The 42,222-nt window shown below is 64.7% G+C and carries 45 protein-coding genes and 1 pseudogene; 10 read left to right on the top strand and 36 right to left on the bottom strand.

Translation table 11 applies throughout. From position 1 onward, the window contains the following. Positions 1–257: 257 nt before the first annotated feature. The 5 genes from uvrC to ispD are packed head-to-tail and all read right to left on the bottom strand — an operon-like array spanning position 258 to position 6,805. A complete protein-coding gene (gene uvrC / locus GY937_18800; protein ID MCP5058755.1) occupies positions 258–2,189 on the bottom strand; it encodes an excinuclease ABC subunit UvrC in 1,932 nt (643 codons plus the stop codon). An 8-nt stretch (positions 2,190–2,197) separates the two neighbouring features. Continuing rightward, positions 2,198–4,195 carry an excinuclease ABC subunit UvrB gene (gene uvrB, locus GY937_18795; GenBank protein ID MCP5058754.1) on the bottom strand — a complete coding sequence of 666 codons (1,998 nt, stop codon included), beginning with the start codon at positions 4,193–4,195 and terminating at the stop codon, positions 2,198–2,200. Continuing rightward, positions 4,192–5,604, bottom strand: coding sequence for a cysteine--tRNA ligase (locus GY937_18790; GenBank protein MCP5058753.1), 1,413 nt, complete (start codon positions 5,602–5,604; stop codon positions 4,192–4,194). Before GY937_18790 ends, uvrB begins: the two co-directional genes overlap by 4 nt. Next, complete coding sequence (locus tag GY937_18785; GenBank protein ID MCP5058752.1) at positions 5,601–6,086, bottom strand: 2-C-methyl-D-erythritol 2,4-cyclodiphosphate synthase; 486 nt, start codon at positions 6,084–6,086, stop codon at positions 5,601–5,603. The genes GY937_18790 and GY937_18785 overlap by 4 nt, the downstream gene beginning before the upstream one ends. Then, entirely contained in the window at positions 6,083–6,805 is a 723-nt protein-coding gene (gene ispD / locus GY937_18780) for a 2-C-methyl-D-erythritol 4-phosphate cytidylyltransferase (protein MCP5058751.1), read from the bottom strand. The genes GY937_18785 and ispD overlap by 4 nt, the downstream gene beginning before the upstream one ends. Before the next feature lie 134 nt (positions 6,806–6,939). Between ispD and GY937_18775 the strand changes: the two genes are divergently transcribed. Both GY937_18775 and GY937_18770 read left to right on the top strand, forming a co-directional pair. Beyond that, entirely contained in the window at positions 6,940–8,691 is a 1,752-nt protein-coding gene (locus GY937_18775; protein ID MCP5058750.1) for a TolC family protein, read from the top strand. A gap of 180 nt (positions 8,692–8,871) precedes the next feature. Continuing rightward, positions 8,872–9,270 (top strand): polymer-forming cytoskeletal protein, encoded by a 399-nt coding sequence (locus tag GY937_18770; GenBank protein MCP5058749.1) that lies wholly within the window; start codon positions 8,872–8,874, stop codon positions 9,268–9,270. 35 nt (positions 9,271–9,305) lie between these two features. Here the strand turns inward: GY937_18770 and GY937_18765 are convergent, their stop codons facing one another. Then, entirely contained in the window at positions 9,306–9,896 is a 591-nt protein-coding gene (locus GY937_18765; GenBank protein ID MCP5058748.1) for a PilZ domain-containing protein, read from the bottom strand. 266 nt (positions 9,897–10,162) lie between these two features. On the opposite strand from GY937_18765, the gene GY937_18760 reads away from it, so the two are divergent. After that, a complete protein-coding gene (locus GY937_18760) occupies positions 10,163–10,756 on the top strand; it encodes a PilZ domain-containing protein (GenBank protein MCP5058747.1) in 594 nt (197 codons plus the stop codon). Positions 10,757–10,883: 127 nt separating this feature from the next. Here the strand turns inward: GY937_18760 and secF are convergent, their stop codons facing one another. The 14 genes from secF to GY937_18690 form a co-directional block, all read right to left on the bottom strand. Continuing rightward, on the bottom strand, positions 10,884–11,918 hold the full coding sequence (gene secF, locus GY937_18755) for a protein translocase subunit SecF (GenBank protein MCP5058746.1): 1,035 nt from the start codon (positions 11,916–11,918) through the stop codon (positions 10,884–10,886). Positions 11,919–11,927: 9 nt separating this feature from the next. After that, positions 11,928–13,502: a protein translocase subunit SecD gene (secD, locus tag GY937_18750; protein ID MCP5058745.1), complete on the bottom strand. Its 1,575-nt coding sequence runs from the start codon at positions 13,500–13,502 to the stop codon at positions 11,928–11,930. After that, a complete protein-coding gene (yajC, locus tag GY937_18745) occupies positions 13,499–13,825 on the bottom strand; it encodes a preprotein translocase subunit YajC (protein ID MCP5058744.1) in 327 nt (108 codons plus the stop codon). The genes secD and yajC overlap by 4 nt, the downstream gene beginning before the upstream one ends. 3 nt (positions 13,826–13,828) lie before the next feature. Then, on the bottom strand, positions 13,829–14,983 hold the full coding sequence (locus GY937_18740) for a methionine adenosyltransferase (GenBank protein MCP5058743.1): 1,155 nt from the start codon (positions 14,981–14,983) through the stop codon (positions 13,829–13,831). Between the two features lie 157 nt (positions 14,984–15,140). Then, positions 15,141–15,404 carry an HPr family phosphocarrier protein gene (locus tag GY937_18735; protein ID MCP5058742.1) on the bottom strand — a complete coding sequence of 88 codons (264 nt, stop codon included), beginning with the start codon at positions 15,402–15,404 and terminating at the stop codon, positions 15,141–15,143. A gap of 8 nt (positions 15,405–15,412) precedes the next feature. Continuing rightward, positions 15,413–15,901 (bottom strand): PTS sugar transporter subunit IIA, encoded by a 489-nt coding sequence (locus tag GY937_18730; protein MCP5058741.1) that lies wholly within the window; start codon positions 15,899–15,901, stop codon positions 15,413–15,415. Next, on the bottom strand, positions 15,898–16,767 hold the full coding sequence (gene rapZ, locus GY937_18725) for an RNase adapter RapZ (GenBank protein ID MCP5058740.1): 870 nt from the start codon (positions 16,765–16,767) through the stop codon (positions 15,898–15,900). Before rapZ ends, GY937_18730 begins: the two co-directional genes overlap by 4 nt. Then, the gene (locus GY937_18720; GenBank protein ID MCP5058739.1) at positions 16,767–17,285 is read right to left on the bottom strand and encodes a hypothetical protein; all 519 of its coding nucleotides are present in this window, start codon (positions 17,283–17,285) and stop codon (positions 16,767–16,769) included. The genes rapZ and GY937_18720 overlap by 1 nt, the downstream gene beginning before the upstream one ends. Before the next feature lie 26 nt (positions 17,286–17,311). Further along, positions 17,312–17,773 carry a PTS sugar transporter subunit IIA gene (locus tag GY937_18715; protein ID MCP5058738.1) on the bottom strand — a complete coding sequence of 154 codons (462 nt, stop codon included), beginning with the start codon at positions 17,771–17,773 and terminating at the stop codon, positions 17,312–17,314. Positions 17,774–17,802: 29 nt separating this feature from the next. Further along, complete coding sequence (rpoN, locus tag GY937_18710) at positions 17,803–19,263, bottom strand: RNA polymerase factor sigma-54 (GenBank protein ID MCP5058737.1); 1,461 nt, start codon at positions 19,261–19,263, stop codon at positions 17,803–17,805. A gap of 23 nt (positions 19,264–19,286) precedes the next feature. Next, a complete protein-coding gene (lptB, locus tag GY937_18705) occupies positions 19,287–20,018 on the bottom strand; it encodes an LPS export ABC transporter ATP-binding protein (GenBank protein MCP5058736.1) in 732 nt (243 codons plus the stop codon). Next, a complete protein-coding gene (locus tag GY937_18700; GenBank protein MCP5058735.1) occupies positions 20,015–20,992 on the bottom strand; it encodes a hypothetical protein in 978 nt (325 codons plus the stop codon). Before GY937_18700 ends, lptB begins: the two co-directional genes overlap by 4 nt. A gap of 11 nt (positions 20,993–21,003) precedes the next feature. Next, positions 21,004–21,570: an LPS export ABC transporter periplasmic protein LptC gene (gene lptC / locus GY937_18695; GenBank protein ID MCP5058734.1), complete on the bottom strand. Its 567-nt coding sequence runs from the start codon at positions 21,568–21,570 to the stop codon at positions 21,004–21,006. A 92-nt stretch (positions 21,571–21,662) separates the two neighbouring features. Continuing rightward, positions 21,663–21,911, bottom strand: coding sequence for a hypothetical protein (locus GY937_18690; protein ID MCP5058733.1), 249 nt, complete (start codon positions 21,909–21,911; stop codon positions 21,663–21,665). Positions 21,912–22,073: 162 nt separating this feature from the next. Between GY937_18690 and GY937_18685 the strand changes: the two genes are divergently transcribed. After that, positions 22,074–22,451 (top strand): hypothetical protein, encoded by a 378-nt coding sequence (locus tag GY937_18685; GenBank protein MCP5058732.1) that lies wholly within the window; start codon positions 22,074–22,076, stop codon positions 22,449–22,451. Between the two features lie 3 nt (positions 22,452–22,454). Here the strand turns inward: GY937_18685 and GY937_18680 are convergent, their stop codons facing one another. From GY937_18680 to GY937_18650, 7 genes and pseudogenes are all read right to left on the bottom strand, one after another. Continuing rightward, positions 22,455–23,417 carry an endonuclease/exonuclease/phosphatase family protein gene (locus GY937_18680; protein MCP5058731.1) on the bottom strand — a complete coding sequence of 321 codons (963 nt, stop codon included), beginning with the start codon at positions 23,415–23,417 and terminating at the stop codon, positions 22,455–22,457. Next, a pseudogene (locus GY937_18675) lies at positions 23,414–25,109 on the bottom strand (cation acetate symporter). The gene GY937_18680 and the pseudogene GY937_18675 overlap by 4 nt, the downstream one beginning before the upstream one ends. Before the next feature lie 26 nt (positions 25,110–25,135). Continuing rightward, positions 25,136–25,426, bottom strand: a complete 291-nt coding sequence (locus GY937_18670) for a DUF4212 domain-containing protein (GenBank protein ID MCP5058730.1) — start codon at positions 25,424–25,426, stop codon at positions 25,136–25,138. Continuing rightward, positions 25,426–26,628: a VWA domain-containing protein gene (locus tag GY937_18665; protein ID MCP5058729.1), complete on the bottom strand. Its 1,203-nt coding sequence runs from the start codon at positions 26,626–26,628 to the stop codon at positions 25,426–25,428. The genes GY937_18670 and GY937_18665 overlap by 1 nt, the downstream gene beginning before the upstream one ends. Before the next feature lie 8 nt (positions 26,629–26,636). After that, complete coding sequence (locus GY937_18660; protein ID MCP5058728.1) at positions 26,637–27,521, bottom strand: MoxR family ATPase; 885 nt, start codon at positions 27,519–27,521, stop codon at positions 26,637–26,639. Positions 27,522–27,578: 57 nt separating this feature from the next. Continuing rightward, positions 27,579–28,241: a nitroreductase family protein gene (locus GY937_18655; GenBank protein ID MCP5058727.1), complete on the bottom strand. Its 663-nt coding sequence runs from the start codon at positions 28,239–28,241 to the stop codon at positions 27,579–27,581. A gap of 26 nt (positions 28,242–28,267) precedes the next feature. Beyond that, positions 28,268–29,302, bottom strand: coding sequence for a ferredoxin--NADP reductase (locus GY937_18650; protein MCP5058726.1), 1,035 nt, complete (start codon positions 29,300–29,302; stop codon positions 28,268–28,270). 92 nt (positions 29,303–29,394) lie between these two features. Here GY937_18650 and GY937_18645 point away from each other — a divergent pair, with 92 nt between their 5' ends. Continuing rightward, positions 29,395–29,862 carry a DUF420 domain-containing protein gene (locus GY937_18645; GenBank protein ID MCP5058725.1) on the top strand — a complete coding sequence of 156 codons (468 nt, stop codon included), beginning with the start codon at positions 29,395–29,397 and terminating at the stop codon, positions 29,860–29,862. A 45-nt stretch (positions 29,863–29,907) separates the two neighbouring features. Here GY937_18645 and GY937_18640 read toward each other — a convergent pair whose 3' ends face one another. Together GY937_18640 and GY937_18635 are read right to left on the bottom strand one after the other, a co-directional pair. Next, positions 29,908–30,519: a glutathione S-transferase family protein gene (locus tag GY937_18640; protein MCP5058724.1), complete on the bottom strand. Its 612-nt coding sequence runs from the start codon at positions 30,517–30,519 to the stop codon at positions 29,908–29,910. A 2-nt stretch (positions 30,520–30,521) separates the two neighbouring features. After that, positions 30,522–30,950 carry a DUF2255 family protein gene (locus GY937_18635; GenBank protein ID MCP5058723.1) on the bottom strand — a complete coding sequence of 143 codons (429 nt, stop codon included), beginning with the start codon at positions 30,948–30,950 and terminating at the stop codon, positions 30,522–30,524. Between the two features lie 144 nt (positions 30,951–31,094). On the opposite strand from GY937_18635, the gene GY937_18630 reads away from it, so the two are divergent. The 3 genes from GY937_18630 (at position 31,095) to GY937_18620 (ending at position 33,754) form a co-directional block, all read left to right on the top strand. Continuing rightward, positions 31,095–31,832: a hypothetical protein gene (locus GY937_18630; GenBank protein MCP5058722.1), complete on the top strand. Its 738-nt coding sequence runs from the start codon at positions 31,095–31,097 to the stop codon at positions 31,830–31,832. 68 nt (positions 31,833–31,900) lie between these two features. After that, complete coding sequence (locus GY937_18625; protein ID MCP5058721.1) at positions 31,901–33,274, top strand: MATE family efflux transporter; 1,374 nt, start codon at positions 31,901–31,903, stop codon at positions 33,272–33,274. Positions 33,275–33,340: 66 nt separating this feature from the next. Next, positions 33,341–33,754, top strand: a complete 414-nt coding sequence (locus tag GY937_18620; protein MCP5058720.1) for a hypothetical protein — start codon at positions 33,341–33,343, stop codon at positions 33,752–33,754. 135 nt (positions 33,755–33,889) lie between these two features. Here GY937_18620 and GY937_18615 read toward each other — a convergent pair whose 3' ends face one another. The 3 genes from GY937_18615 to GY937_18605 are packed head-to-tail and all read right to left on the bottom strand — an operon-like array spanning position 33,890 to position 35,607. Further along, positions 33,890–34,192 carry an antibiotic biosynthesis monooxygenase gene (locus tag GY937_18615; GenBank protein ID MCP5058719.1) on the bottom strand — a complete coding sequence of 101 codons (303 nt, stop codon included), beginning with the start codon at positions 34,190–34,192 and terminating at the stop codon, positions 33,890–33,892. Between the two features lie 25 nt (positions 34,193–34,217). Then, positions 34,218–35,084 carry an SDR family oxidoreductase gene (locus tag GY937_18610; GenBank protein ID MCP5058718.1) on the bottom strand — a complete coding sequence of 289 codons (867 nt, stop codon included), beginning with the start codon at positions 35,082–35,084 and terminating at the stop codon, positions 34,218–34,220. Positions 35,085–35,127: 43 nt separating this feature from the next. Then, positions 35,128–35,607 carry a hypothetical protein gene (locus GY937_18605; protein MCP5058717.1) on the bottom strand — a complete coding sequence of 160 codons (480 nt, stop codon included), beginning with the start codon at positions 35,605–35,607 and terminating at the stop codon, positions 35,128–35,130. A gap of 55 nt (positions 35,608–35,662) precedes the next feature. Between GY937_18605 and argF the strand changes: the two genes are divergently transcribed. Together argF and GY937_18595 are read left to right on the top strand one after the other, a co-directional pair. After that, positions 35,663–36,637 (top strand): ornithine carbamoyltransferase, encoded by a 975-nt coding sequence (argF, locus tag GY937_18600; GenBank protein ID MCP5058716.1) that lies wholly within the window; start codon positions 35,663–35,665, stop codon positions 36,635–36,637. Positions 36,638–36,686: 49 nt separating this feature from the next. Then, complete coding sequence (locus GY937_18595; protein MCP5058715.1) at positions 36,687–37,727, top strand: serine hydrolase; 1,041 nt, start codon at positions 36,687–36,689, stop codon at positions 37,725–37,727. Here GY937_18595 and GY937_18590 read toward each other — a convergent pair. The 4 genes from GY937_18590 to GY937_18575 form a co-directional block, all read right to left on the bottom strand. Beyond that, positions 37,724–38,803: a dihydroorotate dehydrogenase 2 gene (locus tag GY937_18590; GenBank protein MCP5058714.1), complete on the bottom strand. Its 1,080-nt coding sequence runs from the start codon at positions 38,801–38,803 to the stop codon at positions 37,724–37,726. The genes GY937_18595 and GY937_18590 overlap by 4 nt on opposite strands. 32 nt (positions 38,804–38,835) lie before the next feature. Then, a complete protein-coding gene (locus GY937_18585; protein ID MCP5058713.1) occupies positions 38,836–40,068 on the bottom strand; it encodes a cytochrome P450 in 1,233 nt (410 codons plus the stop codon). Between the two features lie 16 nt (positions 40,069–40,084). Then, complete coding sequence (locus GY937_18580) at positions 40,085–40,726, bottom strand: TetR/AcrR family transcriptional regulator (GenBank protein ID MCP5058712.1); 642 nt, start codon at positions 40,724–40,726, stop codon at positions 40,085–40,087. A gap of 106 nt (positions 40,727–40,832) precedes the next feature. Next, positions 40,833–42,047: a lanthionine synthetase gene (locus GY937_18575; GenBank protein MCP5058711.1), complete on the bottom strand. Its 1,215-nt coding sequence runs from the start codon at positions 42,045–42,047 to the stop codon at positions 40,833–40,835. Positions 42,048–42,222 lie beyond the last annotated feature (175 nt).

Below are 42,222 nucleotides of genomic sequence, written 5' to 3'. Positions count from 1 at the left end.
TCACGCGCCAAGTCCAAGCCTGGCAAGACGATCGCAACCGAACGACGAAGGGCGTCGACTGGCAATTCACGACCCAACAAGCCCGCGTGAAACTGCGACGACTCTACCCCCAGCTTTTGGTGTGACAAGGGACTAGAGAGCAAGCGCCGTGCCGGACCATTCCAACCGGCAACGGCCGCCCTACTCCCGCGACCCCAAAGCACCTTCCACGTCTCGGGTTCCCCAGACCGCCAACCCGGAGGTGGGTCGCCAGCTCCTCATTCGCGGAAATCCCCTTCCACGGGGGACATTCCCTCGCCCCCTTCGTCCAGACTCGCCACCGCACGAAAGAATCCGTGGATCCGGCGGGCGTCCTTTCGAGACACCCCCGACACGGCCTCCAACTCCTCGGGCGTTCCCTCGCGAATCTGCCGCAACGAACCGAGCTCTCGCAGGAGAGCACGACGCTTGCCCGGACCGATGCCGGGGATCTCCTCGAGGATCGAAGTCAAACCGATCTTCTGACGCAGCGAGCGTTGAAACTCGATGGCGAAGCGGTGCGCCTCATCGCGCACCCGCTGCAGCAACAAGAGCCCGCGCGAACTCGGCAGGAGCAGCACCGGATTCACCCGATTCGGCAGGAACAAGCGTTCGGCTTTCAACCCACCGGAACGCTTCACCCGCTCCGAGGGACTTTCCGCGTCGCGCTCCTTCGCGATCCCCACATGATCCAGCGCAAGGTCCGCGTCCCGGACCAGCGCCGTCACCACGGCCAGCTGGCCGCGCCCGCCATCGACCACCAACAGATCCGGGAGGGGCTCCTTGTCGATCCTCTCGAATCGCCGCGCGATCACCTCGCGCATGCACGCCAGATCGTCCCCAGCCGGCGCATCCTTGATGCGGTATCGCCGATAGCCGCTCTTGTCTCGCAGCCCGTCTTGAAAGGTCACTCGGCTCGCGACGGCCAGCGTACCTTGAAGGTTCGACACATCGTAGCACTCGATCCGCCGCGGCCGCTCGGACAAGAAGAGCTTCTCCTGTAGCTCCTCGAGGGCCGCTTCGACGCTCTCCCGGTTGTGAATCCTCTGGGCAAGGGCCAGCTCGGCATTCTTGATCGCCATGACGACCAGTTCCCGGCCAGCCCCGCGTTTCGGAACGCGAACCGCCACTTTTCGCCCAGCCCGTTCGAAGAGCAGCGCTTCCAACGCGGGCTCGTCTCCCGCACTGGCGGAGGCCAGCACTTCCGCCGGCACCTGTCGCTCCTGATCCAGGCCGTAGTACTGGCCAAGGAAGGAGCTCACCACGTCACCATCGTCGATGCGAACGTCCGAGAACGGGTACTCGGCTGAGCCGACAACCCGGCCTTCCCGGACGTGGAGGACCTGCACGAGTGCCTCACCTCCCGTCCGTGCGAGACCAAAGACATCGCGATCCACCTGGCGATCGCTGACGATCTGCTGGCGCTCGACCGTATTTTCGACAGCCTGGATACGGTCCCGCAGTCGTGCCGCATCCTCGAAGCGCTCTTCGCTCGCTGCATCCTGCATCCGTCGCTCGAGAACCTTCACCAATTCCGCGGAACGGCCACGCAAGAAGAGTTCCGTGCCCTTGAGCAACTCCCGGTAGGTGTCCTCGCTGACCTTGCCGCAGCAGGGCCCAGGGCAGCGCCCGATCTCGAACTCGATGCACGGACGCCCGCGCCGCTCGTAGTCCTTGAACACACCGTCACTGCAGGTGCGCAGCGGGAAGATCCTGCGCAGGTTCGAGAGCGCGTGCTTCATGCCCGAAGAAGACGTATACGGTCCGAAATACTGGGCACCGTCGCGTTTGAACCGACGCACCATCGTGAGCCGTGGCCAGTGATCTCGCGGATCGAGCCGCAACGCCAGGTACTGCTTGTCGTCCCGCAGCCGAACATTGAACGGCGGCTTGTGCTGTTTGATCAGCTCGTTCTCGAGCAGAAGAGCATCCTTGACCGTGGGCGTGACCAGCACCCCGACGTCGGCCACCCTGGCGACGAGCTTTGGAACCTGAATGCGTCCATCCCCCCCGGCATTCCAGTACGACCGGACACGGGTTCGAAGGTTCTGGGCCTTGCCCACGTAGAGCACCTTGCCCCGGGCGCTCTTCATCAGGTAGACGCCCGGGCCCGTGGGCAGGCTGGCGATGCGTTCGGCGATCCGTTGGGCGAGGGGTTCGTCGACAGCCATGGCAGGCTTCAGCTCGACTGGAGGCGTTCGGTCTCCAGCTCCCGGATGCGATCGCGTAGCGCGGCCGCCTGCTCGTATTCGAGTGCGTCAGCGGCCTTCTTCATCTCATCGCGGAGAGCCCCGAGAACCGAAGGCAGTTCGTGGAGCGGGATCTCGGGCTCGGATCGCTCCTCCTTCTTCGGGACCGTGACGTAATCACTCTCCCAGATCGAATCTCGAAGCGAAACGATCGCTTTCTCGACGGAACGCGGGGTGATGCCGTGCTCCTCGTTGTAGGCGAGCTGCGTCTTCCGGCGCCGGCCCGTCTCGGCCAGGGTGTCGCGGATGGAGCCGGTCTCCTTGTCTGCGTACAGGAATACCGTGCCCCGGATGTTTCGCGCCGCCCGCCCGATCGTCTGGATCAGACTGCGGGTCGATCGCAGGAAGCCTTCCTTGTCGGCGTCGAGGATCGCGACCAGGGAGACCTCGGGAATATCGAGTCCTTCGCGCAGCAGATTGATGCCCACCAATACATCGAATACTCCCTCGCGGAGCTCGCGAATGATCTCGGTGCGTTCGATGGTCTGGATGTCGCTATGCAGGTAGCGCACCTTCACGCCGTGATCGGCGTAGTAGTCGGTCAGCTCCTCGGCCATGCGCTTGGTCAACGTCGTCACGAGCACGCGCTCGCCGGCTTCGACGCGGATCCGGATTTCGCCCAGCAGATCATCGACCTGGCCCTGGGCAGGGCGGATCTCGACGGACGGATCGATCAAACCCGTGGGCCGGATGATCTGCTCGACGACGACACCCTTGCACTTCTCCATCTCGAAATCGCCCGGTGTCGCAGAAACGTAGACCCGGGTAGGCGCGCGCTCCTCCCACTCCTCGAAGCGGAGGGGCCGGTTGTCCAGGGCCGAAGGCAGGCGCCAGCCGAATTCGACCAGGGTCTCCTTGCGCGCCCGATCGCCCCGGGACATCCCGCCGATCTGGGGCACCGAGACGTGGCTCTCGTCCAGGAAGACCATTCCGTCGTCGGGGAAGTAGTCGTAGAGGGTGTAGGGCGTTTCGCCTTCCTGGCGCCCATCGAGCCAGCGCGAGTAGTTCTCGACCCCGTGACAGAAGCCCATCTCCACCAGGCTCTCCAAGTCGTACAGCGTGCGCTGCTCGAGCCTCTGGGCTTCGAGGAGCTTCCCTTCCTTGTGGAACAGATCGAGCCGCTCCGCCAACTCCCCCTTGATGCCTTCGCAGGCCTGCTTGATGCGCTGCTCGGTGGCCACGTAGTGGCTGGCGGGATAGATCATCGCTCGCTTTGGCCGCGCGAGGACCTTTCCGCGCAGCGGATCGATCTCGGCGATGCTCTCCACTTCCTCGCCAAAGAACTCGATACGCAGGGCCCGCTCGCTCTCGTACTGGGGGATCACCTCGACCACGTCGCCCCGCACGCGAAACGTGCCCCGTTGAAAATCGTGATCGTTGCGGTCGTAGAGCATGTCGACCAGATGACGCAGGAAGGCATCACGGTCGATGACGGTTCCGACCTCCACGAAGGCATGCATCGCCCCGTAGGCTTCCGGGGAGCCCAGCCCGTAGATGCAGGAGACACTCGCCACCACCAGCACATCCTTCCGGGTCAGGAGTGAGTGGGTTGCCGAGTGGCGCAGCTTGTCGATCTCATCGTTGATCGACGAGTCCTTTTCGATGTAGGTATCCGTCGAGGGGATGTAGGCTTCGGGCTGATAGTAGTCGTAGTAGGAAACGAAGTACTCGACAGCATTCGACGGGAAGAGCTGCTTGAACTCTGCGTAGAGCTGGGCCGCCAATGTCTTGTTCGGTGCCATGACCAGGGCCGGCCGATTCAGCGCTTCGACCACACAGGCCATCGTGAACGATTTGCCGCTCCCGGTCACACCGAGCAGCGTCTGGTGGGTCTGGCCCCGCTGAATGCCTTCGACAAGCTCGGCGATCGCCCGGGGCTGATCGCCCGCGGGTTGGAATTCGCTCTCGAGCTTGAAGGGCTCGCTCATGGCTCGCTGCGTCTCCAGATCGGCCCGTCCGGCGTATCCTCGATCGTCACACCTTCGGCCGTCAACTCGTCGCGGATGCGATCGGCTTCCGCCCATTCTTTCGCATCCCGGGCCGCTTGCCGAGCCGCCACCAGGTCGTCGATGCGCGGGTCTGCTTCTTGAATCGCCTGCGGGAGCTCCGCGGTCAAGAGGCCGAGGCCCAACCAGGCGTCGCATTCCGTCAGCAGAGCGCGGCGAGTCGCAGGAGACAGGCTTTCGTCCCGAACGAGCTGCGTCGCTGCAGCGAGCGCGCGCGGCGCGTTCAGATCGTCATTCATCGCGGCTCGGAATTCGGCGCCGCAATTCTCCACCGCCTGTTCGTCCACTCCGCCCTCTTCCGTCAAGGCCTGGGCCTGGGCGACCAGCCTTCGGTAGCCGCGATCCGCCGCCGCCATCGCGTCATCGGTGAAGGTCTGTTGCTTCCGGTAGTGGGCCTGGAGGAAGAAGTATCGGAACGAAAGCGGCAGGAAGCCCGAATCCACCAGATCCTGCAGGATGTACACGTTGCCAAGAGACTTCGACATCTTCTCACCCTGGAAATCGATGAACTCCTCGTGCATCCAGACGTTGACCCAGGGGTCGACACCGAGTGCCGTCTCACTCTGGGCAATCTCGTTCGAGTGATGCACCGGCAGATGGTCGATCCCGCCGGTATGGATGTCGAAGGTCTTCCCCAGGTACTTCGTGCTCATGGCCGAGCACTCGATATGCCAGCCGGGAAAGCCAACGCCCCAGGGAGAATCCCACTCCTGCTGCCTCTGGACGCCTTTCTCTGCGAACTTCCAGAGTGCAAAATCCGCCGGCTGGCGCTTCTCGGTCACCTCTTCGATCCGGTTCGCGCCTTCTTGTTGGGCGAGATCCAGGCGAGCAAGATCGGCGTAGCGGGGAAACTTCGCGACATCGAAGTAGATCCCATCCGCGATCCGATACGTCGCACCCTTCGCCTCCAGCTGGCGAATCATCTCGATCTGCTCCGGAATATGATCCGTCGCCTTGCACAACACGTCCGGATCGGGGATCCCGAGTCTGCGCCGATCCACCAGCCATTGCTCCGTGTACTCCGCCGCGATTTCCTCGGCACGACGCCCGCTCTGTGCGGCGGCCTTCTCCATCTTGTCTTCGCCCGCGTCCGCATCATCGGTGAGGTGGCCCACATCGGTCACGTTGATGACGTGGGTGACCTCCAAGCCATGCGCCTTCAACGCGCGGACGAGCAGATCTGCAAACAGGTAGGGCCGCAGGTTGCCGATGTGCTGGGCTGAATAGACCGTCGGCCCGCAGGAATACACGCCAGCACGGCCCGGCTCGATGGGGATGAAACGTTCTTTCTTGCGCGTGCGCGAGTTGTAGAGAAGAAGCCCGTCGGTCATCCGTCGCTCGTCTCCAGCAGCACGACCGCCTGCGCGGCGATCCCTTCCCCACGACCGATCGCTCCGAGTTCATCGGTGCTGGTGATCTTGACGTTCACCTGCGCCTCCGGCACCCCCAGCAACTCTGCCAGGACCTTGCGCATGCTGGCCTGGTACGGCGCCAGCCTCGGTGCCTGGGCGATCACGGTCGCATCGCAGTTTCCGATGCGGAAGCCCGCTTCCCGTGCCAGGGCCATCGCCCGGAGCAGCAGTTCCCGAGAGGCGACCCCGCGCAGACGTTCGTCCGACGAAGGAAAGTGGCGACCGAGATCGCCTTCTCCGAGCGCGCCGAGCACGGCATCGGTCACCGCGTGCAGCAGCGCGTCTCCATCCGAGTGGCCAGCGAGCCCGCGATCCGACGGGATCTCCACGCCACCCAACACCAGCTTGCGACCCTCCGCCAGAGCGTGGACATCGAAGCCCTGCCCCACGCGAACACTCATGAAGACTCCCCCTGAAGCACGGCTTCGGCCCAGGCCAGATCCGCGGCGGTCGTGATCTTTCGATTGATGGGATCGCCCTCGACCACACGGACCTCCACGCCCAGGCGCGCGACCAGCGCCGCGTCATCCGTTCCGTACACACCATCCGCTCGGGCTTTGGCCAGCGCCTCCCTCAGCCAATCCACCCGAAACGCCTGGGGTGTCAACGCGGCCCGGAGCCCTTCCCTCGCAGGGGTCTCCCGAAGGCGCTCGCCTTCGACCTGATGGATCGTATCGGTCACCGGCGTGGCGAGGAGCGCCGCGCCGCAGTCGAGAGCCGCTCGCACCACGCGGCGGACATCTTCGGCGGGGACCAGCGGACGAGCCGCATCGTGGATGACCACATGGCTCACCTCCGCCGGAAGCGCTTCGAGCCCGGCCGCCACCGAATCCTGACGCTCGGCCCCGCCTACGACGGAGGGCAGCAGGCCAGGAACCGGGTCCATCTCGCCCACGCCCGCCTCGAAGCGGGCCAACCAGGCCTCGGGAACGACAGGGATCAGCTGATCGATCTCCTCCGCCTCGGCCATCCTCAGCAGCGAGCGGACGAGCAGGGTCCGCCCCGCCACCGGAAGGAACGCCTTCGGCGGCAGGTCGTTCTCAGCGCCACCGGGTGATGTCAGGCTGCGGCGCAGGCGCTGGCCTCGACCGGCGGCCAGCACGAGAGCGGCCACGCTCATGGCCCGCAGGATAGCGGAACCAACGTGCCTTCCCCCCCGGGGTTGCTACGGTACTGCAGCGCGTTTTCGACCGACGTGTCGAAGCCGTAGCCCGGGATCCGACCCGCGGCGCGGCGTTTGGAGGGGAACTGTCGATGGCTCGCCACTTGTTCGCGGCCCTGCTCACCTTTGCACTTGCCCTGCCTGCGTTTGCGGAAGATCCGCCGGATGCGGCCGTGGCAGAGGCCACCCCGTTACCGGGTGGACTCCAGCCCGATCTGCGTGGCGAGCTTGCGCTCTCACTGACCGACGCGATCGCCATGGGGATCGAGAACAATCTCGACGTGGAAATCGTGCGGCACGATCCGATGATCGCGGAGCAGGACCACCGCATCGCCCGCGGAGCGCACGACCCGAACCTCTACGGCACCTTCGACTACGCGAGCCGCGAGACACCGATCGCCAGCGCGCTGCAAGCGGGGGGGCGCCTCGTCGAACGCGAGACCACCGGAAGTGGTGGGCTGCGTGGCCTGCTCCCCAAGCTCGGTTGGACCTACGACCTTGGCTTCACGGGCCGGCGTATCACGACCACGTCTTCGATTTCGGAGCTCTCTCCCGAGTACAACTCCGGCATCACGGGATCGGTCACGATGCCCATCCTGAAGGGTTTTCTCTGGGGCCAGGCCTGGACACAGGTGAAGATCAGCGGGCTCGGCAGCGAAATCGCCCAGGAGGAGTTCCGCCAGCAACTGATGGATGTGGTGCGCGGCATCGAGAACGCCTACTGGGACCTGGCCGCCCAGAAGGAGAACCGGGCCGTTGCCAACAAGAGCCTCGAGACGTCCCGCGCCTTGCTTGGCCAGACGAATGCCCAATACGAAGTCGGCGTCGTCTCGCGGGTCGAAGTCACCGAATCCGAGGCCGGTGTCGCCGATCGGGAGTTTCGCCAGATCGGCGCCGACAATCGCTACCTCACCGCGCAGGACGACTTGATCGACGCCGTTCTGGGCCCGTATCTGTCCCCCACGTCGAGCCTGAAGATCATCCCCACCGACAAGCCGGAGGAATACACCACCTTCGAGCTCGACCGCGAAGAGAGCGCCCGCAAGGCGTTCGAGAAGCGGCCGGAATTGGAGATCGCCCGTAGGCAGTTGGAGCAGACCCGGATCAGCCTGAAGTTCGCGCGAAACCAGCGGCTGCCGCAGCTCGACCTGGTCGGGAGCTACGGCTACCAGGGCCTGGCAGGCGCCACGAATCCTGCCGAGCCGATCTTCGGTGGCGTGACGCAACCTCAGGTCGTGACCGAACCCATCCCGGTGAGCCCACTCGGAGGAGGAGCCCCCATTGCTGTTGCGAACCGGACCACGGTGGAACAAGTCCCCGTCCTGAATGCGCAAGGCGAGCGCGTCCGCCAGCCCACAGCGGCCAGCCGCACCTTCTCGAGCGCGGACGACGACTACTTCTCTGCGGACGGCGCCAAGCAGTGGACTGGCGGCGCCCGGCTCACGATTCCACTCGGCAACCGCGCGGGCCGGGGCGGCGTGGACAAGGCTCACCTCGAGCTACGCAAGGCGCGCACCTTCTTGCGGCGCCTCGAGCAACAGATCGTGATCGACGTTCGGAAATCCGTGCGTGACCTGCGGTCCGCACAGCTGGGAATCGAAGCCGCGGAACGTCGTCGGGTGGCGGCCCAGGAGCAGCACCGGGCCGAGCAGATCCGGCTCGAGCATGGTGAATCCACGCCCTTCGACGTGCTGCAGCGCGAAGAAGACCTGGTCGAAGCGGAGAGCCAGAAGATCGGAGCGCTGCAGATCTACCACAGTTCGGTCGCGAGCCTGGACCGGGCGCAGGGAACGATTCTCGAAGATCGCGGCGTGATCGTCGAAGAGGCGCGTCCGCTGCGTTAAGATCCGCCTTCGCCTTCACCGGAGGTCGTTGTGAGCCTGTTCGGAAAGAGTCAACGCGACTCCACGCCCGATTCGGAAGCTCCCGCAACTACGCCCGGGGTCTTGGCGGAAACGCCGGCCGAGAGGCCGGTGCCGAGTACATCCGGACGGGAACGAGAGCACATCCAAGGAGGGGCCAGCGTGGCCAACATCGGCAAGTCCATCACCATCAAGGGAGATCTCACCGGAAACGAGGATCTCCAGATCGACGGCACGGTAGAAGGCCGCATCGATCTTCCGAACAACCAGCTCACGATCGGCGCCGATGGCGAGGTCAAGGCAGAAGTGACCGCCAAGGCCGTCAGCGTGATCGGGCATGTGACGGGCAACCTGAACGCAACGGACAAGATCGAGGTCGAAGGCGCCGGCATCGTCGACGGCGACGTCCGCGCTCCCCGGCTCATCATCCAGGAAGGTGCCGTGCTGAACGGTGCCGTGGAGATGGGGGCCAAGGCCGCCAGCGCACCCGCCGCATCGGCTTCCGCTCCGAAGCCTGTCCCCAGCGGCAGCAGTTCCGCTGGAGCCAGCGCAGAAGGCTGAGACTGGCAGTGAAGGGTCGGGGGAAAACCCTTCCTTCACTGCCTCTTCTGGCGGCCGGCGAGCACTTCGAGGACATCCCACTCGGGGCCCAGGGACGCCTGGGCCTCTTCGCGGGCTTCGTCCTCATTCGCGGCCACCAGCGTCAACGTCTTCGTGCGCGTGCCAGCACGTTGGCAAATCCGCACTCGAAAGCTCCGGGGCTCAACTGCAGCCGCTGATTCTTCCAGGGCCTCCGACAGATCAGCGCGCGCTTCCTCGAGCCCTTCAGTCTGGCCGGCAGCGGCGACCGCCGAATCGATTTTGGTTGCCTGGTGGGGTTTCTCGTCAGGTATCAGATCCAGGAAATCCGCTCCGGGATTCTCGACGATGCAGCCGTAGGCAAAGCTCTCGCCCCTGCGGTACCGCACCTTGCGTTGATTCCAGATCATGGCCTTCACGACGACGGGCTGGCCCAACCCGGGGAACTCGATTTCCGCAGAGCTACCGATCTCGAGATCGGCGGGGCAGACGACCGCCAGACCGCCTTCGGAAAGATCCAGGATCATGCCCTGATAGTCCGCGTCACGCTGGCGAATCGTGGATTGCGCCCGCCGCTGGATGCGCCGGCCATTCTTTCTTCGGTCCATCAACTACCTATCGGTCGCCCAAGACGAAGCGTTACCACTCGCCCCCCGGGCTCCCTCGAGGACCTGAAAGGCCTGGCTGGGCCCAGAAGATTCCGGCTTGGCGCCGAAAAACTGAGCACCTTCGAAAGCTTGCGTCTATCTGGCAAGAACCGCTGCAACCTGTTGATCTTCGGGGACATTTCGGATCGAGCCAGTATTTCGCGGGCAGGGGAAGGGCCTCAAGTCCCCCACCCACGTGGCCGACTCCGGATTGGGAGGAATTCTGGATGCATGATGGGCTCAGCTCCGCCGCACGGGCCAGCGAACGCAGGAACAACGCTCGCCACTCCTGCCGGATTCGCTGCCAATTGCGTCGAGGACGCCGCTGGGAGAAGGGCATCCTGGTCAACGTGTCCCTCTCTGGCCTGGCAGTGGAGAGTCCGTTCCGAGCGGACGAGGGCGACCCGATCCACGTCCGAATCGACGCTCCCGGCCGAAAGCAGGTTCGCCTTCAGGGCATCGTCTGGCGGATGCGAACGGCTCGGACGAGCCGCCTCACCGAGGCTTGGACGCTCGGCATGGTGATCAACGAGGCCGGGAACGATTTCCTGGAACTCGTCGCCTTCGAGGCGCAGAGAAGTCAGCAACGCTCCGGCACGCATCCTCGCCAAGGTGCAGCACCCCGCATTGCCTCTCGGCCCGCATCGAGCCTTCTACCGAAACCAAAGATCAACCGGTGGTTTCGCGTCCGAGTTCGACACCGGGAGAACCACAGCGTGCGTCTGCTCTCCGTCGCCGGCGGCTGCAAGGCGGAGGCCTCCCGATACGCGCTCGAAGAGGTTGGAGACCGTTGGGAGATCCTAGATCTCCGTCCGGTCTAGGCCTTCGCCTTCGGTGGATCGGTCCATCTCCCTCGAATCGGAAGATACCGCGTACGCCTTGAAGGATGGTCCAGCCAGCGGCGCGAGTGACCGGGGATTTCCTAAGGAATGCCCCCGCGTTCCATGGCTAGAGGGCCGCCTTGGCCGATTTCCCCCGGCCTTTCTTCTTGCCGCCCTTCGGCTTCTTCGCATCCCCGGGAGAGGCCCCACCGGCGGCCCCGCCTGCCATATAGGTCTCGAGCCACAGCAGGGTCGGGCTCGCGATGTAGATCGAAGAATAGGTGCCGATGACGACGCCGATGGCCATGGCCAGCGCGAAGGGCAGCACGACATCGCCGCCCAGGAAGAGCAGGCAGAGCACCGCCGTCAGGGTGGTGATCGACGTCAACAAGGTTCGCGAGAGGGTCTGGTTCACGCTTCGGTTCAGCACTTCCTTCAGGTCGTGCTTCGTGCGGAGCTCCATGTTCTCGCGCACCCGGTCGTAGACGATGATCGTATCGTTCAGGCTGTAGCCCATGATGGCCAGCAGGGCCGCAAGCACCCGCAGATCGAACTCGAGCCCGAGCAAGACCCAGATGGAACAGGTGATCAAGACATCGTGGACGAGAGCCACGACGGCTCCTGGCGCGAAGCGCGTGGAGAAACGGAAGGCGATGTAGGCGAGGATCAGAAGGCCGGCGATGCCCATCGCGCGAAGGCCATCATCGCGCAGTTCCGCTCCGACCTTGGGGCCGACGAACTCCACACGTTGGCGATCGTGGGCGCCGATCTCACCGGTGAGCGCTTCGTCGAGCGCAATGATCCGGTCGTTGGTGGCGGCCAGGGTGCCTTCCTGCGACTCCTCTTCGTGCTCGATGCGCCGCTCGCCCGGGAATTTGATCAGGAACTCGTTCGTTTCCGGCGTGCCGTAGCGAATGACGCTCGCGCCCTCGATGTCGAGCCCTGAGACGACCTCGCGAATCGCACCCTCGTCCGCGATCACGCCTTCGTGGAAGCGGATCTGGACCTCGGTCCCGCCCGCGAAATCGATTCCCAGCTGGACGCCGCGGGTGGCCACGCCGATGAGGCCGGCGACGATGAGCGCCACCGAGAGCGCCACGCAGATACGCCACTTCGAGAGGAAATCGATATGGGTGTCGGACTTGATGATCTCGACGGACACAGCGGACTCCTAGATCGAAAGCTCGGACACGCTCTTCTGGCCGGGGTGGACCTCGTAGAGCAGCCGAGTGAGTACGAGCGCTGCGAACACGCTGGTGAGAATGCCCACGGAGAGGGTCACGGCGAAGCCCTTGATCGGGCCGGTGCCGTAGCTGTACAGGATGATCGCGGTGCCGAGGGTGGTGATGTTCGCATCGAGGATCGTCCAGCGCGCCTTCTGGAAGCCCGCCGCAATCGCGGCACGGGGCGTGCGGCCCGCTTTGACCTCCTCGCGAATCCGCTCGAAGATGATCACGTTGGCATCGACCGCCATACCGACCGTGAGCACCAGCCCCGCGATACCGGGTACGGTGAGTGTGCCTTGAAAGATCGACATCAGACCGCCGATCATCACCAGATTGACGAACAACGCGATGCTCGCGTAACCGCCGGAGAGCCGGTAGTAGCCGAGCATGAACACGACGATCATCAGCAAACCGGCGAACGAGGCACGCAAGCCGCGTTGGATCGAATCGGCGCCGAGCGCGGGCCCGATGGTGCGCTCCTCCTCGATCCGCAGCGGAATCGGCAGCGCACCGGCGCGCAGGATGATTGCCAGATCGGTGGCTTCCTGGGAGGTGAAGCGCCCCGTGATCTGCCCATTGCGTGAGATCCGCGACTGAATCGTCGGCGCGCTGAACACGCTCCCGTCGAGAATGATCGCCAGAGGCTTCTGCAGGTTCGCTTCTGTCAGTTCGCCGAAGACCCGTCCACCCTCCGCATCCCAGGTGAAGGTCACCAGCCACTCGTTGCGACGGTTGTCGAACCCGACCCGCGCGTCGGTCAAGCGCTCACCGGTGATATCCGCATTGGCGGGGATCAGATAGGCATTCAGGATCCGATCCGATTCCCGATCCCTCTCGAACCCGATGATCATCCCGTCGGGAAGCCCGGATTCGTACTTCGCCCGCAGCAGATCCTCTGTAGGCGCCACGTCCTGCACGATCTTGAACTCGAGGAAACCGGTCGTGCCGAGGATGTCCGGAACCCGGTCCATGCCGGGAATCTGGATGAGGATCCGTTCCTTGCCTTGCTTGGTGATCACGGATTCGGGGATGCCCGTCTGAGGATCGTCGATGCGTCGCCGCAAGACCTCGAGCGCTTGTCCCATCGCCTCGTTGCGCACGCGTTCCGTTGTTTCGGTCGTGAGCGTGAGTACGAACTCGATCGCGTCCGGCCGTGCGATATCCACCACGTTCCAATCGGCCAGGAGTTCCTCGACCTTCGCCGCATCGGCCGGTGCGGAAGGCTGGATGTGGAATTCCCGATCGCTGACGAACAGCTTGACGCCAGTAACCGACTCGTCGGTGAGGGTTTGCTCGAAGCCGTCCTTCAGGGAGTTGAGTTCCCGGTCCAGGGCAACCTCGAGATCCGGCGAGAGGACCATGTGGATCCCGCCGCGCAGATCGAGCCCAAGACGGACGGCGTCGTCGGGCAGCCACCAGGCCGCCTCGCGCTGGTCCGGTTCGAAGAAGCCACCGACCGCCTGCCAGCCGAGCAACAGCACCAGGGCCACGACGGCCCCGAGACGCAAGCGCAGGCTCATTCCGGGGCCCCCTTCTTTTCGATTCGCCGCTCGATGCGGGTGCGATCGACCTTCACCTTCAACTGCCCCTTCTGGGTGCCCACGTCGAGGGTCAGGACCTCCTCGGAGCTGCCGACGACCTCGCCGTGAAGGCCTCCGGTCGTAACGACCCGATCGCCCTTTTCGACAGCCTTGAGCATGTCGTCATGCTCTTTCTGCTTCTTCTGCTGCGGACGGATCAGCAGGAAGTAGAAGATCAGGAAGATCATGGCCATGGGAAACAGGAACTCGAGTGCGCTGCCGCCACCCTGAGCCTGAAGGAGGATCCAGCCGCCGCCTACCATGACCTAGGAGTCTCCCCGGATCGCGTCGGCCTTGTCGGTGGCCTCCCAGGGGAAGCCCTCTCGGCCGAAGTGGCCGTGATACGACGTCGGCCGGTAGATCGGTGCACGGAGGCCCAGGGCATCGATGATTCCCGCAGGCGTCAGATCGAAATGCTTGCGGACCAGGCGCTCGAGCTCGACCCAATCGGCCGTGCTGGTACCGAACGTGTCGACCCGCACGGACACGGGCTCGGCCACACCGATCGCGTAGGCCAATTGCACCTCGCAGCGGGTCGCCACACCGGCCTTCACCAGATTCTTCGCCACCCAGCGGGCCGCGTAGGCACCGCTGCGATCGACCTTGCTCGGGTCCTTGCCGGAAAAGGCGCCTCCGCCGTGACGGCCCATCCCCCCGTAGGTATCCACGATGATTTTGCGACCGGTCAAGCCGGCATCGCCCATCGGGCCACCGACCACGAAGCGGCCGGTCGGGTTGACATGGAACACGGTGTCGTCATCGAGGAGCTCGGCCGGTAGCGTCGGCCGGATCACCTGCTCGGCGATCTCCTTCTTCAGCTGGTTGTGGCTGACATCCGGCGAATGCTGGGTGGAGAGCACGACCGCCGAGATGCGCGCGGGAACGTCGTCTTCGTACTCGATGGAGACCTGGCTCTTGGCATCGGGCCGCAGGTAGTCGAGCTCTCCGCTCTCCAGCTTTCCGCGATGCGACTCGATCAGCTTGTGGGAGAAGTGGATCGGCGCGGGCATCAGCTCGGGCGTTTCGGTGCAGGCGAAGCCGAACATCATGCCCTGGTCGCCGGCACCCTGTTCCTTGTGCAGGCCCTCGCCCTCGCTCACACCCTGGGAGATATCCGGCGACTGCTGGCCCAGCGCGATCTGGACGGCGCATGTCGCGGCGTCGAAGCCCATCTCGGAGCTCGTGTAGCCGATGTCATGGACCACGCTGCGGATCAGAGGCGCCAACTCCACCTGGGCGTTGGTCGTGACCTCACCGGCAATCATCACCAGGCCGGTCGTGGTGAGCGTCTCGCAGGCGACCCGCGAGTTCCGATCCTGGGCGAGCATGGCATCGAGAACCGCATCCGAGACCTGGTCGCAAAGCTTGTCCGGGTGACCCATGGAAACGGATTCGGACGTGAAAACGGAACGGGCAGCCATATCGTTGGACTCCTTGGAAAGCGGCGCCAAGAGGGGATAGGCGGGCCACAGCGGCGTTGTGGCGGGCGCGGATCGTAGGAGAAGGGGCCCCGGACGGCAATGAAAACAAGGGGATACGGGGCGAGGAGCTGTCGCGGAGGGCTTGGCGGAACGGCCCTCAGGCGGGCAGTTCCGGACGCTCGATGAGGGTGCCCAGGGCCTCGACGGCGGCCGCGGCGTCCGGCCCCTCGGCTCGGAGCTGGAGAGACGTCCCCTGAGAGGCCGCCAGGGAGAGGAGCGAGAGAACGCTTCGGCTGCTCACCCACTCGCCGCCCCGGGAGACTTCGACCTCTGCGTCGAACCGGCCGGCCAGATTGGCGAATTCCCCTGCGGGACGGGCATGCAGGCCGAGCTCGCTGGCCACGACGAACGCCTTCTCCACCCTCCCGCTCATCCTCCGGCCGGCTCCTGGGAGCCTGACCGATCTTCCTGGGGGCCTGACCGATCCGGTAGGAGCTCGCTCGCGACCTTGATATCGCGCTGGCCGTAGTCACGGATCCTGCGAGCCAACTCCTCGAGGGGCGGCGGATCGCTCCAGGTGGCGAGCTTGATCAGCATCGGGAGATTGACGCCGGTCACCACCTCGACCCGGTGCTCGTCGAGGAAGGACAGGCTGATATTGGACGGCGTTCCCCCGAACATATCCGTCAGGATCAGCACGCCCTCGCCCCGATCGACCGTTTCCAGGCGCTCTGCGATGGCCGCGCGCATGTCGTCCACCGCCTGCTTGGGTTCGATTCCTACGGCTTGGAACGGCGGTGCCTCGGGCACGATCAAGCGCAGAGCCTGCAGCATCTCCTCGCCGAGGCGGTAGTGGGACACGATCATCACGCCGGTCTTCAATTCGTTTTCTCCGTTGTCGGAAGCCGCGAGCTTCATGTGCTCTTGCCTACATCCCGATGGGTCACGTTCACTTCGCGGCCCAGCTCATCGAGCCAGCCGCGCAGGGTCTCGACGATCGCCACCGAGCGGTGTCGGCCGCCCGTGCAGCCGACGCCCACCGTAAGATAGGCCTTTCCTTCGTCGTCGTAGCAAGGGAGCAGGAACTCGAGCAGTTGGTGCAGATGGTTCAAGAGGGTGCTGGTCCGCGCGTCCTTCAGGACGAATGCGGCGACTGGCTCGTCCATGCCCGTACCAGGCCGCAGCCCGGCTTCGAAGTGGGGATTCGGAAGGAACCGCACATCGAAGAGCAGCTCCGCGGCCGTGGGAACGCCGTAGCGGAAACCGAAGGAAGTCAGGTTGACGATGGTCTGGCGGGTGTGCCCCGCAACGGCCCCCACGATCGTCTCACGCAGCTCGTGAACGTTCAGCTGGCTGGTATCGATGGTCACATCCGCCAGCCTGGAGACATCGGTCAACAGCTCCCGTTCGGTTTCGATGCCGGTCGTGACGGAGCCGTCCTGGGCCAGGGGATGCACGCGCCGCGTCTCCCGGTAGCGATTCACGAGCACTTCGGTGGCACACTCGAGAAAGACGACGGTGACCGCCGCGCCGGATCGCCGCAGATCCTCGACCACCGCCGGGATCGCGTTCAGGAACGCACTCTCCCGGGTATCGATGGCCAGTGCGACCTTGGTGATCGGGGGCGTCGAGCCCGCACATAGATCGAGAAACTGGGGCGTGAGGGGCGCCGGCAGATTGTCGACGCAATAGAACGCGAGATCCTCGAGCGCAGCCATGGCCGTGCTCTTGCCGCTTCCCGAGAGCCCGCTCACGAAGACGATTCGCTGGTCTGCAGCATGCATCACGAGGAACCCGCCCGGAATCGCTGGTCGAAGCGCTCTGCAGCGCTCCCGCGCAACCCCCGCTGGAGATGGTCGCGGACCGCAACCTCGACCAGCGTCGCCATATTGCCGGAGGGTCGAACGGGCAGAACGACTGCAGGCAGTTCTTGCCCCGCGATGCTCTCGCGGGGACGGTCGTGGCCGACGCGCTCGTAGCCCTCGCCTTCCTGCCACTGCTCCATGCGACAGATCAATTCGATTCGCGCCCGTTCGAGGACGGCCTTTTCGCCGAACAGCTCGGGTACGTAGAGCAAACCGATTCCGCGAATCTCCATGTGGTGCCGGATCAGCTCCGGCGACCGACCCATCAGGAATCCATCGCCACACGTTTCGATCTCGACCACGTCATCTGCCACCAGGCGGTGGCCCCGTTGGATCAGTTCGAGCGCCGTCTCGCTCTTTCCCACGCCACTGGGGCCCCGGATCAGGACTCCCACGCCGAGCACCTGAACCAGCGCGGCATGGATCCGCGCCGGCACGTTCGCCGAGCCAGCGCCTTCGCCGCTCAGAACTTGCCGTCCTCTTCCTCGATCGCCTGGAGGACATCCTCCGTGGTCGAGGCCTCCTCGAGCGCCTTGCGAAACGAGGCGTCCCGGAAGAATCGTGAAATGCGGGCCAGTGCCTTCAGGTGCTGGCCCCCGGAGTGCTCCGGTACCACCAGGAGGAAGAACAAATGGGTTTTCTGGCCGTCGATGGATTGGAAATCCACTCCGGCCTTGCTGCGAGCGAAGGAGGCCACCAGTCGGGAAAGGCCGGCAAGCTTGCCGTGGGGAATGGCCACCCCGTCCCCGATGCCCGTGCTCTGGAGCGCCTCTCGCTCGACGAGAACCTTGTGCAGGCGTTCCTCATCGAGCACGGGCTCTGCCGCTGCCAGCCGTTTGGCAAGCTCGAGAAGAACCGCGTCCTTCTCTTGCGATTCGATGTCCAGGATCACGGCGTCCTTGACGAGGATGTCCATGATCTTCATGGGAGTCTCCCGAGCGTGCGGCGGCGAGGCTAGCCGACTTCCCGCCTTCGAGTCGAGGATAGGATGTTCATGGATTCCCGGTATTTCGTCACCGTCCGGCGGGCAATATCGATGTTGGCGGTCTTCAGCATTTCCGCAATCCGCTGATCCGAGAGGGGCCTCCGGCCATCCTCGTTCGTGATGATCTTCTTGATCTTCGCCTTGACGCTCTCGCTGGCGATCGCCTCACCCTGGACCCGATTGATGCTCGAATTGAAGAAATACTTCAGCTCGAAGATCCCCTGGGGAGTATGGGTGTACTTGTTCGTGGTCACTCGGCTGACCGTGGATTCGTGCATGCCGATGTCATCCGCGACATCCCGCAGGTTCAACGGCTTCAGGTAGGCGACGCCGCGCTCGAAGAATTCCCTTTGGTGCCGGACGATGCTCTCCATCACCCGGTAGATCGTACGCTGGCGTTGGTGGATCGATTTGATCAACCACATCGCCGCACGGACCTTTTCCTGAACGTAGGTGCGCGTCTCTTTCTCGACCGAGCGATCCTTCGCAAGCACATCGCGGTAGAGACTGTTGATCTTCAGCTTCGGTAACCCGTCCTCGTTCAACACGATGTGGAACTCGTCGGCCACCTTGTAGACGTAGATATCCGGGGTGATGTAGATCGGTTCATCGCCACCGTAGGCGCGGCCCGGCCGCGGCTCGAGTTGGGCGATCACCTTGGATGCAGCAGACACTTCCTCGACGCTGATCAACAACTCGCGGGCGATCCGGCGGAAGTCGCGTTTCTGCAATGCGTCCAGGTACTGGTCGATCAGGGTGTGAACCAGGGGGTCCTTGATGCACAGCGGACCCAGCTGGCTCAACAGGCACTCGCGTAGATCTCGCGCAGCCACACCGGGCGGGTCGAGACGCTGGACCCGTTCGAGGGTCTGCTCGACCTCCTTCTCGTCGATCCCGGATTGGCGTGCGATCTCCTCGACAGTCGAGCGCAGATAGCCTCGTTCATCCAGGTTCCCGAGAATCCAGCCCGCTGCAGCCTTCTCCGCGTCCGTGAACGTCGAGAGACCGATCTGCCACTCCAGGTGGTCCTGGAGCGATTCACGCTGGGTCAGGGTGGCTTCGAACCCCGGGCGCTCGTCGTCGTCGCGGATGACGCCCGTACCCATGCCGGTCTGGGGATAGGCATCGATGTAGTTCTGCCAATCGATGTCCGCGATCTTGTCCGCATCGGATGCTTCCCGCGGATCGGCCACTTCGCCGGAGGCTTCGGCCGGCGCATTGTCCGGCCGCTCCTCTTCGCGGCCTACGTCCTTCGGCAGTTCCTCATCGATCTCGAGGACTTCGAGAACCGGGTTTTCCTGCAACTCCTGCTGGACCGTCTGCTCGAGCTCGAGCCGAGAGAGCTGAAGCAGCTTGATCGCCTGCTGCAGCTGGGGGGTCATCACCAGCTGCTGGGACATCTTCAGCTGGAGCTTGAGCTCGATTCCCATGGGTTCAGCGGTTCCCCTGGCGCCTAACGGAGCTGGAAGTTCTCGCCCAGGTAGATCTCGCGAATCTCGGGGTCGCTTGCAATCTCGTCGGGCGTTCCGTGCCGGATGATCCGGCCGTCTTTGATGATGTAGGCGCGATCACAGATCTCGAGCGTCTCTCGGACCTTGTGTTCGGTAATCACGATGCCAATGCCTCGCATCTTGAGCTGCTCGATGATTTTCTGGATGTCGATCACGGCGATCGGGTCGATCCCCGTGAACGGCTCGTCCAGCAACAGGAATTTCGGATCCAGGACCAGGGCCCGGGCAATCTCCACTCGCCGCCGTTCACCGCCGGAGAGCGAGTCCGCCCGCTGCCCAGCCTTATCGGCAATCCCGAGCTCTGACAGCAGTTGTTCCAGGCGTTCCCGGCGCCGGGACGATTCCGATTCGACCGTCTCCAAGATCGCGTTCACGTTGTCTGCAACCGAGAGTTTTCGAAAGACCGAGGGTTCCTGGGGTAGATACACCACACCCAGGCGTGCCCGCTGGAACATCGGGAGGTCGGTCACGTCCTGCTTGCCAAGGATCACCCTGCCCGCAGTCGGCCGGATACCACCCACGATCATGTTGAACGTGGTCGTCTTGCCCGCACCGTTCGGCCCGAGGAGCCCCACGATCTCACCCGGACCGATGTCCAGATCGAGCCCATCCACCACATTCCGGTCGCCGTAGCGCTTGGTGATCCCCTGGGTCGTGATCCGGGTTCCCGTCATTGGCCGCCCCCGGCGACCTGCCCGCTACTGCAGCCAGGCTCGTCGGGTCGAATCTGGACATCCGCAGCGCCCTCGACGTGCATCACTTCCGTATCGAGATGGAAGATGATCTTCTCGCCCCGAACCCGGTCGCAGCCCTGCTCCAGCACAGCAAGCGTGCCCGTGCATTCCACCCGCTGGTCGGAGCGGAAGAACACGGCCTTCTTGCAATGGGCAACGCGATCGGTCTGCTCGAGGCGTACCCGGCCTGTGGCGATCATGCGATCCGGCGAACTGCTTCCGGGCGGATAGAACGCCACCATCTTCCTGGAGTTGACGATCAGATCGTCCTGCACCGCACGTACGTTCCCGCGGAAGACGAACTTGCGGCGATCGCCATCACTCAGGGATTCGAGCTGATCGGCCTTGATCGAAATCGGACTCTTGTCGGAGTAGCGTCCTCCGCTGTCGCTGCTGGAAGACGCCTCCGGTGCGGCCGCGCCCGGGGGCTGGCTTGCGACCTGGGGCGGCCCGGAATCGCCCTCCCCGACCCGTTCGACGACCTGGTCCGCAAGGGCTTCGATCGCCCGGCCGAGATCCTCGACGCGGGTGACTTCCTCGACCAGCGGACCGCCGAGTAGATTGCCCCCCGAATCGTAGAGCCGTGCATCGACCGAGAGAGATCGGCCGAGGCGCGTGGTCTTGCCGACGACCACAGCCGCGACGCCAGCGCCCTTCGCCCAACCCGCGACATCTTGGGAGGACGGCTCCGAGACCGGTGCCACGCCCATCTCGGACGGTCCGACCACTTTGTCGACACCCCGGGTTCCGAGGCGCTGGGCCAATCTTGTCGCCACATCAGGCACGACCTGCCCCCGCGCCGCGACCCGCTCGAACGCCGCGACGCCAATCGCAACCTCCGCGGCCGCCGGCATGGCCAGGCCAAGCACCAATAACACGCCTAACCATCGCATGGTCCCGTATCGCTGCATCATTACCCCGTCCTTCATTGCGCTACCACCGATGCTCCGCCCGAAAGCTTGAAGCGGTTCTCGCGAACCCAATACTGGAACCCACCTCCGCGATAGGTTCCGGCCCTGTCTCGGATCGAGACCGGTACATCCGTGATGACCAGTCCCTTCTCATGGTTGTAGCGGAGCCGGGTCGTACGGAAGCGCCGGCCGTCGCCGGTCGTGCCCCGCACATCGCCTTCGGCGACGAAATCTCCGCTATCCAGAAACACGGTTCCCGTATCGCAGGTCATATCGAGCCCCCCGCGACCCCGCGGACCGGCAACAGCCGAAGCCAGGATGACGTGCACGCCCGCGAGAAGGGCCGTGTCATCCGCGGGCTTGATGTTGGCCTGCTCGGCATCGAGCACCAACTCGTTGAACGCGCCATGGCTGGAGACGTACGTCATGCCCTCGAGATCGAGGGTGCGTTTGTCTTCATCAGCAGCAGCGATCCCAGCCAGGAGCAGAAGCCAACCGGTGGCCGCAGCAGCTTGGGCAAGAGCTGAAACCAGCCTCTGGGGCCCACGCCCGCGCCGCATCCCCCAGCTTTTGGCACTCATTTTGCAGATATTACCCGCACTGAGGCTGGCAGCAACCAGCTCAGATGAGGGCGGAGTGAAGGGGTCGGCGCGGCCTCGGGGGCCGGCCCCGCTCAGTCCTCGTCGTGACCAACCAGGGTGGAGATCGGCTCGATGGAGCCGAGCCAGTGGGCCGGCTTCAGGATCAGCGTATCCAGGATGACGCCGACGGGGTGCAACACATAGGCAACGATTCGAAGCGGGTGGCCGGAGCGAGTCGAATCATGATCGTGGGCCAGCGCGGGGCTACCGGCGGCGACCAACGAGAGAGCCACGACGACCGAGCAGAGAAGCGTGCGAAGGGAATGGCGCGGACGCGGCATGGATCTGTTCTCCTGCGGTCGATTCTCATCAGACAGCCTGGAAGCGTGGTAGACAACCTACCATGATTCCAGCCCGGCGCCGGCGGCCCCTCCCCAAGCCTCCGACCGGCCTTCTTTCGGCAATTCGCCCGCCCCGACGATCCCCAAGGGGACGGAGGACCCATGAAGATCACCCGCCTCAACCACGCCGCCATCAATTGCCAGGGAAAGTGGGAAGAGACCCGTGTCTTCTACACGCAACTCCTCGGCATCGAGACCAGCCCCCGACCGGAGTTCATCGAGAAGGCGATCGGTGGCTGTTGGCTCCAACTCCCGAATGGCCAGGTCCACGTGATCGACGCGCCCTACGACGGAAGCCCCGGCGCACCGCTCGGCCCGCACGTCTCCTATTTCGTCGACGACCTGGCCAGCGCCGAGAGCGAACTGACATCCAACGGCATCACCCTCAGCGCCGCGATGGGCGAAGGCGCTGGCCGCATCGTGTGGTTCAGCGATCCCGCCGGAAACACGGTCGAGCTTCAACAAGACCCGGAGGCTTAGCTCTCAGGGTCGGAACGACAGCTCGGCAAAGACCGGGCGATGGTCCGAGCCGACGCCGACACCCACGTTCCGCCGGGTCACGATCCAGTCCGAGCTGATCAAGATGTGGTCGAGAGGAAGCCCCATGAGGCCGAGCGAAGCGGGCCAGGTTGCCTGCTGGCCGTGGCCCGCACGAGAATCCCGCAGGCCCGAGGAATGCAGCAACCGAGCGAAGGCCTGGGACCATGGCGTGGCATTCAGATCGCCGAGGAGCACGAAGGGCCCCGGCTTCTCCTGGCGGATGCGCGACAACTCCGCGAGCTGTCGGTCTCGAAGACTGGCAACGAAGGCCGTCAGCGGTGGATGGGGATGCGCCACCATCAGCTGCACGGGTTTTCCAGCGACCCGCACGCGAGCCAGGAGTGCGGGATGATGTGGGTCGCCACCTAGCAAACGCGTTTCGCTGCTTTCGAAGGGAAGCCGACTGTAGAGCGCGATGCCGAAATGGTGCTCCCGGGAAGCCACCAACCGGTGGGGGTGGCTCTGCAGCGCCGCGTCGAGGTCGGCAACCCAGCGGGCGTTCACCTCCGCGAAGCCCAGCACGTCCGGATCCCGGCCCGCCATCAAGGCGTCGGGCAGGAAGCCATTCCGATTGGTGAGAGACAGGTTGGCCATCGCCACGCGCAACCTGGCTGCACCCGCAGGGGCCTCCTCACCGGCTGGCATTCGTAGCGTCATGGCGTTTGCCAAGACGACCGCGGCGGCCACGAGCATCCAAAGCACGGCACCGCGGGCCGCCGCGATGCATGCCAGCCCGAGCGCGGCCAGGCCAAGCTGGAGAGGGAAATGGCTCAGCAGATCGAGGGGCCAGGAAATCCCGCCCATCCGACCCAGTGCGGTTGCGCCGGCAAGGCCCAGGGCGACGGTTCCCAGGGCCCACCCGGGCCCCGGTACTCGTCGGACCGGGTGCACCGGAACCGCGCTCACGTTGCGCGGCGCGGCAAGCGGATCTCCTCCACCAGGGCACGAACGTCCTCCGGCGGTGGTTCCGTGAAGCGGCTGACAGCCAGCGCCACGGCAAAGTTCAGCAACATTCCCACGCTCCCGATGCCTTCGGGGCTGATGCCCCACCACCAGGCATCGGGCCCCGCCGTCGGATCGATGTACTTGAACCAGATGATGTACGTGGCGGTGAAGCCGATTCCGGAGAGCATCCCGGAGATCGCGCCCCATTTCGTCGTGCTCGTCGTGAAGATTCCCAACACCAGCGCAGGAAAGAAGCTCGAGGCGGCCAGGCCGAATGCGAAGGCCACGACCTGGGCGACGAAGCCCGGTGGGTAGATGCCAAAGAGGCCGGCGATGACGACCGCCACGCCCGCCGTACCGCGGGCGAGCCGGAGTTCCCTCGCCTCGTTCATCGAAGGCCAGAGCCAGCTCTTGCCGATGTCATGAGAGATCGCCGACGAGATCACGAGCAGCAAGCCGGCAGCCGTCGAGAGGGCGGCGGCCAGCCCGCCGGCCGCTACCAGGGCCACGATCCAGGCCGGCAATCGTGCGATCTCCGGGTTCGCGAGCACCATGATATCGCGATCCACCCGCAGCTCGTTCGTCTCCGGGTCTCCGCTGTAGCGGATGCGTCCGTCGCCATCCTTGTCCTCGAAGCCGATCAGGCCGGTGGTTTCCCAGCTGCTGAACCATTCGGGCACGTCTTCGTAGGCCACACCGTTCAGGTCTTCGATCAGGTTGACGCGGGCAAAGGCCGAGATGGCGGGCGCCGTCGTATACAGGAGCGAGATGAAGACCAACGCCCAGAGCGCACTCCAGCGGGCAGCCCTCGCACTCGGCACCGTATAGAAACGGATCAAGACATGGGGTAGCCCAGCGGTGCCTACCATCAACGCGCCGGTGATGGCGAAGACGTCGACCATGCTCTTCTTGCCTGGCACCCATGCACCCGTGTATTCCGGCAAGCCGAGATCGCGATGCAGGGCGTCGAGCGTCTCGAGCAGGAAGTGCCCGGCGTTGGCCCCCTCGGACACGGTGCCGCCGAAGCCGAGCTGGGGAATCGGGTTGCCTGTGATCTTCCACGAGATCGCAGCGGCGGGGATCAGATACGCCACGATCAACACGCAGTACTGGGCCACCTGGGTGTAGGTGATCCCGCGCATACCACCGAGCGTGGCGTAGACGAGCACGATGCCCATTCCCCGGAGCACCCCGGTGTTCACATCCACCTCGAGGAAACGCGAAAACACGACCCCGACGCCGCGCATCTGGCCAGCGATGTAGGTGAAGGAGATGAAGATCGTGCACAAGGCGCCGACCAGCCGTGCCAACTGCGAGTGGTAACGATCTCCCCAGGAATTCGGAGGTGGTGAACTTGCCGTACTTGCGCAGATACGGCGCCAACAGCAGCGCCAGGAGCACATAGCCCCCGGTCCAGCCCATCAGGTAGATGGTGCCGGTGTAGCCCATGAACGAAATGAGGCCGGCCATCGAAATGAACGAGGCTGCGCTCATCCAATCGGCGCCGGTCGCCATGCCATTGGCCAGGGCCGGCACACCGCGGCCGGCCACATAGAAGCCTTCGGTGGAGCGCACGCGGCTCCAGACGGCGATCCCGACGTAGAGCGAAAAGGTCAGCCCGACGAACAGATAGGTCCAGCCCTGGACGTCCATGTCTCTTCTTCTTTTTCTTCGCTCGCCTACGGCTCGCTGCGCGCCGGGCCGGGCCCGTCTTGCGGGCTTTCAGCGACACCGTATTGCCGATCGAGCCGATCCATCGCCACCGCGTAAATGGCGATCAACACGACGAAGGCGTAGATCGAGCCCTGTTGGGCGAACCAGAAGCCCAACGGGAAACCGCCGAGCTTGAACTGGTTGAGCGGCTCGACCAGGAGGATTCCGAGGCCGTAGGAGACGAAGAACCAGACGACCAACAAGCCCGCCATCAAGCGCAGGTTGGCGCGCCAGTAGCCCTTGGGATCGGCGGCCATCAGTGAACCGTCTCTCCCAGGGTCTTGGCGCCAATCAGCGCCCGCACGGCGTCTGCAATGCCATCGACCGAGAGATGGAACATCGGGAAGAGCTTCGAAATGATGTTCGTCGTGTGAGTCTGGTTCCAGACGTCCTGGGGATCCGGATTCAGCCAGACGGCCCGATCGAAATGATCGTTGATGCGATGCAACCAATCGATTCCACTGGTTTCGGCCGTCTTGCGTGGGTCGATGTTGCCGAATTCTTCCATCAACTCCGCGGGATGCATGGCTGCGTCGCCCACGATCATCACCTTCCAGCGGGGGTCGAGCTTGCGCAGCACGTCACCCGTAGGGATGGCGTCCCGGCGCAGCAAGGCGGCCGTCGTGCCGAGTAGCTCGTAGGGGCAGTTGTGGAAGTAGTAGGCCTTGAACTCGCGGAGCCCGCGCTCTTCGTGAAGAGCGGTCAACAGGCGGCTCACCGGCTCGTAGTAGGGATCCATCGTTCCACCCACATCCATGAGCAGGAGCAGGCGTACGTTGTTGCGCTTCTCCGGTTCGAACACGAGTTCGATCTCGCCGGCGTTCTTGCAGGTCTCGTCGATGGTGCTCTCGAGATCGAGCTCGGTTGCGGGGCCGACCCGGGTAAGCTGCCGAAGCCTGCGCAGGGCCATCTGGATCTGCCGGATGTCGAGGGAAGCATCGGTGCGGTAGTCCCGGAAGCGACGCTCCTGGGCCACCTTCATGGCGGAGCGGTTGCGGCTCTGACCCCCGACACGGATCCCGGTCGGATGCTCGCCGCCGTGACCGAAGGGCGAGCGGCCGCCCGTGCCCACCCACTTGCCGCCCCCATCGTGGCGCTCGGTCTGCTCGGCCAGGCGCTCGAGGAATTGCTGCATCAGCTCGTCACCGTTCAGCATTTCGAGCATCTGCTTCTGCTCTTCGGTCAGCTCCTGGAAGTTCTTCGGATCCTTCAGCCACTCCAACACCTCGTCCTCGATCTGGAGTTCCCCTTCTACCCCCTCGAAAACGTGGAGGAAAACCCGGTCGAAGGCATCGAAGTAGGTCTCACTCTTGACGAGGAGTGAACGGGAGAGATTGTAGAAGCGGCGAAGGTTCGAGCCGTGGAGGCCCTTCTTCATGGCCTCCATCAGCATCATCCACTCTTGCATCCCGACCGGGACGCCCTCTTCGCGGAGCTCGTAGAAGAAATCGAGGAACACGCTGGCCCCTAGTTGTTGTAGCGCGGGCCGAGGTCGCTCCAGCTCTCCGGATAGCGCCCACCGCGCTCGCTGTAGAGCTGCAGGGCCTCGGTATCCTGCTCGTTCTTGAGCAGGGAACCAAGGAAAGGAATCTGCGCCTCGATCTGATCCGGGGAGATGCCCGAACGCAGGAGCACCGAGATCCAATCGATCAGCTCGGAAGTCGACGGCTTCTTGCGCAGTTCGCTCTGCTCGCGCAGCCAGTAGAACCGCAGCAGGACCTGATCGAGGAGCTGCGTATCCAGGTGCGGATGGTGCACATCCACGATCTGTCGCATCAGTTGCGGATCCGGGAACTCGATGAAGTGGAACACGCAGCGACGCAGGAATGCGTCCGGCAGCTCCTTCTCGTTATTCGACGTAATGAGCACGATCGGCCGTTGCTGTGCGACCACCTCGTCGCCGGTCTCCATCACGGTGAAGCGCATCTCGTCCAGCTCACGCAGGATGTCGTTCGGAAATTCGAGATCCGCCTTGTCGATTTCGTCGATCAGCAACACCTGGCGATCGCCGGTGGCAAACACCCGCCCGAGGGGCCCATGCTTGATGTAGGTACGGATATCGGCCACGTCGCCCTCGCCGAAGCGGGCGTCGTTGAGGCGCTGGACTGTGTCGTAGACGTAGAGGCCCGCCTGGGCCTTGGTCGTGGACTTGATGTGCCACTGCTCCATGGGGAGGCCGAGGCCCTCGGACACATGGCGGGCCAGCAGGGTCTTGCCCGTGCCCGGTTCGCCCTTGATCAACAAGGGCCGCTCGAGCGCAATGGAAGCATTCACCGCCTCCACCAGCGCCGGCGAGGCGATATAGCCCTCGGTTCCGGTGAAGCGGAGGAAATCGTCGTTCACGTCATTCATGGCGCGGGAGGGTACCGTCCTGGCGGCGAGCGTCACGTGGGATCTGAATGGCCGGAATCAGCCCTTTCCAGGCCATAGGGGCTCGGGTATCTCGAAGCCGATGGGCGTATCCCAGTGATTTCGGGCCGCGACCTCGTGCACCGGATTCCGCGGAGCCACCCCCCAGCGTCCGGACGGGTAGCCCATCGTCACGCAGGCGTTGAATTTCCAGCCAGCCTCCTTGGGCACACCCAGGATCTCGAGCACGGGCTCGATCTGTGAGTTGAAGACGCTCGTCAGGGCGGAGCCCACGCCTTCAGCCCGCGCCGCCAACATCGCGCTCCAGACACCCGGGAAGATCGAGCCGCCGCTCCTGTCGAACTGGGAGAACGCAAAGAGCAGGAGCGGGTAGCCCTCGAAGTGGTCCGCCAGCCATTGGGCGGAACGCTGGACCTTCAGGAATTCCTTGCTGTCCGGGGCTTCCGGGTCGGCCGCGGCCGCTTCGGCGCGGGGCTTGTAGATCGTTTCCCAAAGCCTGCCCATGCACTCGCGGTAGATCGGGCCGAGCTTGGCCTTCACGTCTGGATCATCGACGAGCAGGAAGCGCCACATCTGCGCGTTGCCGCCGCTCGGCGCGCGGATCGCCGCGTCGAGAATCCGCTCCTGAACGTCGTAGGCGATCGGATCCGTCTTCACCCGGCGCATCGCGCGGGTGGTGTAGAGAGCCTCATGGAGATCCATGTCGATTCCTTCTCCTCGCATCCCGCCTAGTCGTCGTAGCGCACTTCAACGCCGGCCCCGACCGGTCGACCCTGGCAGGTCAGGACCCACCCTTCCCTCACCTCGGCCTGATTGAAGACATCGTTCACGTCCATACGCACTTCGCCAGCCATACGCTTCGCTGCGCAGGAACCGCAATAGCCCTCTTCGCACGCCGACGGCGGATCGTGGCCCGCTTCCCGAACTGCCCGCAGGATCGACTGGTCGGGGGCGCAGGGAACCCGATGGGTCTTCCCGTTGAGGTGCACGACGATCTCCTGCTGCGCCGTGGCATCGGCACCTGTCCGCGTTGCATCCTCAGCCTCTGCCGGCATCCCGCTCGTCTCAGTGGATTCGAAGCGTTCGATGAAGATCCGATCCGGATCGAACCCCTCCTGACGGAGCGCGCCTTCGACGACATCCATGAAAGGGCTGGGCCCACACAGGTAGCAGTGGGCGCCTGGCAGGCCGCGAACGTGTGCCGCGGCCTGGGCCGTACCGAGAAGGCCCCGTTCGTCGTCCACGTGGTGCAGCAACTCGAAACGACCCGCATGCATTCGCGCCAGTGTTTCCAACTCGTCACCGAAGATGATCCCGGCGCGACTGCGATTGGCGTACACCAGACGGATCCGACGACGGGTGGTTGCGAGTGCACTCTTCAAGAGGGAAATCACGGGAGTGATGCCGCTACCACCCCCGAACAACACCAGAGGCTCGGCCGCGTCGCGCAACACGAACCGACCGGCCGGGGGAAGCACGTCGAGTGTATCCCCGGCCCGCAGCCGATCGTGAAACCAGTTGGAGACGCGGCCCTCCTCCACCCGCTTGACCGTCACCTTCCAGATCTTCTCGGTGTCCGGGCAGCTCGCCAGCGAGTAGCAGCGAACCAGCTCTCCGCCCGCCCACGGAATACGAAAGATCAGGAATTGGCCCGCTCGATAGGCGAAGCCTTCTTCGAGCTCTCCTGGCACGTCGAGAATGAAGGAGCGGGCCTCCGGGGTTTCATCGACGACCCGGGCGAGCGTCAGCTTGTGGTAGGACACGAACCTGGGATGTAGGTGACAGAGCCCGTCCTTTCAACGGTCCCCGGAAGTTCGAGCGGCTCGACCTCGAGCGGCCCGCTACCGTGCAGGCCGTGGACGCAAGAGTCGCCTTCTGGACCGGGGCCCTGATGAACATGGCCGTCGTGGTGGGGCTCGCGGCGTACGGAGTGCGCCAGATCCGGCGCGGCCAGGTGGACTCCCACCGGCGCTCCATGCGGGCCGCCTGCGGCCTGGTCTTGGCATTCCTGGTCGCCTACGTGCTCAAGCGCCTGTGGATCGGTCCGGAAGATCTCGATCTGTGGAGCCGAGGGGCCCTGATCAATCTATGGATCCACGAGACCATGGTGGCAGGCATGCTGATTGGCGGCGGCATGGCGCTCGTTCGAGGCCGTCGCCTGGCGCACACCCGCCGGGTGACGGGCAGCCTCGACGATCCCGCGGCGGAGCCTTCAGCCCTCCAGGCCCACAGACGTGTCGGCTGGGTCGGCGTCATCTGCTCAGCCCTCGGGTTGCTGACCGCCTGCGGAATCCTGGTCCAGATCTTCCGCGCGCTTACCTAGCTTGGCGAGCGAGCTTGTGCAGAAGGCCCCTCGGCCAGGCGCGAACTAACCGACCCGCTCGGTGATGGGCACATGGCCGGGCCGGCTACGGACGCGCTCCAGCCATGCTTGGACCGCCGGATAGTTCGCCAGCTCGAAACCGCCCTCTCCTGCCACGTGGGTGTACGCGTAGAGCGCAATGTCGGCAATCGAATAGCAGCTGCCGACGAAGAATGGCTCCTGATCGAGATGGTGTTCCATCACGCCAAGGGCGGCGTCCCCGCCAGTACGCTTTACCTCGATCTCCTGTTCCGAGTGGGCAGCGAGTGTTCCGGCGTGATGCCAGAAACGTAGAACCGCGATGAACGGTTCGTGGCTGTATTGCTCGAACGCCATCCATTGAAGTACCTGCGCTCGCTCCAACCGATCGTCGGGAAGGAAGTCGGTCCCCTCGGCCATGTACCACTGGATGGCATTCGATTCCGCCAGGGTCGTGCCATCAGAAAGCTCGAGCAGCGGGATCCGGCCATTCGGATTCTTCGCGAGGAACTCCGGCGTCCGCGTCTCTCCGTTCAAGATGTCCAGCTCGACACGTTCGAAGGGGACACCGAGTTGCGTCAGCAACAAGCGAACCTTGTAGCCGTTTCCCGACTCCAGGTAGTCGTAGAGCCGAAGCACCTCTACTCGGCCGGAGCGGCTGAGCGGGGGGTCAAGCGCAGGACCGTGGGACGCGTGGTGCGGAACCTGCTCATGAGCCGCTGCATCCAGCCGTATTTGGTTTTGAAGGCTTCCTCCACCCGGTCGTACACGTCAACGTCTTCTTCCTCCTCGGCCAGGACGTCGAGTTCGATATCGCCCGCGCGGATTTTCACCTCGGAACCCCGCCGGATATTCGCCAGCCAGGTGGAATCATTCGTGCGGATGTAGCCGACTGCATCCACGACGACGATCCAGACCGGTGTGTCTCGCGCATCGCCGTCTTCGTCCAAGGTCGAGATTTCGATCGTATCCGTGGCATCGAACGCCGACCAGAGATCGTCCGCATGGGCCGGGGCGCCCCCGAGCGCGACGGCCACCAGCATGAGCCACATCGAGAAGCCTGTTTTCATGTGCACCGTTCTCCTTGGGGCGCTGACGCTATCGCGGGACAAGCGCATCGGCACATCCGTCGCCGACGGCGCCCGGCCACCTCGAGCCGACCGACGGCTGAACGCAAGGTAAAGGCTTGGCAGCGAGAAGCCGATTCGGAAGCCATGCGTTGGATTGCAGCATTCGGCGGCGGGGCCTTCGTCCTGGCGAGCCTGGCGGTCGGAACCCGCCTCCTCCTCCTTGCCATTCGCACGCGGGCGCTGCCCGAGACGACCCTGGGGCTCGGCCTGGCCCTGATGGGCGGGCTCGCCTACCCGCTCACCAGCGTGGCGCGCCAGGCCCAGGCCCTTTCGGACGAGACGCGAACCCTGTTGATGATCGCCGCCCACGTCCTGATGGTGATCGGGATCAGCTGCATCGCGATCTTCACCTGGAAGGTCTTCCGGCCCGCGAGCCCGGCCGCTCGGCGCGGGGTGGTTGGGATCGTCGTGGCGCTCGTCGCCTGCTTCATCTGGCAGGGGGTTTCGCCGGGCTACAAGGCCGGAGCCCTCGCCAAGGAGGGCCTGGCGATCGTCGCGATCAACGGCCTCGCCGCGGTGGCCATGGGCTGGACCGCTCTCGAGTCTCTTCGCTACTCCGCGCTTCTTCGACGCCGGATTCCCCTGGGGCTCGCCGAGCCACGGGTCGCGCGCCAGGTAGAGCTGTGGGGAATCGCTACAGGCGCAGCGACCCTGATCGCATGCGTCAGCCTCACCCTACATGCGATCGGCCTCGACCCGGCGAAGTCCACGGCCGGCGCATTGGTGATCGGGCCCTTCGGATTCATGGCGGCCCTCTGTCTCTCCACGGCCTTTCGTGGGGACAGTCCGAAGCACACCGCACCGGTCGCCCGCGTCCACTGAAGCCCGGGCCCGTCACCTCACCTCATCGGGCTTGACCTTCCACGGGCAGCCCCGCTACGGACAGGGCCATGAACGACGCCCCCCTCCGCCCCGCCGAGGGCGAGGCGCCGAAGCGTCGCAACACGGGCACGACCCAGCGCATCTGGAGCCTGGCCTGGCCGGCCATTGCCACCAACCTCCTGCATTCGATCGTCGGCATGGTGGACATCAAGGTCGTCGGCTCGCTCGGTGCATCCGCCGTTGCCGCAGTGACCACCGGCCACCGTGTCTTCTTCATCCTGCAGGGGGTGATGATGGCCGTCACGGCGGGCACCACGGCCCTCGTGGCTCGCTCCTGGGGCGCCGGAGACCGAGGCGAAGCTGAGCGGGTCACCCGGACGTCGCTTTGGCTCTGCCTGGCCTTCGCCGGAACCCTGACCGCACCCGGCGTCTTCTTCGCCGAAGAGATGGCCGGGCTCTTCAAGGGGCTGGATTCGGAGACGATGACCCTCGCGGCCAGCTTCATTCGAACGATCTCGCTCTTCAATGTGGCTTTCGCGATCAACATCGTGCTCGGCACTGCACTGCGAGCGGCGGGCGACACGCGCACACCATTGCTCATCGCGGTGGCGACGAACCTGGTCAACGTATTCCTGCTCTACGGCCTGGTCTTCGGCCAATTCGGCTTGCCGGAGCTCGGAGTGCGCGGCGCCGCCATGGCGAATGGCCTGGCCTTCGTGTTCGGTGCCGTTCTCACGCTAGGTCTGTGGCTCGGTCGCGTCCTGGTGATTCGCTGGGGCCCGAGCGGCGGAGACTTCGAGCGCAGCCGCATTCGGAAGATCCTGCACATCGGTTACCCCTCCGGGCTCGAGCAGTTCGTCTTCCAGGCGGGCTTGATGAGTTTCCTGTTGATCGTCGCCCGCTACGGCGAGGCGCCCTACGCCGCCTACAGCATCGGCGTGAACATCCTCTCCTTCTCATTCCTCGTGGGCTTCGGATTCTCCATCGCGGCATCGACGCTCGTCGGCCAGAACCTCGGCGCAGGCGACCCGGACGCTGCCGAGCGAAGCGGCTGGCGGGCCATGCTCTTGTCGATCAGCGTGATGGTGGTCTTCGGCGCGGTGATCATCTCGGTGGCCGAGCCTTTCGCCCGCTTCCTGATCGACGACGATGAGGTGGTCCGCCTCGCGGTCATCTTCATCTGGCTGCTGGGCTCGGTACAGGCCCTGATGGGCATCGAATTCGCTTTGGGCGGGGCGCTCCGTGGTGCCGGCGATACACGCTTTCCCTTGTGGATCGTGTTCGCCGGCTTCTTCCTTGGCCGCATCCCTCTGGCCCTCGTTCTCGCCTGGCTTGGCTGGAGCGTCGAGTGGGTCTTCGCAGCCCTCCTGGCGGACTACGTGATCAAATCCATCGGCCTGGTTCTCCGCTTTCGCAACGGACGCTGGAAGCACGCGATCTGAGGCTACGCAAGGCGATTTCCTACACTTCGACTTCAACGCTTCGCGCAAAGAAAGGACCACCGCCGAATGAGAACAGCAGCGCTCCTCGTCGGCGGGGCCCTGGCCCTCGTCGCTGCTTTCTTTGGAATCGTCATCCTGGCATCGGAATCAGGAGAGGTCGTGACGTTGCACACCCGCACGCCCGCCGGCGACACCCGCGTGACGCGTCTCTGGGTGGTTGACTATGCGGGTGCGGAGTGGGTGCGGACCGGCCACGAGGGGAAGGGATGGTTCGTAGACGTGATGTCCAACCCGGACGTCACCATCGAGCGATCCGGATCGGAGAGCCAACGGATCGCCGTTCCCGTCCGCGAGAAGCCCTTGATCGGAGAGGTCAACGAAGTCTTCGCGATGAAGTACGGCCAGGCCAACAAGATCGTTGCGCTTTCGGGTGATGCTTCCAAGCGGATCCCGGTTCGGCTCGACCCCGCGCCGCGCTGAGCCTACGCTTCATCCACCACCCCGATGCCTCGCTGGGTCGGCGAGGGGCGCAGGCTTTCCGCCCGCGCAGAGGGCCTCATCGATCGGCCGCCTCGCCCCTAGAACCGCAGCTGCGTTTCGGTGGGGCCGGTGTCCTCAGCCAAGGGGCCCCTTCGAGCTGATCTCGTACTTGTGAACGACCATTTCCTTGATGTCGAGCCCACCCATGGCCGCCTGAAAAGCCGCCATATGCGGCGTCTTGAAATGGAGATCGAGGGCATCCTGACTCTCCCATTCCTCGAAGATCCGAATTCGACCTTCCTCTGCGAGATCCACCGCGAAGCAGTAGGTGTTGCAGCCCTCTTCCTTCAAGGTCTCACGCACCATTTCTTCGGTGGCCGCACGAGCGTTCTCGATCTTGGTGGGGTCCAGGCTCACATGACCAGCGACGACGAGCATTTCCAGCCTCCTTTGGGCGGCGATCCTAACTCGGCTTCCGCGGCGGAGGCCAGCCCTCGAGGAGCCCCTGCGTCTTGCACAACTCCTGGGCGTGAACGGTCTGCCCCTGCCACGCCTCCGCTTCTGGATCGTCGGCGAGCCACGCGATCACCGCGGCAGGAACTTCGGGCGGCGCTCCGCCCCACTGCTTCGCAAACTGCTCGGTCATGCCCCGCGCTTCCATCGTCTCGGTGAGGACCAGGCCCGGCTCGACGTTGACGAAACGCACGCCCCGGCCCGCGTGCTCCGTCGCCAGCACGCCGGCCAGGCGCAGGAACGCGGCTTTGGAACCGGCATAACCGTAACCCCAGCCGCCCTGCCCGGTTGGCCGCGGCGGATCCATCATCGCCGCCTGCGAGACCATGTTCACGATGCAACCCTTTCCACGTTCCAGCATCGAAGGCAACACCGCCTGAACCAGCGCCAGCTGATTCACCGCATTGCCGAGCAACAAGTGCTCCAGATCCTCCACCCGAAGATCGAGCACCGTATCCATCGTTCCCGGGCCCTGGTAGATCGCGTTGTTCACCAGCAGATCGATCGGGCCCCAAGCCGCCTCGGCCTGTTTCACGGCCGCGTAGACCGAATCCCGATCGAGCAGATCCATCCGAATCGAAAGGGCTTCTCCGCCGGCGGTACGAATCGCCTGCTCGGTGGCTTCGAGACTTCCGGGCATCGCCTTGACCTCGGACAGCTTCGCGACGTTCGAATACTCGAACTGTTCTCCTGCTTTCAGCGTTCGCGCCGTCAACACGACGGAGTAACCCCGTGCCGCCAGTGTCTGCGCCGTGACCTTGCCGATCCCACGGCTTGCCCCCGTGACGAACGCGACGCGGCGTGACGTTTCGGACATGGTCTACCTCTCGAAGGGAGTCTGATCGGGAGAACGATCGGCCTCAGATCCGAATTCGGACCGCGTACCCGGAGCGACTCGCCCCTCGCACGAGATCCTGGAGCCGTGCGAGGGAGCGCTGGTATTCCCGGTTGTCGATGCGCAGATGCAGCCGTCGGGGCGGTGGGCCAGGATCCTCTGCAAACGGAAACTCCCAGACGGCCCCATAGGTCTTTCGATCGGCCTCGTACAAAATCGCGGAAGCTTCGTCCATCGCCGCCTGGGGAATCAGCGCGTCGCGGCCACTTCCGACCGGGCCCAACTCGAGATCGAGCCGATTCAGCTCATCCACCACCCCGTGTCCGAGCAGCGCGTGGGTCGTGTTGGGCGAGAGCCGAACCCGGGTATTCGTCGTCAGCTCGGAGGCCTCATCTTCCCACACCCAGCCCGCCTCACCCACGCGTAGCTCCGGGTGCGCCTCCGCCGGGGGCGCCTCGAGCACGATCGGTTCGGGCGAGGCGATGCCCCCTCGCGAATCCCACATGGCCAGAAGTTTAGCCTGAGGCTAGGTTTCTTCCTTCCCCCTGGAGGACGGTTCGATGCCGATCAGCCTCAAGGGCCGGAGCCTGCTCACACTCCGAGATTTCACGCCGGACGAGATTGGGCTGATGGTCGATACGGCCGCCGACCTGAAGGCGGCGAAGCGGAGCGGTGTGTTCCCGCGCCGGCTCGCCAATCGAAATATCGCCATGATCTTCGAGAAGCCGTCCTGCCGTACGCGGGCTTCGTTCGCGGTTGCCGCATCCGACGAGGGTGCGAACCTCGAAGTGCTGCCGCCGGAAGAAATCCGCTTCGGCCGCAAGGAATCGATCAAGGACGTATCCCGGGTTCTGGGGCGGCTCTTCGACGGCATCGTCTGGCGTGGCTTCGAGCACGACATCGTCAAGGAACTGGCGGAGCATGCCGGCGTCCCGGTCTGGAATGCGCTTTCGGATGCCTACCACCCGACCCAGGTGCTGGCCGATCTGCTGACCGTGCGCGAAGTCTTCGGACGGCTTCGCGGCGTCCGGATCGGCTACGTGGGCGATGGGCGAAACAACCAGGCCACGTCGCTGATGATCGGCGCGGCAAAGATGGGCGTCGATCTACGCATCCTTGCACCCGAGCCGCTCGCGCCTTCGGAGGCATTGGTCAAGGAGCTTCTCACCGAAGCCTCGGTCGGCGCCAACATCACGGTCACCTCGGACCCCGAACGCGCCCTGGTAGGCTGCGAGGCCGTCTACGGAGATGTCTGGGTCTCGATGGGAGAAGAGGACCTGATCGAGGAGCGAATCGCCTTGCTCCACGATTTCAAGGTCACCCCTGAGCTGATGGCGCTCACCGGACGGCCCGACACGATCTACATGCACTGCTTGCCTGCGCTTCACGATCTCTCGACCGAATTTGCGGCGGCAAACCCGGAGGTCTGCGAGGTGGCCGATGAAGTCTTCGAGCATCCGCAGAGCCGCGTCTTCGAACAGGCGGAAAACCGCATGCACACCGCCAAGGCGGTGATGGTGCTCTCGGTCGGATAGACCTCCTTCTTTCTTCGAACGCGAGAGACCCGTCGTGCCCCTGAACCCGATGCCGCCGCTCCCGGCGCAATCCGCCGAGGTGCCGTGGCCGACCGCCGCGTGGCCCTCCGGCGAGCCCGACAAAGACGTCGACCGCGACGCATTGGCTCGTGTCTATCGCACCTTGATCCATGAAAACGACGAAGAGCGGACCGGCAAGACGCACGCGCTGCTCTTCGTGCACCGCGGCCGACTGGTTGCGGAGGCCTACGACGCCGAACACGATCAGGACTCCCAACTCACCTCCTGGTCGATGGCGAAGAGCATCACCCACGCGCTCGCCGGCATTCTCGTCCGCGAGCAGCAGCTCGACCCGGAGGCGCCTCTCCCGATTCCCGCCTGGCGCGAGCCGGGCGACCCACGCGGTGCCATCACCCTGGAGCACCTCTTCCGGATGGTGGACGGCCTGGACTTCGTCGAGGACTACCTGCCGGGCGGAAACTCCAATGTCATCGACATGCTCTTCGAGACAGGCAAGCAAGACGTCGCGGGCTATGCAGCGGCGTGCCCGGCCAAGCATGCGCCTGAGAGCTTCTGGAACTACTCGAGCGGCACATCCAACATCGTCTCCCGCGTTCTCTGCGAAACGGTTGGTGGCGGCGAAGCAGGAATGCGGGCCTTCATGGAACGGGAGCTCTTCGAGCCTCTGGGCATACGGGGTGCCGAGCCGCGTTTCGACGCAGCCGGAACCTTCATCGGCTCGTCCTACGTCTTCACCACCGCTCGGAACTTCGCCCGCTTCGGCCTCCTCTACCTGCGGGACGGCATCTGGGACGGCAAACGCATCCTGCCAGAAGGCTGGGTCGATCACGGGCGTCGGCTGACACCCGCCTCCTTCGATCAATACGGAGCCCATTGGTGGCTCGCCCAGGATCGCTCCGGCCGCTTCTACGCCAGCGGCTTCCGGGGCCAATACATCGTGGTCGACCCTGCCCGGGATCTCGTCATGGTGCGGCTCGGCGGAACGGACCAATCCCTGCGGCAGAATGTCGTCCAAGCCCTGGCGGATGCGGTGCACGCGTTCCCTGAAAGCGGAACTCCCCCCGCCTAACCAACCCCCGCCAACGCCCGCGCACAGTCCGCCGGAAAGCCCGGCCCGTGGTAGATCATTCCGGTGTAGACCTCCACCAGATCCGCACCGGCCCGGTGGAGCGCCACGGCGTCTTCCGGACGATCGACGCCGCCGACGCCGATCAGCAGCTGATCCTCGCGTCGGAGTTCTCCGAGCATCTTGACCCCGGCCACGGCGAGCGGCAGCAGAGGCGCGCCCGAAAGGCCACCGGGAAGCTGCGGATCCGGACTGAGCGAACGGTCACGGGCAAGGCCGATCGACGTGTTCACCGCCACGAAGCCATCGCAGGCACCCGGCTGCGAAAGCGGCCCGGCACAAGCGGCGATGCTGTCCGGCGTCCAGGGCTTGCCGTCCGCGTCTTCCGGCGGAAGTTTCACGAGAAGAGGGGTCCGATCCGTTTTGCCCGCTGCCACGTCCAGCGCTCGGATCTCCTCACCGAGCGGCTCGATCAACTCGTCGCGAAAACCCGGGCCGTAGAGGAGATCCCGTAGGCCCCGGGTGTTGGGCGAACTCAAGTTGACGACGAAGAGATCCGCCTCCGCGTGGAGGCCGCGTGCGAGGCAGGCCAGTTCTTCGCGGGCACGGTCCAGGAAGTTCGGATCATCGCCGGCCGTCTTCACCGTGCGCGGATGGGGCGCGATGTTGCACGCGATCACCAGACCGCTCCGATCCCTTCGTTGGAACTCGCCCAGGCGTTGGGCCACGGGCTCCAGACCATCGCTCGTAAAACCCAGGCGGTTCCAGACCGCCCGTTCCTCCGGAAGCCGACTCATGCGCGGCCTCGGATTGCCAGACCAGGGCTCGGTCAGGATGGTGCCGACCTCGACGAACCCCACTCCCATGCGGGCGATGCCCGGGAGGACCATGCCGTTCTTGTCGAAGCCCGCTGCGATTCCGACGCGGTTGCGGAAACGGACCCCCTTCCACACGAACGGATCCTTGGGCGGACTCCCACCCCATGGGATGGGCAGCTGTAGCGTCCAATGCCCCAGCTGATGGGCCAGTTCCGTAGGCAGCGGACGGATGCAGGGGAAGAGCCATTCGTAGATCGACATCGACCGGGAAGGATAGCGAGGTTGGCGCGGCCTCAGGCGTCGAACACGACAGGCAGTGCGAGGGGAGAACGGAACATCCGGCCGGTGATCTGAACGCCCAGAGCCTCCGGATCCAAACGCAGGCCGGGCAATCGTTCGATGAGCGTCTCGAGTAGAACCCGGGTCTCCATTCGCGCGAGGTGCATTCCCATACAGGTATGCGGCCCGAATGCGAAGGACGCATGGTGCATGTGGGGGCGATGGATGTCGAATCGGTCTGGATTCTCCCAACGGGTTTCGTCCCGGTTGGCCGCGCCGAGGCAGACGTGGACCGGTGTACCGGCCGGGATCTTCACGCCACGAACTTCCGCATCTCGAACCGCCGTCCGCTGGATGCCGGTCAGCGGGCTTTCCCAGCGGAGCCCCTCCTCGATCGCCGCAGGAACCAGGCCCGGATCGCACCGGACGGCTTCCCATTGTTCCGGATCCGAGAGAAGACCCACGAGCAGATTGCTCGACGACCGAAAGGTCGTCTCGGCACCCGCCGGCGCAAGCAGCCGCAGGAAGGCATAGATCTGTTCATCGTCGAGCCGGGTTCCGTCGAGCTCGGCCGTGGCGAGATGGCTGATCAGATCGTCGCGCGGAGCCCGCCGCCGCTCTGCGAGCACACCGGAAAAGAGTTCACGCAAGCCGGCCGAAGCTGCCATTCCGAGCGCCGGATCGAACGAGATCATGATCAGCTCGAGGGCCAGGCGATGGAAGGTCGCGTGCATCTTTTCGGGCAGGCCGATCATCCCGCAGACGACGCGCACCGGGAACGGAAAGGTCAGATCGCGTACCAGATCGCCCCGGCCCCTGGAGCGGATCTCCGCAACACAGCTCTCGACGAGCGGGCGCACGAGCTCGTTCTCCCAGCGGGCGAGCTGGCGCCGCTTGAACGCCGATTGGATCAACCGGCGGTATCGGAAGTGCTCGGGCTCATCCATCTCCAGAATCGAATGGCCCATCACGAGGCCCATCGTGTTGGCGTACGCCGAGGACGAAAAGGTCTCCCCATCGCGCAGCACATCGACGACCGCATCGAAGGACAGGGGGACCGCGATCTGCTCCGGGCTTCCCGGTGTCTGCGTTCCCGACTCGAAGAAATCGGAAGGTGAGACCAGCCAGACCGGTGTCTCACGGCGTTTCTTCGCCCATTCGGGATACGGATCAGGCGCTGCGCTGGCATCTTGCAGATGATTGAAGCGATCGAAGGCGTCGTTCGGTGTGAGATGGGGGGCGGCCATGGGGAACCTCGTGGTGTCAGCCGGCTTCCTCGCCCAGTAGCCGACGGGTGATGCGAAGCAGCTCCTGCCGATGGGCTTCCAGGTGCTCCGCTGAAGAAGGATCGAACTCGAGATCGGGAACCAACGCCGGCATCGCGCCAAGGAAGAAGAGCGTGGCGCCAGCGATCGCACTTGCGAGATGCGCGGCGTCGATGCCGGAGGCACTCGGACGCTCTCCACCCGCTCCGGCTTGATCGACCATCGACTCGGCGAGAACCCGAAAGGGCTTCGTGTGTGCCACGACGCCAGGGGCCGCACCGGGTTCCGCTTCGACGGCGTCGCGCAGCAGCAAACGCGCGAGGTTCGGGCGGCCGCCGAGGAATCCGACCCAAACCGATACCGCAGCCTCGATCCGCTCTGCGAGCGGGCCATCGGCAACCAGCGCCTCACGCAGCTGATCCAACAGGCCACCCAGGGCGTCCCCAAGGACCGCGTCGTAGAGCTCGGGCTTCCCGCGAAAGTAGTAGACGATCGACGCACGCCGGATCCCTACGGCAAGGGCCACGTCCTCGAGGCGAGTACCGCGAAACCCGTGCTGGGCGAACAGGTCTTCTGCAGCTGCCAGAATTGCGGCGCGGGTCCGCTCGGCCTTGGGCGTCAGTTCGAGCGCGGCGGACATGTCTATTTTCTACCTGCGCGCAGGCAGATTTTCAAGCAAAAAGGGCCCAGCTCATCGATTTCTGCCAGCCGGAGCCACGGAGCCTTCTCGAGGTCCGGATGCCCCGTTAGAGCAGTTCGAGCCCAGGAAACGCCATCCGCTCGGGTTCCAGGCAGTGGCTGAGAAACACCGCCAGTCCCCCATCACCCGTCCACAACGTGAATCGACCCTGGCCGTAGCGGGATCGGGCGCGCTGCCGCTGACGAATCCCATGCATCGCGAAGGCACGGGCGCGATCGAGCCAGCTGGCATCCCCGGTTCGCTGAACGAGGCCGAGCAAGGCGTACCCGTTCCCTGCCGTTCCGTGGCAGAGGCTCGGACCCTTGCGCAGCGGGCCGGCCTTCCAGACGAGTTCGCCGGCCCCGAGCAGCAGTCGGTCCAATTCCTCCATTGGCGGAGCGGCGGCGAGCGCCGTCACGACACCCGGCGCGCCATGGCACCACTGAACGAGGCGTCGTGTTCCCGAAGCGTCCTCGCTGACCGGCCAGTTCAGGCCTTCACCCTCCTCGAGCGCACCGCCGACCAACGTTCGCGTGACCCGCCTGACGATCGTCTCCGCATCGAGCTCCGGCAAGAATTCCAGCGCGCGCAACAAAGCGCCGCCGTTTCCCGCCACACCATGGCAGGCGCCATAGTACGAACGCTGGAAACCGAACACGTGACTCGTCCAATGCCAGTGGCCGTTCGCTCGCTCCTCCCAGCTATCCACCAACGAGCGAGCAAGTCGCTCGGCCTGCCGCTCCCAGCGTTCGTGGCCCGTGGCACGGAACAACGTCAGCGCTGCATGCAGCGCACCGGTCTCGCCGGAGGTGATCTCTCGCGCCGGATGCCCGAGGGTCTCGTCCATCGCGTGTTCCATCCGATCGCCGAGCAGCCGGCTGGCCGGATTCGCAAGCACGGCTGGCGCGAGGATTCCGATCTCCCCCATCTGAAGCCCCGTTTCGAGTTCGCGATCCGGCTGCTTCCGATAGGCGTCTGCGATTTCCACGAGCGAAGACGAAAAATCCGGAGCGTCGTAACCCGCGGCGCCCAGGATGCGAAGGCTGCTGACCGCCCCCGCTGCTCCGAAGTACGAAGTCCAATGCCGCTCGTTGCCCGGTAGCTCGCCGCCGTCGAGGAGATGGGTCGGCCAGCTGCCGTCTGCGCGCCGGGAGGCCACGAAATCCGCCACGATCTCGCCGATCGCGGCCCTTGCGAGGCTCGCATCCCAGGGCATCCCCGCCAGGGCCTGGTGCCGTTCCGGATCGAAGATGCCTTCCGCGGCGACGATGTCTTCGCTCATGAGGCCATGAGCAGGAAACGAGACAATTGGCCCACGAGCTAGTGATGTGATTCACGCTGTTGGGGCATTATCCAGCGCGCGCCTGGCTCTGCCAACCTTTTCGATGATCTCTTCTGCTGTCTTGGACCAGACGAAGGGAGTGGGATCATCGTTGTGTCCGTCCACGTAACTCATC

It is taken from the genome of bacterium (assembly GCA_024228115.1).
Classification (GTDB): domain Bacteria; phylum Myxococcota_A; class UBA9160; order UBA9160; family UBA6930.
The sequence above is the reverse complement of the archived record's forward strand: the minus strand, read 5'-3'. Positions and strand labels throughout refer to the sequence as shown.

Excerpts from the sequence above, each read along its gene's own strand:
- uvrC (MCP5058755.1), bottom strand. The coding sequence starts at position 2,189 with ATGGCTGTCGACGAACCCCTCGCCCAACGGATCGCCGAACGCATCGCC.
- uvrB (MCP5058754.1), bottom strand. The coding sequence starts at position 4,195 with ATGAGCGAGCCCTTCAAGCTCGAGAGCGAATTCCAACCCGCGGGCGAT.
- GY937_18790 (MCP5058753.1), bottom strand. The coding sequence starts at position 5,604 with ATGACCGACGGGCTTCTTCTCTACAACTCGCGCACGCGCAAGAAAGAA.
- GY937_18785 (MCP5058752.1), bottom strand. The coding sequence starts at position 6,086 with ATGAGTGTTCGCGTGGGGCAGGGCTTCGATGTCCACGCTCTGGCGGAG.
- ispD (MCP5058751.1), bottom strand. The coding sequence starts at position 6,805 with ATGAGCGTGGCCGCTCTCGTGCTGGCCGCCGGTCGAGGCCAGCGCCTG.
- GY937_18775 (MCP5058750.1), top strand. The coding sequence starts at position 6,940 with ATGGCTCGCCACTTGTTCGCGGCCCTGCTCACCTTTGCACTTGCCCTG.
- GY937_18765 (MCP5058748.1), bottom strand. The coding sequence starts at position 9,896 with ATGGACCGAAGAAAGAATGGCCGGCGCATCCAGCGGCGGGCGCAATCC.
- GY937_18760 (MCP5058747.1), top strand. The coding sequence starts at position 10,163 with ATGCATGATGGGCTCAGCTCCGCCGCACGGGCCAGCGAACGCAGGAAC.
- secD (MCP5058745.1), bottom strand. The coding sequence starts at position 13,502 with ATGAGCCTGCGCTTGCGTCTCGGGGCCGTCGTGGCCCTGGTGCTGTTG.
- yajC (MCP5058744.1), bottom strand. The coding sequence starts at position 13,825 with ATGGTAGGCGGCGGCTGGATCCTCCTTCAGGCTCAGGGTGGCGGCAGC.
- GY937_18740 (MCP5058743.1), bottom strand. The coding sequence starts at position 14,983 with ATGGCTGCCCGTTCCGTTTTCACGTCCGAATCCGTTTCCATGGGTCAC.
- GY937_18730 (MCP5058741.1), bottom strand. The coding sequence starts at position 15,901 with ATGAAGCTCGCGGCTTCCGACAACGGAGAAAACGAATTGAAGACCGGC.
- rapZ (MCP5058740.1), bottom strand. The coding sequence starts at position 16,767 with ATGCATGCTGCAGACCAGCGAATCGTCTTCGTGAGCGGGCTCTCGGGA.
- GY937_18715 (MCP5058738.1), bottom strand. The coding sequence starts at position 17,773 with ATGAAGATCATGGACATCCTCGTCAAGGACGCCGTGATCCTGGACATC.
- rpoN (MCP5058737.1), bottom strand. The coding sequence starts at position 19,263 with ATGGGAATCGAGCTCAAGCTCCAGCTGAAGATGTCCCAGCAGCTGGTG.
- lptB (MCP5058736.1), bottom strand. The coding sequence starts at position 20,018 with ATGACGGGAACCCGGATCACGACCCAGGGGATCACCAAGCGCTACGGC.
- GY937_18700 (MCP5058735.1), bottom strand. The coding sequence starts at position 20,992 with ATGATGCAGCGATACGGGACCATGCGATGGTTAGGCGTGTTATTGGTG.
- lptC (MCP5058734.1), bottom strand. The coding sequence starts at position 21,570 with ATGAGTGCCAAAAGCTGGGGGATGCGGCGCGGGCGTGGGCCCCAGAGG.
- GY937_18690 (MCP5058733.1), bottom strand. The coding sequence starts at position 21,911 with ATGCCGCGTCCGCGCCATTCCCTTCGCACGCTTCTCTGCTCGGTCGTC.
- GY937_18685 (MCP5058732.1), top strand. The coding sequence starts at position 22,074 with ATGAAGATCACCCGCCTCAACCACGCCGCCATCAATTGCCAGGGAAAG.
- GY937_18670 (MCP5058730.1), bottom strand. The coding sequence starts at position 25,426 with ATGGCCGCCGATCCCAAGGGCTACTGGCGCGCCAACCTGCGCTTGATG.
- GY937_18660 (MCP5058728.1), bottom strand. The coding sequence starts at position 27,521 with ATGAATGACGTGAACGACGATTTCCTCCGCTTCACCGGAACCGAGGGC.
- GY937_18655 (MCP5058727.1), bottom strand. The coding sequence starts at position 28,241 with ATGGATCTCCATGAGGCTCTCTACACCACCCGCGCGATGCGCCGGGTG.
- GY937_18635 (MCP5058723.1), bottom strand. The coding sequence starts at position 30,950 with ATGAAAACAGGCTTCTCGATGTGGCTCATGCTGGTGGCCGTCGCGCTC.
- GY937_18630 (MCP5058722.1), top strand. The coding sequence starts at position 31,095 with ATGCGTTGGATTGCAGCATTCGGCGGCGGGGCCTTCGTCCTGGCGAGC.
- GY937_18625 (MCP5058721.1), top strand. The coding sequence starts at position 31,901 with ATGAACGACGCCCCCCTCCGCCCCGCCGAGGGCGAGGCGCCGAAGCGT.
- GY937_18620 (MCP5058720.1), top strand. The coding sequence starts at position 33,341 with ATGAGAACAGCAGCGCTCCTCGTCGGCGGGGCCCTGGCCCTCGTCGCT.
- GY937_18615 (MCP5058719.1), bottom strand. The coding sequence starts at position 34,192 with ATGCTCGTCGTCGCTGGTCATGTGAGCCTGGACCCCACCAAGATCGAG.
- GY937_18610 (MCP5058718.1), bottom strand. The coding sequence starts at position 35,084 with ATGTCCGAAACGTCACGCCGCGTCGCGTTCGTCACGGGGGCAAGCCGT.
- GY937_18605 (MCP5058717.1), bottom strand. The coding sequence starts at position 35,607 with ATGTGGGATTCGCGAGGGGGCATCGCCTCGCCCGAACCGATCGTGCTC.
- argF (MCP5058716.1), top strand. The coding sequence starts at position 35,663 with ATGCCGATCAGCCTCAAGGGCCGGAGCCTGCTCACACTCCGAGATTTC.
- GY937_18595 (MCP5058715.1), top strand. The coding sequence starts at position 36,687 with ATGCCGCCGCTCCCGGCGCAATCCGCCGAGGTGCCGTGGCCGACCGCC.
- GY937_18590 (MCP5058714.1), bottom strand. The coding sequence starts at position 38,803 with ATGTCGATCTACGAATGGCTCTTCCCCTGCATCCGTCCGCTGCCTACG.
- GY937_18585 (MCP5058713.1), bottom strand. The coding sequence starts at position 40,068 with ATGGCCGCCCCCCATCTCACACCGAACGACGCCTTCGATCGCTTCAAT.
- GY937_18580 (MCP5058712.1), bottom strand. The coding sequence starts at position 40,726 with ATGTCCGCCGCGCTCGAACTGACGCCCAAGGCCGAGCGGACCCGCGCC.
- GY937_18575 (MCP5058711.1), bottom strand. The coding sequence starts at position 42,047 with ATGAGCGAAGACATCGTCGCCGCGGAAGGCATCTTCGATCCGGAACGG.